The sequence below is a fragment of the Labrenzia sp. R5_0 genome (assembly GCF_017743835.1).
In the GTDB taxonomy this organism is placed as follows: domain Bacteria; phylum Pseudomonadota; class Alphaproteobacteria; order Rhizobiales; family Stappiaceae; genus Roseibium; species Roseibium algicola.
Genome location: NZ_JAGHRK010000004.1, coordinates 515,453 through 572,685, shown reverse-complemented (window position 1 = coordinate 572,685; position 57,233 = coordinate 515,453). Strand labels below are relative to the sequence as shown.

Annotated in this window: 52 protein-coding genes and 1 pseudogene (2 of these 53 running past the window's edge); 26 read left to right on the top strand and 27 right to left on the bottom strand. The window is 60.4% G+C overall.

Annotated features, from left to right (window positions below; translation table 11 throughout):
* Together J7447_RS22610 and rlmN are read left to right on the top strand one after the other, a co-directional pair.
* A protein-coding gene (locus J7447_RS22610) for an invasion associated locus B family protein (RefSeq protein WP_023002837.1) crosses the window boundary here: on the top strand, window positions 1–111 show its 3' portion. The gene continues 399 nt to the left of window position 1, outside the view; only the last 111 of its 510 coding nucleotides appear in the window; the start codon falls outside the window, past its left edge; the stop codon is at window positions 109–111.
* A gap of 304 nt (window positions 112–415) precedes the next feature.
* Entirely contained in the window at window positions 416–1,633 is a 1,218-nt protein-coding gene (gene rlmN / locus J7447_RS22605; RefSeq protein ID WP_023002836.1) for a 23S rRNA (adenine(2503)-C(2))-methyltransferase RlmN, read from the top strand.
* 72 nt (window positions 1,634–1,705) lie between these two features.
* On the opposite strand, the gene J7447_RS22600 is transcribed toward rlmN, so the two are convergent.
* From J7447_RS22600 to J7447_RS22590, 3 genes are all read right to left on the bottom strand, one after another.
* Complete coding sequence (locus J7447_RS22600; protein ID WP_209171028.1) at window positions 1,706–3,847, bottom strand: methyl-accepting chemotaxis protein; 2,142 nt, start codon at window positions 3,845–3,847, stop codon at window positions 1,706–1,708.
* Window positions 3,848–4,144: 297 nt separating this feature from the next.
* Window positions 4,145–6,331, bottom strand: coding sequence for a xanthine dehydrogenase family protein molybdopterin-binding subunit (locus J7447_RS22595; protein WP_209171027.1), 2,187 nt, complete (start codon window positions 6,329–6,331; stop codon window positions 4,145–4,147).
* Window positions 6,332–6,334: 3 nt separating this feature from the next.
* Window positions 6,335–6,796, bottom strand: a complete 462-nt coding sequence (locus tag J7447_RS22590; RefSeq protein ID WP_209171026.1) for a (2Fe-2S)-binding protein — start codon at window positions 6,794–6,796, stop codon at window positions 6,335–6,337.
* Between the two features lie 181 nt (window positions 6,797–6,977).
* Here J7447_RS22590 and J7447_RS22585 point away from each other — a divergent pair, with 181 nt between their 5' ends.
* From J7447_RS22585 to J7447_RS22575, 3 genes are all read left to right on the top strand, one after another.
* On the top strand, window positions 6,978–7,598 hold the full coding sequence (locus tag J7447_RS22585; RefSeq protein ID WP_152505326.1) for a TetR/AcrR family transcriptional regulator: 621 nt from the start codon (window positions 6,978–6,980) through the stop codon (window positions 7,596–7,598).
* Between the two features lie 166 nt (window positions 7,599–7,764).
* The gene (locus tag J7447_RS22580; protein WP_055659793.1) at window positions 7,765–8,985 is read left to right on the top strand and encodes an argininosuccinate synthase; all 1,221 of its coding nucleotides are present in this window, start codon (window positions 7,765–7,767) and stop codon (window positions 8,983–8,985) included.
* A 10-nt stretch (window positions 8,986–8,995) separates the two neighbouring features.
* The gene (locus J7447_RS22575; RefSeq protein ID WP_209171025.1) at window positions 8,996–9,679 is read left to right on the top strand and encodes a ferredoxin; all 684 of its coding nucleotides are present in this window, start codon (window positions 8,996–8,998) and stop codon (window positions 9,677–9,679) included.
* Window positions 9,680–9,718: 39 nt separating this feature from the next.
* Here J7447_RS22575 and J7447_RS22570 read toward each other — a convergent pair whose 3' ends face one another.
* From J7447_RS22570 to folP, 3 genes are all read right to left on the bottom strand, one after another.
* A complete protein-coding gene (locus J7447_RS22570; RefSeq protein WP_209171024.1) occupies window positions 9,719–10,747 on the bottom strand; it encodes a phosphatase PAP2 family protein in 1,029 nt (342 codons plus the stop codon).
* An 87-nt stretch (window positions 10,748–10,834) separates the two neighbouring features.
* On the bottom strand, window positions 10,835–11,350 hold the full coding sequence (gene folK, locus J7447_RS22565; protein WP_077291535.1) for a 2-amino-4-hydroxy-6-hydroxymethyldihydropteridine diphosphokinase: 516 nt from the start codon (window positions 11,348–11,350) through the stop codon (window positions 10,835–10,837).
* The gene (folP, locus tag J7447_RS22560) at window positions 11,347–12,183 is read right to left on the bottom strand and encodes a dihydropteroate synthase (protein ID WP_209171023.1); all 837 of its coding nucleotides are present in this window, start codon (window positions 12,181–12,183) and stop codon (window positions 11,347–11,349) included. The genes folK and folP overlap by 4 nt, the downstream gene beginning before the upstream one ends.
* A 294-nt stretch (window positions 12,184–12,477) precedes the next feature.
* On the opposite strand from folP, the gene J7447_RS22555 reads away from it, so the two are divergent.
* On the top strand, window positions 12,478–14,052 hold the full coding sequence (locus J7447_RS22555) for an alkaline phosphatase (RefSeq protein WP_209171022.1): 1,575 nt from the start codon (window positions 12,478–12,480) through the stop codon (window positions 14,050–14,052).
* Between the two features lie 213 nt (window positions 14,053–14,265).
* On the opposite strand, the gene J7447_RS22550 is transcribed toward J7447_RS22555, so the two are convergent.
* Window positions 14,266–15,477: a multidrug effflux MFS transporter gene (locus J7447_RS22550; protein WP_209171021.1), complete on the bottom strand. Its 1,212-nt coding sequence runs from the start codon at window positions 15,475–15,477 to the stop codon at window positions 14,266–14,268.
* Complete coding sequence (locus J7447_RS22545) at window positions 15,474–15,935, bottom strand: MarR family transcriptional regulator (RefSeq protein WP_023002823.1); 462 nt, start codon at window positions 15,933–15,935, stop codon at window positions 15,474–15,476. The genes J7447_RS22550 and J7447_RS22545 overlap by 4 nt, the downstream gene beginning before the upstream one ends.
* 204 nt (window positions 15,936–16,139) lie before the next feature.
* On the opposite strand from J7447_RS22545, the gene typA reads away from it, so the two are divergent.
* From typA to J7447_RS22495, 10 genes are all read left to right on the top strand, one after another.
* Window positions 16,140–17,963 (top strand): translational GTPase TypA, encoded by a 1,824-nt coding sequence (gene typA, locus J7447_RS22540; RefSeq protein ID WP_023002822.1) that lies wholly within the window; start codon window positions 16,140–16,142, stop codon window positions 17,961–17,963.
* Between the two features lie 425 nt (window positions 17,964–18,388).
* Complete coding sequence (locus J7447_RS22535) at window positions 18,389–19,312, top strand: rhodanese-like domain-containing protein (protein ID WP_055659805.1); 924 nt, start codon at window positions 18,389–18,391, stop codon at window positions 19,310–19,312.
* 1 nt (window position 19,313) lies between these two features.
* Window positions 19,314–20,444, top strand: a complete 1,131-nt coding sequence (locus J7447_RS22530) for a YeeE/YedE family protein (RefSeq protein WP_209171020.1) — start codon at window positions 19,314–19,316, stop codon at window positions 20,442–20,444.
* Window positions 20,441–20,617, top strand: a complete 177-nt coding sequence (locus J7447_RS22525) for a hypothetical protein (RefSeq protein ID WP_167579544.1) — start codon at window positions 20,441–20,443, stop codon at window positions 20,615–20,617. The genes J7447_RS22530 and J7447_RS22525 overlap by 4 nt, the downstream gene beginning before the upstream one ends.
* A 157-nt stretch (window positions 20,618–20,774) precedes the next feature.
* On the top strand, window positions 20,775–21,827 hold the full coding sequence (locus tag J7447_RS22520) for a MaoC family dehydratase (protein WP_062486615.1): 1,053 nt from the start codon (window positions 20,775–20,777) through the stop codon (window positions 21,825–21,827).
* A 76-nt stretch (window positions 21,828–21,903) separates the two neighbouring features.
* Window positions 21,904–22,677, top strand: coding sequence for a LuxR family transcriptional regulator (locus J7447_RS22515; RefSeq protein WP_209171019.1), 774 nt, complete (start codon window positions 21,904–21,906; stop codon window positions 22,675–22,677).
* A gap of 85 nt (window positions 22,678–22,762) precedes the next feature.
* A complete protein-coding gene (iaaH, locus tag J7447_RS22510) occupies window positions 22,763–24,244 on the top strand; it encodes an indoleacetamide hydrolase (protein WP_209171018.1) in 1,482 nt (493 codons plus the stop codon).
* A gap of 89 nt (window positions 24,245–24,333) precedes the next feature.
* A complete protein-coding gene (locus tag J7447_RS22505; protein ID WP_209171017.1) occupies window positions 24,334–24,936 on the top strand; it encodes an HD domain-containing protein in 603 nt (200 codons plus the stop codon).
* A gap of 197 nt (window positions 24,937–25,133) precedes the next feature.
* Entirely contained in the window at window positions 25,134–25,565 is a 432-nt protein-coding gene (nudI, locus tag J7447_RS22500) for a nucleoside triphosphatase NudI (protein ID WP_209171016.1), read from the top strand.
* A 204-nt stretch (window positions 25,566–25,769) separates the two neighbouring features.
* Window positions 25,770–26,354, top strand: a complete 585-nt coding sequence (locus J7447_RS22495) for a class I SAM-dependent methyltransferase (protein WP_209171015.1) — start codon at window positions 25,770–25,772, stop codon at window positions 26,352–26,354.
* Window positions 26,355–26,558: 204 nt separating this feature from the next.
* Here the strand turns inward: J7447_RS22495 and J7447_RS22490 are convergent, their stop codons facing one another.
* From J7447_RS22490 to J7447_RS22480, 3 genes are all read right to left on the bottom strand, one after another.
* A complete protein-coding gene (locus J7447_RS22490; protein ID WP_209171014.1) occupies window positions 26,559–27,830 on the bottom strand; it encodes a murein L,D-transpeptidase family protein in 1,272 nt (423 codons plus the stop codon).
* Window positions 27,831–28,174: 344 nt separating this feature from the next.
* A complete protein-coding gene (locus J7447_RS22485; RefSeq protein ID WP_152505314.1) occupies window positions 28,175–29,134 on the bottom strand; it encodes an acetyl-CoA carboxylase carboxyltransferase subunit alpha in 960 nt (319 codons plus the stop codon).
* A gap of 330 nt (window positions 29,135–29,464) precedes the next feature.
* Entirely contained in the window at window positions 29,465–30,298 is an 834-nt protein-coding gene (locus tag J7447_RS22480; RefSeq protein ID WP_209171013.1) for a DUF3108 domain-containing protein, read from the bottom strand.
* Between the two features lie 340 nt (window positions 30,299–30,638).
* Here J7447_RS22480 and rpmB point away from each other — a divergent pair, with 340 nt between their 5' ends.
* The gene (rpmB, locus tag J7447_RS22475) at window positions 30,639–30,935 is read left to right on the top strand and encodes a 50S ribosomal protein L28 (protein ID WP_023002809.1); all 297 of its coding nucleotides are present in this window, start codon (window positions 30,639–30,641) and stop codon (window positions 30,933–30,935) included.
* Between the two features lie 116 nt (window positions 30,936–31,051).
* The gene (locus J7447_RS22470; RefSeq protein WP_168687425.1) at window positions 31,052–31,717 is read left to right on the top strand and encodes a VUT family protein; all 666 of its coding nucleotides are present in this window, start codon (window positions 31,052–31,054) and stop codon (window positions 31,715–31,717) included.
* Between the two features lie 70 nt (window positions 31,718–31,787).
* On the opposite strand, the gene J7447_RS22465 is transcribed toward J7447_RS22470, so the two are convergent.
* The 4 genes from J7447_RS22465 to J7447_RS22450 all read right to left on the bottom strand — a co-directional run bounded on the left by J7447_RS22465 (window position 31,788) and on the right by J7447_RS22450 (window position 36,410).
* Window positions 31,788–32,828 (bottom strand): esterase-like activity of phytase family protein, encoded by a 1,041-nt coding sequence (locus J7447_RS22465; protein WP_209171012.1) that lies wholly within the window; start codon window positions 32,826–32,828, stop codon window positions 31,788–31,790.
* A gap of 19 nt (window positions 32,829–32,847) precedes the next feature.
* Window positions 32,848–34,758 (bottom strand): cobaltochelatase subunit CobT, encoded by a 1,911-nt coding sequence (gene cobT, locus J7447_RS22460; protein WP_023002806.1) that lies wholly within the window; start codon window positions 34,756–34,758, stop codon window positions 32,848–32,850.
* 7 nt (window positions 34,759–34,765) lie between these two features.
* Entirely contained in the window at window positions 34,766–35,752 is a 987-nt protein-coding gene (gene cobS / locus J7447_RS22455) for a cobaltochelatase subunit CobS (RefSeq protein WP_023002805.1), read from the bottom strand.
* Between the two features lie 67 nt (window positions 35,753–35,819).
* Entirely contained in the window at window positions 35,820–36,410 is a 591-nt protein-coding gene (locus tag J7447_RS22450) for a DnaJ domain-containing protein (RefSeq protein WP_023002804.1), read from the bottom strand.
* A 179-nt stretch (window positions 36,411–36,589) separates the two neighbouring features.
* Between J7447_RS22450 and J7447_RS22445 the strand changes: the two genes are divergently transcribed.
* Window positions 36,590–36,853: a BolA family protein gene (locus J7447_RS22445; protein ID WP_023002803.1), complete on the top strand. Its 264-nt coding sequence runs from the start codon at window positions 36,590–36,592 to the stop codon at window positions 36,851–36,853.
* 518 nt (window positions 36,854–37,371) lie between these two features.
* Here J7447_RS22445 and J7447_RS22440 read toward each other — a convergent pair.
* The 3 genes from J7447_RS22440 to J7447_RS22430 are packed head-to-tail and all read right to left on the bottom strand — an operon-like array spanning window position 37,372 to window position 40,523.
* Window positions 37,372–38,712, bottom strand: coding sequence for an HlyC/CorC family transporter (locus tag J7447_RS22440; protein ID WP_055659829.1), 1,341 nt, complete (start codon window positions 38,710–38,712; stop codon window positions 37,372–37,374).
* Window positions 38,709–39,857 (bottom strand): 3-dehydroquinate synthase, encoded by a 1,149-nt coding sequence (gene aroB, locus J7447_RS22435; RefSeq protein WP_023002800.1) that lies wholly within the window; start codon window positions 39,855–39,857, stop codon window positions 38,709–38,711. The genes J7447_RS22440 and aroB overlap by 4 nt, the downstream gene beginning before the upstream one ends.
* 18 nt (window positions 39,858–39,875) lie before the next feature.
* Window positions 39,876–40,523, bottom strand: a complete 648-nt coding sequence (locus J7447_RS22430; protein ID WP_023002799.1) for a shikimate kinase — start codon at window positions 40,521–40,523, stop codon at window positions 39,876–39,878.
* 157 nt (window positions 40,524–40,680) lie between these two features.
* Between J7447_RS22430 and J7447_RS22425 the strand changes: the two genes are divergently transcribed.
* Window positions 40,681–40,824 (top strand): hypothetical protein, encoded by a 144-nt coding sequence (locus tag J7447_RS22425; RefSeq protein WP_167579543.1) that lies wholly within the window; start codon window positions 40,681–40,683, stop codon window positions 40,822–40,824.
* Window positions 40,825–40,889: 65 nt separating this feature from the next.
* A complete protein-coding gene (xerD, locus tag J7447_RS22420; protein ID WP_055659832.1) occupies window positions 40,890–41,813 on the top strand; it encodes a site-specific tyrosine recombinase XerD in 924 nt (307 codons plus the stop codon).
* Between the two features lie 86 nt (window positions 41,814–41,899).
* On the opposite strand, the gene J7447_RS22415 is transcribed toward xerD, so the two are convergent.
* Window positions 41,900–43,906 carry a methyl-accepting chemotaxis protein gene (locus tag J7447_RS22415; RefSeq protein WP_209171011.1) on the bottom strand — a complete coding sequence of 669 codons (2,007 nt, stop codon included), beginning with the start codon at window positions 43,904–43,906 and terminating at the stop codon, window positions 41,900–41,902.
* 413 nt (window positions 43,907–44,319) lie between these two features.
* Between J7447_RS22415 and J7447_RS22410 the strand changes: the two genes are divergently transcribed.
* Complete coding sequence (locus J7447_RS22410) at window positions 44,320–45,948, top strand: AMP-binding protein (protein ID WP_209171010.1); 1,629 nt, start codon at window positions 44,320–44,322, stop codon at window positions 45,946–45,948.
* An 11-nt stretch (window positions 45,949–45,959) separates the two neighbouring features.
* Here J7447_RS22410 and J7447_RS22405 read toward each other — a convergent pair whose 3' ends face one another.
* From J7447_RS22405 to J7447_RS22395, 3 genes are all read right to left on the bottom strand, one after another.
* Window positions 45,960–47,078, bottom strand: coding sequence for a GNAT family N-acetyltransferase (locus tag J7447_RS22405; RefSeq protein ID WP_209171009.1), 1,119 nt, complete (start codon window positions 47,076–47,078; stop codon window positions 45,960–45,962).
* Window positions 47,068–48,489 (bottom strand): lipopolysaccharide biosynthesis protein, encoded by a 1,422-nt coding sequence (locus J7447_RS22400; protein ID WP_209171008.1) that lies wholly within the window; start codon window positions 48,487–48,489, stop codon window positions 47,068–47,070. The genes J7447_RS22405 and J7447_RS22400 overlap by 11 nt, the downstream gene beginning before the upstream one ends.
* 430 nt (window positions 48,490–48,919) lie before the next feature.
* A complete protein-coding gene (locus J7447_RS22395) occupies window positions 48,920–49,318 on the bottom strand; it encodes a YchJ family metal-binding protein (RefSeq protein ID WP_209171007.1) in 399 nt (132 codons plus the stop codon).
* Window positions 49,319–49,427: 109 nt separating this feature from the next.
* On the opposite strand from J7447_RS22395, the gene J7447_RS22390 reads away from it, so the two are divergent.
* The gene (locus J7447_RS22390; RefSeq protein WP_209171006.1) at window positions 49,428–50,399 is read left to right on the top strand and encodes an endonuclease/exonuclease/phosphatase family protein; all 972 of its coding nucleotides are present in this window, start codon (window positions 49,428–49,430) and stop codon (window positions 50,397–50,399) included.
* Window positions 50,400–50,521: 122 nt separating this feature from the next.
* On the opposite strand, the gene J7447_RS22385 is transcribed toward J7447_RS22390, so the two are convergent.
* Window positions 50,522–50,887: a c-type cytochrome gene (locus J7447_RS22385; protein ID WP_286189434.1), complete on the bottom strand. Its 366-nt coding sequence runs from the start codon at window positions 50,885–50,887 to the stop codon at window positions 50,522–50,524.
* A gap of 188 nt (window positions 50,888–51,075) precedes the next feature.
* On the opposite strand from J7447_RS22385, the gene ggt reads away from it, so the two are divergent.
* Window positions 51,076–52,821 carry a gamma-glutamyltransferase gene (gene ggt, locus J7447_RS22380; protein ID WP_209171005.1) on the top strand — a complete coding sequence of 582 codons (1,746 nt, stop codon included), beginning with the start codon at window positions 51,076–51,078 and terminating at the stop codon, window positions 52,819–52,821.
* Between the two features lie 74 nt (window positions 52,822–52,895).
* On the opposite strand, the gene J7447_RS22375 is transcribed toward ggt, so the two are convergent.
* From J7447_RS22375 to J7447_RS22370, 3 genes and pseudogenes are all read right to left on the bottom strand, one after another.
* Entirely contained in the window at window positions 52,896–53,285 is a 390-nt protein-coding gene (locus tag J7447_RS22375) for a hypothetical protein (protein ID WP_235814940.1), read from the bottom strand.
* A 12-nt stretch (window positions 53,286–53,297) separates the two neighbouring features.
* Window positions 53,298–53,411, bottom strand: a pseudogene (locus tag J7447_RS31380) (TetR family transcriptional regulator); the annotation flags it as partial.
* 43 nt (window positions 53,412–53,454) lie between these two features.
* Window positions 53,455–53,835 carry a hypothetical protein gene (locus tag J7447_RS22370; RefSeq protein WP_055659851.1) on the bottom strand — a complete coding sequence of 127 codons (381 nt, stop codon included), beginning with the start codon at window positions 53,833–53,835 and terminating at the stop codon, window positions 53,455–53,457.
* Between the two features lie 365 nt (window positions 53,836–54,200).
* Here J7447_RS22370 and J7447_RS22365 point away from each other — a divergent pair, with 365 nt between their 5' ends.
* Both J7447_RS22365 and J7447_RS22360 read left to right on the top strand, forming a co-directional pair.
* Window positions 54,201–54,986, top strand: coding sequence for a ThuA domain-containing protein (locus J7447_RS22365; protein ID WP_055659853.1), 786 nt, complete (start codon window positions 54,201–54,203; stop codon window positions 54,984–54,986).
* A gap of 70 nt (window positions 54,987–55,056) precedes the next feature.
* Window positions 55,057–56,124: a Gfo/Idh/MocA family oxidoreductase gene (locus J7447_RS22360; RefSeq protein ID WP_353653809.1), complete on the top strand. Its 1,068-nt coding sequence runs from the start codon at window positions 55,057–55,059 to the stop codon at window positions 56,122–56,124.
* Between the two features lie 231 nt (window positions 56,125–56,355).
* Here J7447_RS22360 and J7447_RS22355 read toward each other — a convergent pair whose 3' ends face one another.
* Window positions 56,356–57,233: the 3' portion of an urea transporter gene (locus tag J7447_RS22355; RefSeq protein WP_209171003.1), read on the bottom strand. Its footprint extends 154 nt past the window's final position; 878 of the gene's 1,032 nt are visible here — the last part of the coding sequence; its start codon lies beyond the right edge, outside the window — the gene reads right to left on this strand; its stop codon occupies window positions 56,356–56,358.

Sequence of the window (57,233 nt, the reverse complement as noted above, 5' to 3'; positions counted from 1 at the left end):
CGGGAAATGACGGTGACCGGCGAATCCAGCCGCGGCACCCGCACCACCTACAAGTTCTCGCTGTCCGGCGTCACAGCCGCGATCGACGACTCCAACGCTGCCTGCCGCTAACGCGTTCAGGCAGCAGCTTCTCCGGCTTTCCCCTGCATCCGCAGGGCGAAAAGCCGAAGTCGGCCGGTGGTTTCCTTTCAGTCTCGACGTCACCCTGGACGGGCCAAACGGCCTATCCGGGTCGTTGTCGTTGCGTAAAAACAGCTCTGCATAGCTCCCCTGCACGTCAGCAAACTTGATTTTCGGCGCTTTTTGTGGTTTTGGGAGCGCTTGAAATCAGACCTGCAAGTCAGGTGCCCGGCGACCGCGTAGTCTTGTTCCAAGACGCCTGAAGACCCTGCCGGAAGAGATTACGGATCACGACATGGCAATTACGCTCGACATCGCGCGGGACAATCCGAACGCGCACACCGTTTCAGCCGAAGCCGTCCTGCCCGGCGAAGACAAGCCGACGCTGATCGGCCTGTCGCGCGAAGAGCTGGGTGAAGCGCTCGGCACCATCGGTGTGCCGCAGAAGCAGTGGCGCATGCGTGCCTCCCAGCTCTGGCACTGGCTTTATGTGCGCGGCGTGTCCGACTTTGCGCAGATGACGAATATCGCCAAGGACTTGCGCCAGAAGCTGGACGAAGCCTTCACGATCGCCCGTCCGGAAATTGTGTCCGAGCAAATCTCCGTCGACGGTACCCGCAAGTGGCTGTTCCGCTTTCCCGCGCGCGGCGCCGGCCGCCCGGTCGAGGTTGAAACCGTCTATATTCCTGAAGAAGGCCGCGGCACGCTCTGCGTTTCTTCCCAGGTCGGCTGCACCCTCACCTGCACTTTCTGCCACACAGGCACCCAGAAGATGGTCCGCAATCTGACGGCTGAAGAAATTCTGTCGCAGATCCTGATTGCGCGCGACCGGCTGGGCGATTTCCCGCATGCGGACACCCCGCAGGGCGCCATCGTGCCGTCCGAAGGCCGTCTGGTGACCAACATCGTCATGATGGGCATGGGTGAGCCCCTCTACAATTTCGATAACGTCAAGAAGGCGCTGCTGATCGCGTCCGATGGTGACGGCCTGTCCCTCTCCAAGCGCCGCATCACCCTGTCGACCTCCGGTGTCGTGCCGGAAATCTTCCGCACCGGTGAAGAAATCGGCTGCATGCTGGCCATTTCGCTTCACGCGGTTCGTGACGAGCTGCGCGATGTGCTGGTGCCGATCAACAAGAAATGGAACATCAAGGAACTGCTGGACGCTTGCCGGCAGTATCCGGGCCTGTCCAACGCCAAGCGCATCACCTTCGAATATGTGATGCTGAAGGGCGTCAACGACAGCAATCAGGACGCGCTTGAACTGGTCCGCCTGCTGAAGGGCATTCCGGCCAAGATCAACCTGATTCCTTTCAACCCGTGGCCGGGTACCGATTACGAATGCTCCGACTGGGAGCGGATCGAGGAATTTGCCGACATTGTCAACCGGGCCGGCTATGCCTCTCCGATCCGCACACCACGCGGCCGCGATATCTTCGCCGCCTGTGGCCAGCTGAAATCCGCGTCCGAGCGCATGCGAAAGAAGGACCGTGAGGCCCTGGCAGCCTCCTGAGGCAACATCATCTGCTGAACGAAAAACGGCGGCTCACTGGAGCCGCCGTTCCTGTTTTCAGATTCTGATCCGTCAGGCCGCAGCGACCTCGCGCAGGAAGTCGTTTACGGCCGTATTCAGCGAACGCAGTTTCTCGGAGGCGACCTGCGTCGCCTGATCCACCGACTGCGCCGAATTGGCCGTCGTTTCCACGGCAGTGCTGACATTCGACATGTTGTCGCTGGCCGCGCGTGTGCCTGAGGAAGCTTCCGAAGCACTGCGGCTGATCTCGCCGGTGGCCGCATCCTGTTCCTGAACGGCAGCGGCAATCGAGGTGGTGTTCTCGTTCGCCCGAACCATGATGGAAGCGATGCCTTCAATCGCGGTCACTGCCTGCTCGGTGGCAGACTGGATTTCCGCAATCTGGTTGGAAATTTCCTCGGTCGCCCTGGAGGTCTGGGTGGCCAGCTCTTTCACTTCGGCAGCCACCACCGCAAAGCCCTTGCCGGCTTCGCCGGCCCGTGCCGCTTCAATTGTCGCATTGAGCGCCAGAAGGTTGGTCTGCTCAGCGATTGCCTGGATAAGGCCGATCACTTCGCCGATCCTGGCAGAACCCGACGACAGCAATTCCATTTTCTGTGTGCTTGCCTGGGTCTGGCTGGTCGCATCGGCAATCACCCGCGTGGTTTCCTCCACACGTTGACCGATTTCGGAAATCGACGATGACAGCTCCTCAGTGGCGGCCGCAACAAGCTGTACGTTGCCCGATGCCTGGGTTGTTGCCGCAGCAGCGCTGCTCACCTCTTCAGAAGCCCCTGAGGCCGTTTCCATCATGGAACTTGCATTGGCTTGCATTTCAGACATGGCAGCGTCAACGGAACCGAGCATTTCGGATGACTGCGTGCGGAAGCCCTCGATCAACGCCTCGATCCGGAGCTGACGGTCCGTACGAGCCTGTTCTTCAATCTTTCGTGCTTCTTCCAGACGCGCCTGCTCGGCGACGCCATCTCTGAAGCCTGCAATGGCGGCCGCGATTTCTCCAACCTCATCCTTTCGGTCTGCTTCCGCAAAGACGACGGATACATCACCACCGGCGAGGCGAGCCGCATTGGCGACAAGGCTTTTGATCGGGGCAACGATCGAGCGTGCAGCCAGCCAGCCGATTGCCATCATGATGCCGAAAATCCCGAGGCAAATCAGTGCGATCTGATTGCGCAGCGCCCGCACCGGCGCGAGAATTTCATCGCGTGCCTCGACCGTAACAACCGCGAGATTGGCTCCAAAAAACGTCAGAGGCACTGCAGCGGCCAGATAGTCCGTGTCGCGGAACCCTTCCAGGTTTCCGGAAGCCGGCTTGCCGCCAAGGGCCTGATCCACCAGAGACGAATCGAGGCTTGCGGTCAGGATATCGTTCTGTCCGGGTGTCTTGGAAGAATCGTTCCGGAACAGCTTATCTGCGCCGACAAGGATGGCCTCCCCTGTTTCTCCGAGACCCGCCGCGCTGCTCATCACGCTGTTGATGTTGTCGATGGGCATCTGGAAGGCCAGCACGCCGACACGCTTGCCGCCTTCAAAAACCGGTGTCGCAATGAAACTTGCCGGCGCATCCGCGCTCGGAGCATATGGTTTGAAATCGAAGAAGCGAACTTCGTCCCGTCCACCGTTCAACGCCGCCCGGAAGGCATTGCCCAGATCCGTATCCTTGTATTTGCCGGTGGTCAGGTTGGTTGCGTAGTCGAGTTCCTTGAACACCGTGTAGACGAGCGAGCCGTCCTCCGCGAACAGGAAGATGTCGTAGTAACCGCGGGTCTTCAGCATCTTGCTGAACCACGGATGATACTGTTCATGCGCCTCGTCGTAGGCGGTGTCGCCAGCGCGCATCAGCGCGTCTTTCTGGCCCGTCGGATGCGGATTGTCGTGAATGTAGGCCTTCTGCAGGCTCGCCGTGGCATCGCCCTCCTGGCTTGCCCACCCTTCCTTGAAATCCGCCAGTGCGGATTTCACGAACGGACTTGCGGCGGTGACCTGCAGATCCTGCACGATGGAGTCCAGATAGTGCGAAAGATCTCCGGCGCGCGCACTTGCAAGAGCCGAAAGCCGCTCTTCCGCCTGCTCTTCCAGATCCGTTGAACTGACCCAATAGGCAAGGGCGCCTACAAACAGCGCGGCCACAACCGAACAACCGGAGATGATGGCCGGCAGACGAAAACTGAGTTTTGAGATTCGGGTTCCCAAGGCACCCTCCCGAAGTAGAATTATTACGAGAAGGCTAGATCTCAGCAATTTAATGTTGGTTAATATTGATAAAATTAGAAAAATAGAGAAGTTGAAAACAATAATAATGTAACTAACGGTAGAAAATAAGATTAATTCCTACATCAATGCTTATACCTGAAGATTCATCTTGAAATAATACCACCATAGATAGATCGCACATTTGCCTCTAATCCGGCGCTTGGCGCCTTCGGCAAAGGTTACGCTCTCATGAAAAAGGCCGCCCGGAGGCGGCCTTTTTGTATTCTTCGGCGAGGCTCAGACAAGACCGGACTTTGCCAGCGGCAGGCTGGTTGACCACTCGCCCTTGGCAGCGGCGATCGCGTTGGCGACTGCCGGGCCGATTGGCGGAGTACCGGGTTCACCGATGCCGGTCGGTGCTTCGTTCGAAGGAACGATATGCACCTCGATTTCCGGCATGTCGGACATCCGGATCGGCTCGTAGGTGTCGAAGTTGGTTTCCTCGACAACACCGTCGGCGAGCGTCACCTGGTTCCGCAGGATCGCACCAAGGCCGTAGCCGATGCCGCCTTCGACCTGTGCCCGGATATTGTCCGGGTTGATCGGCGTGCCGCAGTCGACCGCTGCCGTCACCTTTTCCACCTTCACAGTGCCGTCGTCGCGGAAGGAGATTTCCGCCACTTCCGCCACAAAGGAACCGAAGGACTTGTGCACGGCAACACCGCGGTGGCGCCCTTCGGGTAAGGGCGTGTCCCAGCCCGCCTTTTCAGCCGCCAGCTTCAACACGCCCACCTTGCGCGGATCGTCCTTGATCATCTCGAGGCGATAGGCAACCGGATCCTTGCCGGCTTCCTTGGCCAGACGATCGATCATGGTTTCCATGACGTAGGCCGTGTGGGTGTGACCGACCGAACGCCACCACAGAACCGGGACCTTCGTTTCCTGGAAGGACTGGTCCATGTTCATCAGCGGAAACGCATAAGTGGTGTCATGCGCGCCTTCGGTCATGTTGTGGTCGACACCGTCCTTCATCAGCATGGCTTCGAAAGGCGTGCCCTTGACGATGGACTTGGCGGCGATGTTGTACTTGAACGCCGTCACGTTGCCCTGGTCATCAAGCCCAACCCGCAGCCGGTGAGCCGACATCGGACGGTAGTATCCACCGGCCATGTCATCCTCACGGGTCCAGACGATCTTCACCGGAGCCGGCGCCATGCCGGCGGCCTGCATCGCCTTGGCCAGGGTGGTGATTTCCACGACCGGATGCGCATCGGCCTGAGCGCGGCGCCCGAAGGACCCGCCTGCCCAAAGGGTGTTGATCTTGACCTTCTCGAACGGAATGCCGAGTACGGTGGCCGCCACGTTGTGATCGATGGTCGGGATCTGGGAAGCGAACCAGAATTCCGCTGTTTCACCGTCGAACATCATGGCGATGTCCAGCGGTTCCATGGCGCCATGGGCCAGGAACGGGAAGTCATAGTCGGCTTCGATGACCTTGGCCGAAGCTTCCAGCGCCGCGTCGACATCACCGTCTTCGCGAACCTTCACACCCGGTTTGGTGGTCATATCCTTCAGTTCGGCGATCATCGCATCGCTGGACCGGTTTTCCGCCTCGGCATCATCCCACTCGATTTCGAGCAGGGACCGGCCGTTGATTGCCGGCCAGGTGGACTTGGCGATCACCGCTACCCCGTTCGGGATCTGCAGCACGTTGACGACGCCCGGCACCTTCTTGGCTTCGGTGGCGTCAAACGACTTCACCTTGCCGCCAAAACGGGGCGAGCGGGCAACGACGGCAACCAGCAGGTCATCACGCTGGAAGTCCATCGTGTAGGTCCTGGGCGCGCCGACGGTCTTGTTCTTGACGTCCAGACGCGGGAAGGACTTGCCGATGTAGACCCACTGGTCCGGTGTCTTCAGTGTCGGCTCTGCCGGAACGTCCTCGTTGGCGGCAAGACCGGCAAGCTCACCCAGGGTCGCGGACTTGTCCGCACCATGAGCAACGACGCCACCCGACACGGTGATTTCACCCGCCGGCACACCCCATTCCTTTGCCGCGGCGGCAATGATCATTGCCTTTGCCGCGGCACCGGCCTGACGGTACTGCATGAACGAGTTCGCCATGGCCGTGGACCCGCCGGTGCCCTGCACGCCGAACAGCGAGTTGGCATAGACCTGCGGATTGGACGGTGCGAATTCGACAGTGACCTGCTCCCAGGAAGCGTCGAGCTCGTCGGCGACCAGACTGCACAGACCACTGGCCGTGCCCTGTCCCATGTCGAAGTGCTTGGACAGCACCACGACCGTGTTGTCCGGACGGATGTGAACGAAGGGCTGGATGAACTCGCCTTCGGCGGCCGAGGCAGTCGAGCGCGGCAGGTTCATGGCAAGCACCAGGCCACCAACGGTACCGGCGGACATCTTCAGGAAGGTGCGCCGTGTCGGCATTGCGGCTGCCAGCGGTTGTTTCAGGAGATGCAGCATGGCTCAGGCCTCCATCTTGTCTGAAGCAAGGTGGATGGCCTTGCGGATCCGGGCATAGGTGGCGCAGCGGCAGACATTGCCGTCCATGGCTGCGTCGATGTCCTCGTCGGTCGGCTTGGGCGTTTCGGCAAGCAAGGCAGTCGCGGCCATGATCTGGCCTGACTGGCAATACCCGCATTGTGGCACGTCCAGCTCGTTCCAGGCGGTCTGGACAGCAGCAGCCGCCTTGCCGTCGATACCTTCGATCGTTGTGATTTCAGCACCTTCAAGGTCGCCGACGAACGTCTGGCAGGACCGGACCGGAATACCGTCCATGTGAACCGTGCAGGCACCGCAGGAAGCGATGCCGCAACCGAACTTTGTCCCCGTCATTCCCAGCTCGTCGCGCAGAGCCCACAGCAGGGGGCTCTCGGGATCCGCGTCGAGCGTACGCGTTTCCCCGTTGATTTTTAATGTCACTGACATGAGGAGGCGTCTCCTTTGGCTGGCCAATTCTGGCTAAAGGATGTAAACTACACCGTGCAGTTTAGTTCCTAACTGCACATCTGTAAACGCCAGAGTTTACATAGGGCGCGATTTTTGGGATTAAAGAGGCGGGGGTCCTGTCGTCTGACAGATAATGCAACGGGGTATATATGAGTAGGTAATGTCCGTATCGGATCAGAAAAAGAAGCAGATCGTCGAGGCTGCAATCGCGGAGTTTCAGGAAAAGGGTTATGCCGGAGCCAGCATGGACCGGATTTCCGAGCGAGCCCAGGTTTCCAAGCGCACGGTCTACAATCACTTTGAAAGCAAGGACGTGCTTTTCAAGGAGATCAACCAGTGCCTTGCCGATCAGATCAACTCGGCGCTTGAAGTCGCTTACGACCCGGCGGCGCCCATTCGCGATGCCCTGGTGCGTCTCGGCTGGGCCGAAGGCGAGCTCATGATCAACCCTTGCTTCATGAGCCTGGCCCGCATGGTCATGAGCGAAACGATCCGCGACCCGGCCCTTGCAGCCGATATGGACAGCCGCATGACCAAGATCTCCGTCTTTACCGAGTTCATGGATCGCGCCACGCGTGAAGGCAAGCTCACGGCCGACGACCCGTCCCTGGCGGCCACGCAATTTCTCGGCCTGATCAAGGCCCGATCCTTCTACCCGAACATCCACAGCGGCCGCGTGACGACCCGCCCCGAGATGGAACGGATCATCGAGGAAAGCGTCGACATGTTCCTGGCCCGATACGGCGCCAGGGCAACCGCGCAAACGGTGGCGGCGCAGTAACGGGCGCCCGCCAAAATTTCCCGACATGGCAGATCGACCCGCGTAGAGCGAAACGCGACGAAATGAGTGCATCGCGGGGCTTGCGCCATGCATAGAACCGGCTAAATTGCCGCAAATTTTCATCGGCGGGAAACCGCCAGGAACATCGAACTGGATTTTTCCCAAAATGGCGCATGGTGACATCAAAAAAGTCGTGCTGGCCTATTCCGGCGGCCTCGACACCTCCATCATCCTGAAATGGCTGCAGACCGAACTGGGCTGCGAAGTGGTGACCTTCACCGCCGATCTCGGCCAGGGCGAGGAACTGGAGCCGGCGCGCAAGAAAGCCGAAATGCTCGGCATCAAGGAAATCTACATCGACGACCTGCGCGAGGAATTCATCCGCGACTTCGTCTTCCCGATGTTCCGCGCCAACGCTGTCTATGAAGGCGTCTACCTGCTCGGCACTTCCATCGCCCGGCCGCTGATTTCCAAGCGCCTGATCGAGATTGCCGAAGAAACCGGCGCTGACGCGATTGCCCATGGCGCAACCGGCAAGGGCAACGACCAGGTGCGTTTCGAACTGTCCGCCTATGCCCTCAACCCGGACATCAAGGTGATCGCGCCGTGGCGCGACTGGACGTTCAAGTCCCGGACCGACCTTCTGGAGTTCGCCGAACAGCACCAGATCCCGGTTCCGAAAGACAAGCGCGGCGAAGCTCCGTTCTCCGTCGACGCCAACATGCTGCACTCCTCATCGGAAGGCAAAGTGCTGGAAGACCCGGCCGAGGAAGCACCGAACTACGTGTTCCAGCGCACGGTTGACCCGACCGAGGCACCGGACGAAGTCACCTATATCGAAATCGGCTTCGAAAAGGGCGACGCCGTCTCCCTCAATGGCGAGAAGATGTCGCCGGCAACGCTCTTTGCCAAACTCAACGACTATGGCCGCGACAACGGCATCGGCCGTCTCGACATGGTCGAGAACCGCTTCGTCGGCATGAAGAGCCGCGGTATCTACGAAACGCCGGGCGGCACCATCCTCCTGACGGCGCACCGCGCCATGGAATCCATCACGCTCGACCGCGGTGCCTCGCACCTGAAGGACGAACTGATGCCGCGTTACGCCGAGCTGATCTACAACGGGTTCTGGTTCTCGCCGGAGCGCGAAATGTTGCAGGCGCTCATCGACAAGAGCCAGGAGCATGTCACCGGCTCCGTCAGGCTGAAGCTCTACAAGGGCAACGTCATCCTCGTCGGCCGGTCCTCGCCCTATTCGCTCTATTCCGAAGAGCTGGTCACCTTCGAGGACGACCAGGGTGCTTACGACCAGAAGGACGCCGCCGGCTTCATCAAGCTGAATGCCCTGCGCCTGCGCACCCTCGCCAAGCGCGACCGGATCGGCTGAGATCTCTGACATGACAAGACCGGCGGCAGCAAAGCTCGAACAGGACCTTGCTGCCGCCGGTTTTTTGTTGCTCGGCGGCTTTGCCCCTGATGGCACGGTTGCCGTTCCGCCTCTTGCCAGCGGCAAGCAGGCCCGAAGCCTTCTCCTGATCGGCAGCACCGGACCATCAATCTGGCCGCACCTGACGGCAAGTCCGGAATACAAAAACGGCCACCCGGACCCGCTCGACCGCTACACGCGGCGCAGCCTTTTAGACCTTGCTGAGGCATCCGGCTACGAACCGGTGTTTCCCTTCGAAGGCCCGCCCTATTACCCGTTCCAGCAATGGGCGATGAAATGCGGCGGCTTCTCCCAAAGCCCGCTCGGCGTCCTCGCCCACCGAACCTTCGGCCCCTGGGCCGGCTTCCGCGCAGCGTTTCTGAGTGCGGAACCCTTTGACGGACCGACGCCGGACACGATGGACGGCCCCTGCCCGACCTGCACCGACGCACCTTGCCTCACGGTTTGCCCGGTCGGTGCCGTTACGGTGCACGAAGGCTACAAGGTCACTGACTGCCGAAACCATCTGGCGACCAGCCGCAACCTCGATTGCTGGTCCGGCTGCCTGGCAAGACGGGCCTGCCCCTTTGGCCAGGAGCACCGGCAAAGCCAGGCAACAGCCGGGTTTCACATGGAGAGTTTCCTGGGGCTTTAATTGCTAGTTTTGAAGTAGTGACGTTAAGTGGTGGCTTCCTCAATGCCTACATTTCTCACTGCCAAAGAGGCCCCGATAACAGGGACGCCGGGCATTCAGCACCGAGACGGCCACGGCCAAAGCACCGCCAGCAAAGAGGTCGACAAAGTAATGACCGCCGAACACCGGGGTTGCAGCTATCATGGTCACCGCGAACAATGTCACCAACCAGAACCAGCGTGTCTTGTAGAAGCCAGCGATTAGCAAGATGCCCCCAGCAGTATGGAACGATGGAAAGGCAGCAAGCCCTTCTGCGTCGAGAAGATTGACCGTAGCGCCGGATGGTTCCCGCAAGGCAAGAAGTTGCTCCACATGAGCGATACCGGGAACGCTGCTGAAACCGTCGATATGGGCGACATCGCCGAAATAGTAGGCGACGGTGGCGACCGCGGGGAAAAACATCGCTATTGAAACCGACACCGTTGCGGTGATCAAAAATATTTCGCAAAAATAACGCGCCCGAGCAGGCCTTCCCATCAGAATCAGTGCGAGAAAACCAAACAGACTGGCACCGTCGAACCCGATATAGGCAATATGCAAAATCTTGTTCAGCAGAAAGTTATGTTGGACGAACGTGAAATAGGCCATCCAGTCGAGCCCGAGCACCTTATCCCAGTTATCAAGTAGAGGATCCGCAAGAGGAAACACTACGCTCATGGTCAAGTGGTTGAAGATGCGCAACGTCGCCAGGGCGACGAATATGAAAACAATGCCTTTGAGTAACAGCTGCATCCGTTCCCGGAAAACGTCTGGAAATGTCCCCCGGAGTTTGACGTAGCAACTCAGCAGCGCGCAGACCGTGATGATCCCACCGAATAGTATTAGTGACTTGGGATCGACGCGCGCCGTAACAAGCGTTTGAAGAACGAGCGTTGTGCCGACGACAACACTCATGAGAACAACGTTGAGAACTCCTGGAAAAGGCAGACTTTGTGTTTGAAAGGGCGCAGCCTCTTCAAGAGAGGCTGTCTGCGCTTGAGCAGGCGGGTCAAAATCGCCTTCATTTTTCAATCCCAGGGCGGAAGACATGTCCGCAGCACCCCGCGCAACGCATTTACAGGTTGCTGTTTTTCTATAGCTGATAGGCTTAAGATCAGGTTTCTTTCAGTTGTTCTGTCACCCGTCCAGCTTCACCACGCCATCCTGGTCCGGGCAGGTTTCCAATGCTTCCATCGCGGTGCGGCCGTCGCCCAGTGGGGCGTCGGGCCAGATTTCGGCGAGCGGGATCAGAACGAACGCCCGGTCGCCCATGCGCGGGTGCGGGATTTCGAGGTCGTTTTCGGCAACCTTTTGCAGACCGTAGATCAGAACATCGATGTCCAGCGTTCTCGGTCCCCAGCGCACGTCGCGCACACGTCCGAGTTCGGTCTCGATTTCAAGACAGCGCTTCAGCAGCGCCTGCGGGCTCATGGTGGTATCGATCACCACGCAGCAATTGCGGAAATCGTCCTGCGGCACCGGCCCCCAGGGCGGCGTCCGGTAATCGGAGGACCGGGACACCAGCATGACGCCGGGCGTTTCCTCCAGCCGGCGGATGGCCTCATCCAGATTGGCCTTCGGGTCACCAAGGTTGGATCCGAGCCCGAGCGCACAACGGGTCGGGGCGTCAGCCATCGCATTTTCGGCATTCATTCGACAGGGTTCCGTTCCAGGCGGGTTGCCTCGATCATACGCACGCAATCGGCATGTGGACTTACGTCATGCGCCCGCACAATCGCGGCCCCTTTCAGCATGGCCGTCATGTGAACGGCAACGGATCCGAACAGCCGGTCTTCCGTTTCCGCTTCCAGCACGGCACCGATCATGCGCTTGCGCGACGCACCCGCCAACAGCGGAAGGCCGTGTTTCTTCAGCGTTTCGAAACGGTTCAGAACGATGAAATTCTGGTTGATGGTCTTGCCGAAGCCAAAGCCCGGATCAAGGATCTGCTTTTCCCTGGCGATCCCTGCCTTTTCCGCCAGGTCCATCGAGATTTCGAAGAAATGGTCGATGTCCGAAAGAATGTCCAGTCCGGCATCGGCGGCAAGACGGTTATGCATCATAACCACATGCACGCCGGCCTCGGCAACAACCTCAGCCATGGCCGGATCCTTTTGCAGACCCCACACATCATTGACGATGACCGCCCCTGCCGCGCAGGCACGGCGCGCGATCTCCGCCTTGTAGGTATCGATCGATACGGGCGTTCCCATGTCGATCACCTGATCGAGGATCGGATCGAGCCGCGACCATTCCAGGTCCAGCGGCACCGGTTCGGAGCCCGGCCGCGTGCTTTCGCCGCCGACATCAAGAATATCGGCCCCTTCCAGAATCATTTCCTGTGCACGCCGCAAGGCGGCATCCGCATTGGCGTGGCGCCCGCCATCGGAAAAGGAATCCGGGGTCACGTTCAGGATCCCCATCACGTGGGGGCGTTGGTGTCCGGCGTCGAAACGCGGCGGCTCGTAGGCTGTCGGGGTCGGCATCATTGCGTCCTTTTGACGGTCAGGCACGTGTTTGGCCCGTCTGACACCGACGGTCAAGCGGCACCAATGCGACTTCGCCCTGCTTGACCCCGCTCCAAGGCTGTGGACGATCACGATTTGGAAGCAATTTGGAGGTTCAATCGTTCCGCGGCGGTTTTCCGGCAATCCGCACACGCCGTCATCAAAAATTCGGGAAACGGTCTTGGAACAGACATCCGTCTGTCACGGAGCTTCAGCACCTGATGTTTTTGCCAAGGGACTCGCCCCTGCGGTCCCCAGCCACGGAGCTTGAAAATGTCTTCAAACGTTTCTCGACGCAATTTTCTGAAATCATCGGTTGCGACCGGTCTGGTACTGGCCTCACCGCTGGCCATGCCGGGCCTGTCGCGTGCGGCCTCTCGCCCGCAGATCACGCACGGTCTTCAATCCGGCGACGTTGATGCCAATTCCGGCATGATCTGGGCCCGCTCGGACCGTCCGGCGCAAATGCTGGTTGAGGTCGACACCACCGGCACGTTCGAAACGCCGCGGCGCCTTGCCCCGATCAATGCGCTTCCCGACTCGGATTTTGCCGTCAAGCGACTGCTTGAGAACCTGCCGTCCGATCAGGATGTCTTCTACCGCGTCGCCTTTGCCGACCTGAACGACGTCAATGCCGTATCCGAGCCGATGACCGGCCGCTTCCGCACCGCCCCGGCGTCCCGCCGCAACATTCGTTTCGCCTGGTCGGGCGATACCGCCGGTCAGGGCTGGGGGATCGATACCGACCGCGGCGGCATGAAAACCTACGCCACCATGGCAAAACATCAGCCGGACTTCTTCATCCACTCCGGCGACACGATTTATGCCGATGGCCCGATGAAGGAAACCGTCGAGCTGAAGGACGGCACCGTCTGGAAGAACATCGTCACGGAAGAAAAATCCAAGGTTGCCGAAACGCTGGACGAATATCGCGGCCAGTGGAAATACAACCTCATGGACGAGAACCTCAAGGCGTTCAACGCGGAAGTCCCGACCTTCTTCCAGTGGGACGATCATGAAGTCGTCAACAACTGGTCGTCCTCCAAGGATCTCCTGTCCGACGATCGCTACAGCGAGAAGAACATCCACCTTCTGGCCGCTCGCGCCGGCAGGGCTTTCCACGAGCTGGCTCCCATCCGCTACACCCCGGCCGAGCCGGGCCGCGTCTACCGCAAGATCGCCTATGGTCCGCTGCTGGACGTATTTTTCCTGGACCTGCGCTCCTATCGCGGGCCGAACGGCGCCTCGATGGAAGACACCATGACACCGGCTTCGCGCATCCTCGGCGCCGAGCAGCTTGCCTGGCTGAAGCGTGAACTTCTGAATTCCAACGCCACCTGGAAGGTCATCGCCTGCGACATGCCGATCGGCCTGATCGTCTGGGACAACTGGAAAGACCAGGCCGGCGCCGAAGCGGTTGCCAACGGCGATCACGGCGCACCGAAGGGCCGAGAACTGGAATTCGCCGATCTGCTGCGCTTCATCAAGACGGCAGACATCGACAACATCGTCTGGCTGACCGCCGATGTGCACTACACCGCCGCGCATTATTACAATCCGGACAAGGCCCAGTTCCAGGACTTCAAGCCGTTTTGGGAATTCGTCTCCGGCCCGATCCATGCCGGCACCTTCGGCCCGAACGATCTCGACATGACCTTCGGCCCGGAGCTTAAGTACATCAAGGCCCCGACCGCCGAACAGGGCGCCAACCTGCCCCCGTCCATGGGGCTACAGTTCTTCGGCCTGGTCGACATCGACGGCCAGAGCGAACAGCTCACCGTCCGCCTGATGGACCGTGACGACGTCGAACTGCACACCGTCACGCTGGATCCGATTCGCAAGGCCTGATCAGAGTTTCCAGAAAAAAGAGCGGGCCGGGAAACCGGCCCGTTTGTTTTAAAAAAACCTACCTTCGTCATCCCGGACGCAGCGAAGCGGAGATCCGGGACCGGAGAGCCGAGGTGTTTCCGATGGAGACTTATCATTCGGCGCTGTGCCTCCCCGGTCCCGGCTCGCGCTGCGCTTGGCCGGGATGACGACGGAGAGGCGGATAATGTGCGCCTACTCCGCTGCCGCCGGCTGACGGATCTGGCTGCGCAGGATCAGGAACAGAATGATGCCGGCGATGGGCATACCCGGCAGAATGAAAGCGAGACCGAGGATCGGCTCTCCGAGTGCAGCGATCGCGAGGCTGGCGACAATGCCGCCGCCGAACTGCAGAAAGCCGAGCATGGAACTTGCCGAACCGGCGATGTGCGGGAACGGTGCCATGGATTCGGTGAAGCTTGCCGGCAGAACCAGTGCCAGCGCGAATGTGAACAGCGCCACCGGCCCCATCACCGTCAGGATCGTCGGTTCATGGGTGAGCGTGACATAGCACATCAGAGTTGACGCAACGACCCAGAGGCTAAGCCCGTAGGGCACCAGCTTGCGGGCTTCGAAAAAGCGAAGCAGACGACCCGTGAGGATGGTTCCAGAAATGAAGGAGCCCGACTGGATGATCATGGTCAGCCCGAAGGCGGACGGCGTGAGACCGACTTCATAGATCAGGATGAAAGGCAGGACGGTCGCCAGGGCATAAAGGTTGCCGAGCCCGAAACCGATGAGAAGGCTTGGCGCCAGAAACCTCGGGTCCTTCAGCAAGGTGCCGTAGTTGATCGCCAGTTGCCGCGGATTGAGGTGATGCTTGCCGGGTTGCGGGTTGGTTTCAACCTGAAACACGAGCACCGCAACCATCAGCAAAGCACCGTAGATCACCATGCACCAGAACACTTCCTGCCAGCCGAACAGTTCCAGCACGATTCCGCCGATGGTGGGTGAGATCGCCGGGCCAAGTGCCAGCATCATCGCGATCGTATTCATGATCCTGGCAGAGGCCTGGCCGGTAAACTGGTCGCGGACGATGGCGCGCGACACCGCGATGCCGACCGCAGCCCCCACACCTTGGAGGGCTCGGGCAAAGACCATGAACTCGACAGTCGGTGCGAAGGTCGCCAGCACGCTTGAGACGAGATAGAGAACCAGGAAGGCGACCGTGACCGGCTTTCGCCCAAAGGCGTCCGTCAAAGGGCCGCAAACCAGCTGCGTGACGGCAAAACCGGCAAAATACGCCGTCAGGGTTAGCTTGACCGCTGAATCGGTGGTCCCGAAGGCTTCGACCAGGGCCGGCATGGCCGGGGTATAAAGCGCCATCGAAATGGGGCCGATAGCGACAAGCCCGGCCCCGAGAAGCGATGTACGTCTTGCGCTCATGATTGAGCTGTCGGCGGTCATTTCTGTTTCCCTTTGGAAACCTCCTGCAGCAGGCTGTCCTTCATGGTCTGCAGAAGCGATTCCAGTATCTGCCGTTGGTCGGCGGGAATGTCCTCAAGCGCCCTGGAGCGCACCTCTTGCAGGGCAGTCCCAATTTTCTCAAGCAATGGATCGGCCGACGGCGTCAGCTCGATTATCTTGGCCCGGCGGTCGTTCGGGTCCTGGCAGCGGCGGATCAATCCGGCCTTTTCGAGCGTGTCGAGGTACCCGACCAGGGTCATAGGCTCGACATACATCGCATCTGCCAGAACGGCCTGCCGTTGACCCGGAAGTCGCCAGACATAAAACAGCGTACGCGCTTCTCCGGCAGTCAGACCAGTGTCGACCTTGGATAACTCCGCCTCGAAGTTTCGCCGCAGCAACCGTGCCAGATCAACGACCAGCATGGTGACACCGACATTCGGAGTTGGAACTCCCATCGCCACCCCATTTTAGTAAGGTTACCTTACGAATACGGCGCTTCAGGAAGCACTGTCAATGCGTAGATGTGACATTGCGTTGCACAATTCCCTCGCGCCACGTATAAAGGCGCCAAATTCGGCGCGGATGCCGATCCATAGCATAATCAACTTCCAGACAAGCTGCGGGTCCCCAAGGGCCCGTTCTGTCTTTTGGAGCCACTCATGAACCTTCGTAATATTGCCATCATCGCGCACGTTGACCATGGCAAAACCACACTCATCGACGTTCTTCTGAAGCAATCCGGTGCCTTCCGCGACAACCAGCGCACCGAAGAACGGATGATGGACTCCAACGATATCGAGCGTGAGCGCGGCATCACCATTCTGGCCAAGGTCACCTCGCTGGTCTGGAAAGACACCCGCATCAACATCGTGGACACGCCGGGCCACGCCGACTTCGGCGGCGAAGTCGAACGTATCCTGCACATGGTCGACGGCGTGATCCTTCTGGTGGACGCTGCTGAAGGCCCGATGCCGCAGACCAAGTTCGTGCTCGGCAAGGCCCTCAAGCTCGGCCTGAAGCCGATCGTCGCCATCAACAAGATCGACAAGCCGGAACAGCGTGCCGATGAAGTGCTGGACGAGGTCTTCGACCTGTTCGCAGCCCTCGACGCCAATGAAGACCAACTCGACTTCCCGGTGCTCTACGGTTCGGCCAAGCAGGAATGGATGGCTCTGGAGCCGAACGGCCCGCAGGACAGCATGGACCCGCTCTTCGACATGGTCCTCGACAAGGTGTCGCCGCCGGAAGCCCAGCCGGGCGATTTCCGTATCCTGGCAACCACCATCGAATCCGACCCGTTCCTGGGCCGCATCCTGACCGGCCGTATCGTGTCGGGCACCGCTCTGCCGAACATGCCGATCAAGGCGCTCTCCCGTGACGGCAGCGTGGTTGAAAACGGCCGTATCTCCAAGATCCTTGCTTTCCGTGGCCTGGAACGTCAGCCGATCGAAAAGGGTGAAGCGGGCGACATCGTCGCCATCGCGGGCCTGACCAAGGCAACCGTTGCCGACACGCTGTGCGCCCCGTCGGTCAATGAATCCCTGCAGGCTCAGCCGATCGATCCGCCGACGCTGTCCATGACCTTCCGCGTCAACGACAGCCCGCTGGCCGGCACCGAAGGCTCCAAGGTTCAGTCCCGCGTCATTCGCGACCGCCTGAAGAAGGAAGCAGAAGGCAACGTCGCCCTGAAGGTGGAAGACACCGACGAGCCGGACGCATTTGTCGTCTCCGGCCGCGGCGAACTTCTTCTGGCGATCCTGATCGAGAACATGCGCCGTGAAGGCTTCGAGCTTGGCGTTGGCCGTCCGCGCGTCGTCTATCAGTATGACGATGCCGGCAACCGCCTGGAGCCGATCGAGGAAGTCATCATCGACGTTGATGAAGAACATTCCGGCGTCGTGGTTCAGAAGCTGCAGGAACGCAAGGCCGACCTTCTGGAAATGAAGCCGTCCGGCGGTGGCCGCACCCGTCTGGTGTTCCACGCTCCGACCCGTGGCCTCATCGGTTACCAGTCCGAACTGCTGTCCGACACCCGCGGCACGGCGATCTTCAACCGTCTGTTCCATGGCTATGAGCCGCACCGGGGCCCGATCCAGGGCCGTCACACCGGCGTGCTGCTGTCCAACGGCACCGGCGAGGCAGTTGCCTATGCCCTGTTCAACCTGGAAGACCGCGGCCCGATGATGATCGATCCGGGCACCAAGGTTTATCCGGGCATGATCATCGGCGAACACACCCGCGGCAACGACCTGGAAGTGAACGTGCTGAAGGGCAAGCAGCTCACCAACATCCGCTCCGCCGGCAAGGACGACGCTGTCAAGCTGACCACGCCGAAGAAGCTGACGCTGGAAGCAGCGCTTTCCTACATCGCAGACGACGAGCTGGTGGAAGTCACACCGGACTCCATCCGCCTGCGCAAGGCCGTCCTCGACCCGCATGAGCGCAAGCGCGCCGAACGTGCGGCGAACAAGGAATCGGCATAAGCCCGATTGAACCAACAAGAAAAGCCCGGGCAATGTCCCGGGCTTTTTACTGAGGGCCAGTATCCATTGCACCTCATCCTGAGGAGCCGCGTCAGCGGCATCTCGAAGGATGGGTACTTGCTCCGAAGACTGCCACCCATTCTTCGAGACAGCGCTTCGCGCTTCCTCAGAATGAGGTTTTGGTTTCCCTTTTCCGGTTTTCAGGGCCCACTTGTTTCGCCGGCTGACCAGAAGACTTGAGACAGCCCGCAAGCCTTTGCCGCAACCAATTGCCACGGCGCATGTCCGCCTTGGTTTAAATTGTCAGTCCGGTGACGGAAATTGAAACGCCATCCCACGCTTCCCGACCGGGAACTCCTTAAAATTCCGCCTGAGAATTGAAGCGCGTGGCCTCAGGGCAACCGCGCACAAGGAAGGCTGAACCAATGAAACATTTCGCTCTCGCACTGGCGATGACCGCAAGCCTCGCCACATCCGCCACCGCCGCAAGCTTCGGTCCGCTGGTGGAAGCTGCCGAGCTGTCCGCGTCGCTGGACACCGTAGAGCCGGTGCTTCTGGACATCCGCAACGAGGGATATGAGAAAGGCCATGCAGACGGCGCGCTGTTTGCGCCCTATCGCATGTTCCGCGGACCGGCGGAAAACCCGGGCGGCCTTGTGGATGTTGAAAAACTGGAAGCTGAACTGGAAGAACTCGGCCTGGAACAGGATACGCCAATCGTGATCCTGTCCGAAGGCAAGACCGATACGGACTTCGGCTCTGCCGCGCGTGTCTACTGGACCTTGAAATCCACCGGCTTCACCGACCTGTCGATCCTGAACGGTGGCCTGGAGTCCTGGAAAGCCGCTGGCCTTCCGGTCAACGCCACGGCCGAATCCGCCTTTCCGAGCGAGCTGGAACTGACCTTTGACGATACCTGGCTGGCCACCACGGCAGACGTTTCCGCCGTCGCTGCAGGCGAGTCGAACGCGCTTCTGGTAGATGCTCGCCCGGCGGATTTCTTCAACGGCAAGAAGGCGCATGAAGCTGCCTCGCGTCCGGGAACCCTGCCGACCGCCATCAACCACACCTACACAGCGTTCTTCAAGGAAGGCTCGCCGGCAATGTCCACCGCCATCGATCCTGCCGCGCTGAAAGCATCGCTTGGTGTCGAAGACGGCAAGGATACGGTTTCCTTCTGCAACACCGGCCACTGGGCCGCGGCTCACTGGTTTGCGGTGTCCGAAGTCGCCGGAGTGGAAAACGCAAAGCTTTACGCGGGCTCCATGGTCGAATATTCCCAGTCCGGAAACGAGATGGCCAACACACCGGGTCTCGTACAGAACCTGATAAACCAGATACTGAACTGACGTGACCACAGCCGCAGACATTCACACCGCCGCTGCGACGCCAATCTGGCGCCGCGGCGGTCTTGTTTTGGCCGCCCTTGCAGCCGTTCTGGCCACCGCCCTTCTGGTTGGTGGACGGTATGGCCTGTTGCTTGCCGTCGGCCTTGGCTTCGGCATCGTGCTGGAAGGCCTGCGCTTCGGTTTTGCCGGCCCCTGGCGTGCGATGATCCTGCGCCGGGACCCGGGCGGCCTTTGGGCGCAGCTTCTGTCGATCGCCCTTGTCTCACTGGTGGCCTTTCCCCTGCTTGCCGCAAGCCAGGGCGAGCTGAGCGGCGCACAGGGCCCAATCGGCTTTGCCATGATCGCGGGAGCCTTCGTCTTCGGCGCTGCCATGCAGGTCGTGCTCGGATGCGGGTCCGGCACCCTGGTCAATGCCGGGTCCGGCAACGCGGTTTCCCTTGTCGCCCTGCCTTTCTTTGCCATCGGCAGCTTTGCCGGGGCCTATCACCTGATCTGGTGGACAGATCTTGGGGCATTGCCCGTTCTGACCCTGTCCGGCTGGCAAGGCGCGGCGATTACCCTCCTCGGACTTTCGGCAATCGCCGCAGTGCTCTGGAAACTGGCAGCTCCCGAAAACCGGCGCCTGCCTCGCCGGCTGATAGTTGCAGCTGTGCTGCTGGCCGCCCTTGCCATCCTGAACCTGATCGTGGCCGGTCAACCCTGGGGCGTTGTCTATGGCCTTGGCCTTTGGGCTGCAAAGGCGGCATCTGCAGCAGGGGCGGATCTTTCCGGATCCGCTTTCTGGAGTGCACCTGCCTCCGTCGAGCGCCTGACCCATAGCCTGCTGACGGATTACACATCCCTCACCAATATCGGCATCATCCTGGGTGCCTTTCTGGTCGCCAGCTGGCGCACCGGCGGCCTGTCACAGAAAATCCAGTCGCTGCCGGCACAGGCCTGGCTCGCCGCAATGGTGGCGGGCTTTCTGCTGGGCTATTCCTCGCGCCTTGCCTTCGGCTGCAATGTCGGCGCGTTCTTTTCCGGCATCTCGACCGGCAGCCTGCACGGCTGGGTCTGGTTCGCGGCCGCCTTTGCCGGATCGATCTACGGCGTGAAACTGCGCCCGCTCCTGAAGCTGGAGGCAAGATCATGACCCGGTTGGTAACAGCCTTTATCGCCCTTGCCGGACTTGCGGCAATGATTGCTCTCGATGCATCTGCGACACCGCCCAATCCCTACAAGGCCCCGAAACTTCTGGCTCTGGGGTCCGGCACCGCCCCGAGCGGCGGCTTTTGCGGTGCGCTGCCCGACCCGGCCGGCAAATAGCCGAGCGACCCCTGCCAACCGGCAACCGCTCCCGGGTTGGCACGGGATGCCAAAGCCTCGACTTGCTTTCACAAGGTCATCGGCAAAACGTCTGACTTGCTTGTGTGCACCGCAGCGGGCTTAATCCTCTCCGACAAATCAGAACCGGGAGGCACAGGTGAGCAAGACCAATCGCGGCAATTTCTTCGAAGACTTCAAGGTGGGACAGGTCATCCGCCACGCAACGCCGCGCACCGTCACCAGCGGTGACCAGGCGCTTTACACCGCGCTTTACGGCTCTCGCTTTGCGGTTCAGTCGTCAGACGCTTTCGCAAAATCCCTGGGTTATTCCCACGCCCCGGTCGACGACCTGCTGACCTTTCATATCGTCTTCGGCAAGACAGTGCCGGACATCTCGCTGAATGCCGTCGCCAATCTGGGCTATGCGGGCGGCCGGTTCCTGGCACCGGTTTTCCCGGGAGATACCATTTCCACCGTCTCCGAGGTGATCGGCAAGAAAGAGAACTCCAACGGCAAGACCGGCGTCGTCTATGTGCGCTCGACCGGCTACACCGAAAACGGCACCGAGGTGCTGGATTATGTCCGCTGGGTGATGGTCAACAAGCGCGTTGCCGCCAATCCCGCGCCGGAACCGGTGGTGCCGGAACTTCCCTCAGCGCTCGATCCGCAGTCTCTCGGCACCGCCGTGCCATTGCTCGACACCGCCAATTGGGACAATGACCTGGCCGGATCCGAGTACCGTTTCGACGATTACGAGATTGGCGAGAAGATCGACCATGTCGACGGCATGACGGTGGAGGAAGCCGAGCATCAGCTGGCGACCCGTCTTTACCAGAACACCGCCAAGGTGCATTTCAACCAGCACACGGAAGCTCACAACCGTTTCGGCCACCGCCTGGTCTATGGCGGCCACGTGATCTCCATTGCCCGTGCACTGTCGTTCAACGGGCTGGCCAACGCGTTTCATATTGCAGGCATCAACGGCGGTCGCCACGTCGGCCCGCTGGCGGCCGGTGACACGGTTTATGCCTGGTCTGAAGTTCTGGATAAGGCGGACATCGACGGCCGCTCGGACGTCGGCGCGCTGCGTCTGCGGCTTGTCGCCACCAAGAACCGGACCTGCCATGACTTCCCCGGACAGGACCATGAGGACAACTACCTGCCCGAAGTGGTCCTCGATTTCGACTACTGGGCCCTGATGCCGAAATAGGCATGACACCCGGACCGATCCTTTTGGATGACGGATCTCCTCTTCCTCGCTACCATGACGCAAGAGGAGGTCTGGCATGCTGACAACGCTTTCGGGCCGGGAAACAAATCTGATCTTCGCGATCATGCAGGACATGATCGCCATCCAGGACGCACGGCAACTCAGGCTGCAGCTTGGCACCCGCTTGCTGGACCTTCTGGAGGCGGACTACTTTGCCTCCTACGTCTGGACAAGGACCGACGGCGACACGGACGGCGTGTTCCTGAACATGGACGAGAGTAATCTCGCCGCCTACCAGCACCATTTCCAGCACTGCGATCCGATTACACCCAGGTTCCGCATGTGTCGGCGCGCCACCCACCTCGACCAGGTCATTTCCCGGGAAGATTTCCTGCGCACCGAATTCTACAACGACTTTCTGGCAAGGGACGGCCTGCATCAGGGCATGAACTTCCATGCCTATGCGGCGACAGGCCATCTGGGCGACCTGCGCATCTGGCGCGGCGCCGGCAAGGAAACCTTCCAGCAGCGCGATCTGGAAATACTGAACGCGATCGGCACGTCCTTCGGACATGCCCTTGCGAACATGCAAGCACACGAACGCAAACAGCGCGATGCCGACCCCCGCTTGCGCTTGACGGCCTGGGCCGGCCACCACGGGCTCACCGGCCGGGAACAGGACGTGCTTTGCCTGGTGAGTGAAGGCAAGCGCGACCGAGAGATTGCGGCGGATCTTGAAATCTCCGTCACGACCGTTCGTTCCCACCTCAAGGCGGTGTTTCAAAAATCGGGGGTGACCAGCCGGGCGGAACTGCTCGCCAGCGTCAACACGCGACTTTCTCTCCAATAAACGAAGCGCCTCCTCATTTTCGAGGATGCGCCGGAAAAGGCACAGGCGTTTGCTGTTTCCCTCATGCACAAGAAGGGGAACAAACATGAAAGTGCATCTCACAGCAGGACTGACTGCGATCGCAGCCGTCTTTGCCGGTCCGGCGTTTGCCGCCGACGACATCACCACCATGAGTGCGGCGGAAACGGCGAGTGCCATAGCCGGACAGACGCTGACAGCCACGGATCTCGTCAACGCCCTCATCGCCAGAACCGGCGATGACCCGGGCAATGTCTACATAACGTTCGACAGCGAAGGCGCGCTTGCAGCCGCTGCAGCCGCCGATGAAAGCGTGAAGGCAGGTGAACCCCTCGGACCGCTGCACGGCGTGCCGATTGTCGTGAAGGACAACATTGCCTCCGCTGGCCTGCCGACCACCGGTGGCACGCCTGCCCTGAAAGGATGGGTGCCCGCAGAAGACGCACCTGTCTTGAAGAAACTGCGCGATGCGGGCGCGATCCTGCTCGGCAAGACCAATCTTCACGAACTTGCTTTCGGCATCACCTCGAACAACGCCGCCTTCGGCGCGGTTGCCAACGCCTATGATCCGGACCGCTTTGCCGGCGGCTCGAGTGGCGGCACCGGCGCTGCGATCGGTGCCAGGCTGGCACCCGCCGGCCTTGGAACCGATACGGGCGGCTCGGTGCGCATTCCCTCGGCACTCAACGGTGTTTCCGGTCTGCGCCCGACCACAGGCCGCTACCCGGCAGAAGGTATCGTGCCGATTTCCGCGACCCGCGACACGCCCGGTCCGATTGCAAGAACGGTTTCCGACCTGGTCCTGCTCGATGCGGTGATCACGGGTAGCACTGCGACACTCGACCCTGCAGACCTCGGCACCGTCCGCCTGGGTGTTCCAGGCGTGCTGACGGACAACCTCTCACCGGAAACGGATCGTCTCTTCAAGGAAGCCCTGGACAAGCTGCAGGCCGCCGGCGTGACCCTTGTTCCCGTCGATATCAGCACGGAGCTTGAACTTGCCGGAAAAGCCGGTTTCCCGATCGCCCTGTGGGAAGTGAAACGGGATCTTGCCGCCTTTCTGGAGACGCATGACACCGGGCTCGGGCTGCAGGACATAGCCGATGAAGTCGCCAGCCCCGACGTCAAATTCGTCTTCGACAATCTGGTGCTGGGCAACCAGGCGATCCCGGATGCAGTTTACCGGGAGGCAATGGACGACATGCGGCCTTTGATCCAGGCCGGATATGCTGAAGTCTTTGCAGCCAACAAGCTGGACGCGCTGGTTTTCCCGACAACCCCGCTGCCGGCACAGCCCATCACCGGATCCGATGAAACCGTGTCGCTGAACGGAGAAGACGTACCGACCTTCCCCACCTTCATCCGCAACACCGATCCTGGTTCCGTCGCCGGTATTCCGGGCCTGTCCTTGCCCGCGGGGCTGACATCGGACGGCCTGCCCGTCGGCCTGGAGCTTGATGGCCCTGCCTATTCCGACCGGCATCTGCTGGCACTCGGCCTGGCTGTCGAAGCAGTTCTGCCGCACCTGCCGACGCCAGCGTCAAACTAGGCAGAAGGCCTTCACAGAAGCAGCGTGTTTCCTGTCTGGACTTTATCGGAAGTCCTGGCGCACACTCCGGCAAAACAGGAGTGTGCGCCATGAAAACCGTGTCCTTCACCCAGATGAAAGACGGTACCAAGGAAGACTACGATCTGCTGGCGGAAGCGGAACGGCCCTATCACGCCCTGACACCGGAACGGATCCTGTCCGAGCTGAAGCGCCAGAACGAAGACACGCTGTCCGGCTACAAGATCACCCGAATGCAGCATGGCCTGCAGGCGGCCACAAGGGCGCGTCGGGAAGGGGCGGACATCGACTGGATCGTCGGCGCGCTTCTGCACGATATCGGCGACGGGCTGGCCCCGCAGAACCACGACCGATTTTCTGCCGAGGTCATCCGCCCCTTCGTGCGGGACGAGGTTGCCTGGGTGGTGGAACATCATGGCATCTTCCAGATGCTCTATTACGGCCGTCACTATGGCTGGGACGAAAACGCCCGCGACCTGTTCAAGGATCACATGCACTTCCAGGCCTGCGCCGACTTCTGCGAACGCTGGGACCAGTCCTCCTTCGATCCCGATTATGAAATGGACACGCTGGAAAGCTTCGAGCCTCTGGTGCGCGAAGTTTTCGCGCGAAAGGCCTACGACCCGGCCGTGCTGCAGGAAGGCATTTCAAGGGGATTGCCGCCGCTGCAGTAAAAGACAAGCACGTGATCGACGCGGTAGCTTTTGTATTTCAAAACACCGATCGACACTCCATCGCAAACAACCCGTCTACCGCCCCCTGAACCTTTCAATGGTTCGGGAGACTGCCCCCCGCTGTTGCGACGAATGCCGCCGTTGCCGCGGATCGTAGCCGGACTTTTCCTCGTAAAATCAGTTAGATCGAGAAAGACATGCGTCAGAGAATTATTGTTTGCCCTTTGATCGAAAACCAAGGCGCGTACCTTCTGTGCAAGATGCCAAGCGACCGGGGTGTCTTTCCCGGACAATGGGCACTTTCGGGTGGCGGTCTGGAACAGGGTGAGCGGATGACAGAAGGGCTGCTGCGAGAAATCTCGGAAGAACTGGGATCAGACCTGACGATTGAGGACGTCCAACCCTGGACGTTTCGCGACGATGTCCGGACAAAGACCTACCCGAACGGCACCTCCGAGCAGATTTACATGATTTATCTCATATTTGATTGCAAGGCGGCGAACCGCAACGTTTCCATCAACGAAGAGTTCGAGGACTTCGCATGGGTCCTTCCCGAAGATCTCGGCAAATATGATCTCAACGAAGCCACAAGAATGACGCTTGAGGCAAAGGGCCTGCTGCCGTCCTGACAGGTGTCGAGGATCCCGAGATCTGCCCACCTTCTCCACCAGAGCAATCTCGCCCGCCAGGAATGCTCCGCTCAAATCCCGGCACGATAGGTTCCTTCTTCAACGACAGCCCTTCCAGGCCAACTTTGCGCCGCAAACAGCCGCCACAACTTCAAGTTATGCGAATTTGAAATCGAACCTGATGGGGAGGGGAGAGCGTCATCAATGACCAGCGAAACAGTGAATTTTTACAACACCACTGCCAAGGAATATGTTGCCGACAAGGAGACGCCTAATCCCAGATTGCCTGCCTTCCTGGAGCGATGCAAAGCAAAGGGCAGAATTCTGGAACTGGGAACCGGAGGCGGTGTGGACGCCGAGGCCATACTCAAGTCCGGCTTCGTTCTGGATGCGACGGATGGCTCGTCCGAACTCGCTGCGATAGCTGCGCAACGGTTAGGCCAGCCGGTTCGGACCATGTTGTTTAACGAGCTTGATGCGGTTGCGGTTTATGACGGCGTCTATGCCTGCGCCGCACTGACACACGCTCCAAGAGGTGACCTCGGCGATGTGGTGGAGAGAATTCATCGGGCGCTGCACGACAACGGGGTCGTTTGGGCCAGTTTCAAGGTTGGCACCAACGAAGGCACAGACGCGTTTGGTCGCTACTACAATCTTCTGCCTCAGGACGAACTGACTGCGATCTGGCGAGAAGCGGCAACCTGGAGCATCCTGGAAACAGAAACCTGGTTGGGAAGTGGCTATGACCGCAAACCGACCCAATGGGCCGCCATCACCGCGATCAAATAACGTCCGTTGAGGCAGGCTGTGCCGGCGGGCTTGCGCCGCGAGCTTCCTACATCACGCAAGATCTGCTCAATCCACCGTCACGCAGTTCGGATCGCATCCCCTCCACATCCTGAGGACTTTTCTGTCCTCTGGATGTGGACATCATCCGGGGGGCGAAATCTCCATGGGGCTGAAGACCGGGTATGAGGCTGAAGCCGGGACCGATCAGTTCGGCTTGGTATCCGGAACCACTTCGGTTTCGATCGGGCCAACACCAGCGCCTTCTTCCGAGGCTTTCGGACCGAAGGGTACCCAGCGCTTGAAGAAGCTTCCGACAGAGCTGCCGCCAGACTGGTCCTGCGGGGCAAAGGCGGTCTCGACCGCCGAACCCGGCCGCCGCTGTGCCGCCGGAGCCGCTTCTGCAGGAACTGCAGCCGTCGCCGTTTCGGCTGCGGGCTGTACGTCAGGTGCAGCCGTCTCGGCCGTGGCAACAGCCGGGTTGGTGTCGTCCTCACCACCGCCGAGCGCTTCGGCAAGCCGGTTGGAGCGCTCTTCCCAGCGCTTCTGGCGCTCGTCACGAGCATCGAAGCGGGCAGCAAGCTGCTGGTATTTCTCGTTGTCGCGGCGCTGCTTGGAGGCAACTGCCGTCGCGATGCTCGGGCTCACCTGATAGTCGGGGCATTTGGCGCTGGCCCGGAAGGGTACGCCTTCCACCAGCGTGGTGGCATCGAACACGTATTTCTTCTCGCAGACGGAAATCTGCGGCGGGGTCTGCGTGATCTCGAAATGGTCGTAGCCGGTCTTCAGCATTTTCCAGAATTCCATGTGCTCGCTGTCGCGGTGGCGAGCCATGTTTTCCGGCGTCATGCGGAAGGGAAAGGCCTGGACCTGGAAGGAGCGCTGACCACCCTTGAAGCTGTCGCGGGCAAGCGCGTAGATGTCCTGGACCTGCTCGTCCGTCATCGCGTAGCAGCCACGGGACGAACAGGCGCCATGCACCATCAGATGCGAGCCGGTGCGGCCGTGGGAGCGGTCATAGGAATTCGGGTAACCGAGGTTGAAAGCCAGGTGATAACTGGAATTCGGGTTCATCAGGGCAGGCGTGATCTCGTAGAAGCCTTCCGGGGCCTGACGGTCGCCTTCCTTGAACTTCGGGCCGAGCTTGCCGGACCATTTGCAGATCTCGAACTCGTCCAGAAGCTGGTATTTGCCCGTGCGGGTCTGTTTCCAGACTTCCAGAGCACTTTCTTCCTTGAAGATCCGGATCATGATCGGCGAGGTCGAGCTCATGTTGAGATCGTTCATCTTGCGCTTGATCGACGCGCTGACGGGCTGCTGCGCCTTGTTGGGGCCTGCTGTGAATTCGTCTGCCTGGCAAGCCGCCAGCACACCGGCAATCATCAGCGCCGCACCAAGACGGGCTGCCTTGCGGCCACTCAGGCCGCTGTTGCCAAGAAGAAGGCCGGCTGGCGTGTTCATAAGGCGCCGAAAGACCATGATACTGTCCCAAACTAAGCGGAAACCGACAAAGGCGAACGAACTGCCTTGCCGCACTTCCTGCGTCCTCGCCCCCGCGCAAAGGCTAGGGAATGATGGTTGACGATAAGTTACTGAAACCGGATTGTGCCTGCGACCAAAATTATGGTGATAGGAACAAAAACTTGCCCAAGCGTCATCTTGCGCGTCCCAACTTCGCCTGAATGACGGCAAATTCTGGCCACAGGATGGCAAAAAGGCCGCTTTTACGGCGGCCTTGCATCGTTTTTTCCCGAAATACAGCAGTTTGGTGCACAGCGCGGTTGCCAGCGCGGCGATATCGCCGAAGCCGGCAACCGGAAGACCTAGCTCAGGGTTCTGCCGATAGAGATGAATTTTTCGCGCCGCTGCTTGCGTATTTCATCCGGCGACAGGCCTGCCAGCTCTTTCAGCGCAGATTCGATCGCCTTGCCCGCGTTGTCGATAACGATTTCGCGTGCACGGTGCGCACCGCCGACAGGCTCCTTGATGATGTCATCGATGACACCGAGCTGCTTGAGATCCTGTGCGGTGATCTTCAGTGCTGTCGCAGCGTCCTGCGCCTTGGCGCTGTCGCGCCACAGGATGGAGGCGGCGCCTTCCGGTGAAATCACCGAATAGATCGCGTGTTCCATCATGAGAACCTTGTTGGCGGTCGCGATCGCGATCGCGCCACCGGAGCCGCCTTCGCCAATGACGACGGAAACGGACGGCGTTCCAAGGCCGAGGCCGACATCCGTCGAGCGGGCGATGGCTTCGGACTGGCCGCGCTCTTCAGCCCCGCGTCCCGGATAGGCGCCGGAGGTGTCGACAAAGGTGATCAGCGGCAGGCCGAAACGTTCGGCCATTTCCATGACCCTGACCGCCTTGCGGTAACCTTCCGGACGGACCATGCCGAAGTTGTGCTTCAGACGCGTTTCGGTGTCGTGGCCTTTTTCCTGAGCCAGGACAGCCACCGATTGACCGCGAAAACGACCGATACCGGCGATCAGCGCTGCATCTTCGGCAAACTTCCTGTCACCGGCAAGCGGCGTGAAATCTTCGATCAGACCGGCGATATAGGCAACGGCATGCGGGCGATCGGGATGGCGGGCAACGAGCGTTTTCTGCCAGGGCGTCAGTTTGGCGTAGAGGTCCTGCAGCGTTTGCGAGGATTTCGTTTTCAGCCGGTCGATTTCACTGTCGACATTGACGGCTTCGCCATCTTCCCCGGCCAGAGCGCGCAGCTCCTGGATCTTGCCTTCAATGTCTGCAACGGGCTTTTCGAATTCCAAATAGCTGTGCATTTACTCGGTTACCTGAAACAAGCCGGCACCGCCCTACGTCCGGCGGCCGCTCCGGAAATTCTGTCACAAGATCGAAGGATTACCAGCCGAAAGCGACCAGCCACCCGAATGTCGATCATTTCAAAGACGTTCAAGCATCTTTGCCGCGTCTGAACAACGCAAGATGCTCCAGGCAACGCAAGCGTGCCTGAACGCATAGTTGGAGGGCTGTATCAAGAGACGCAAGTGGGCGCAAGTCTCGGTGTGCCGGCAAACAGGGATTGAAAGCCTCTCGCACCCGGCAAACCCTTCCCGGATTTTTGCCGGAAAGGGCCGAAGAAGGGCCGGTGATCAGTCGACGGATGCCTGATCGCTGCCGGCACCGTCGATCTTGAGCTTGTCTGCTTCCACGATCAGGCGGCCGTTCTTGGTATCGATGGAAATCCGGTAGGGGACGAGCACGTTGTCACGGCCCATCGGCGCAACCCACACTTCCATGTTGGCCTGAGCCATGTATTTGACCGAATCCTTGGACGGGTGGTGCCCGGCGACAGGTACCCAGCGGGCCTTGCAAACGACGACCTGGCCGTCATAGCCGTGGCCCGAGACTTCCTTCGTGCCGGAATAGCTCAGCTTGATATCGAACCGTGTCCAGCCGTCGAACACCGGCAGACGACGCGAACAGGCCTTCGGCCCGAGACTGTCCTTGGCACGACCGACCGGCATCAGAGCGGCGCTCAGCGGATCGATCGCATTGCGCGTATGCCGGTCCGTCACCTTGATCCGCTCCGGATTGGGCTTGAACTGCGGCGCAACTTCCATTGAGCGGATGGACCCTGAGCCCTGGCTCAGGTTGACGTAGAAATCGAGATTGGAGGCGTGCGACGCCATCCTGTATTTCGACGGTACGACCCGCGATCCGACCATCCAGCCGGATGCTTCCGCCCCACCCTTGCCGGTGGTGAACAGCGTGCCGATCCCTGCCGGCTCCAGGCTGACCTTGGCCGAATAGGCATTGCCCTGCATGACGAGCGACAGCGTTCCGCGCCCGACCTTGAAGCCGGCAATCGAAATATTGTAAAGGCCGCCGACGCTGTTTTTCTTGGCTTCCGCCGGTGTCGTCAGCAGCGCCGCAGCAAGCATTGGCAGGGCGACCAGCCGCCCGAGAGACATCAAACCAAACACTTCAAAACCTCCGGACTGCCGTCTGGCAGCGAATTGCGCCCCCGCGCCATGAGTGTTCCGCGACGGAAAGATACCATAAATCCCGCTCGATGAACGACCCCAATCATTCTAAATTATGGTAACTCAGTGGTTAACAGCCGGGTGTCCTGCAAATAAAAGCAGTGAATCTCCGCAAAGCGGCGGAGATGTCTTGACGTTGGCCCTCACTCCCATTATAGCGGGGCAACTTTTTCCGAGAAATGCCGGAGACGATGTCGCCGGGCCTCAGGTCCGCGCCGGTTCCGGTTGGACTTGCTGGGTTCAAAGTAACGGCCCAGCCACGAAAACAAAAGGTGATATCATGGCACGCCGTTGCGAACTCTCCGGCAAAGATGTGATGACGGGCAACAACGTCTCCCACGCTAACAACAAGTCCCGCCGCCGGTTCCTGCCGAACCTGTGCAACGTGTCCCTCATCAGCGACACGCTCGGCGAAACCTTCAAGCTGAAGGTCTGCGCACACGCACTGCGCTCCGTCGAACACCGCGGTGGTCTGGACGCATACCTGATGAAGGCAAGCGACGCGGACCTGTCCGATGCTGCTCGCAAGATCAAGGTCGACATCAAGCGCAAGCAGGCTGAAGCCGCTGCCGCTTAAGGCCTGAAGCGCCTGCACGGCTCGCTCCGGCAGCAGGCAGCTCGCATACTTGCAAAGAACCTTTTCAGGACGCCCAATCGATATCGGTTGGGCGTCTGTCGTTATGAGGTGAACACATGACCGAAACCCGGACCTTCTCCGCGAGCCATCACGTTGTCGCCATTCTGGCGATGGCGGCCGTTGTCGTTGCATCCAACTTTCTGGTCCAGTTCCCGGTCGAGCATTTCATCGGCGGTGTCAATCTTGCCGATACGCTCACCTGGGGTGCGTTCACCTACCCGGTCGCCTTCCTGGTGACCGATCTCACCAACCGCCGCTTCGGCCCGACCGCCGCACGCAAGGTTGTGATTGCCGGCTTCCTGATTGCCGTGGTCCTGTCGATCTGGCTGGCGACGCCCCGCATTGCCATCGCCTCCGGAACCGCGTTCCTGGTCGCGCAATTGCTGGACGTGACGATATTCGACCGCATGCGAAAGCTGGCCTGGTGGAAAGCGCCGATCACCTCTTCCTTCATCGGCTCGGTAATCGACACGCTCCTGTTCTTCGGCATCGCCTTTTCCGCCAGCTTTGCCTTCATCGATGGCCTGTTCGGGATGGACGACAGCTCGCTCGCCTTCCCGGTGCCCTTCCTGGGCATCAGCGACGACACCCAGGCGCTGCTGTGGGTGTCGCTGGCGGTGGGAGACTTCCTGGTCAAGATGCTGGTTGCCGTCGCCCTGCTCGCCCCTTACCGCTTGGTGCTCGGCCTGTTTCAGGCCATGCCGAAGGGAACTGCCGCCTAGGCACCAGGTACGAAAAAGGCGGGGTTGGTCGTCCGGGGATCGACTTATAGGGCAGAAGTGCTCCCGCGCCTCAATCTTCCAGCCGAAACCTCAGGAACAAGGTCCTCTGCAGGATCGAACGGTTGTTGTCGGAGACAAGCGTCAGGATCGTTTCGCCGTTTTCATTGGTGTGAATACCCAGAGCTTCCATGTTGTCGATCTGGGAGTTGAAGTCGGCCTCCAGCAGCAACTCGCCTTCCAGAACGGCCCCGGCAGCAATGTCGGCTCCTTTGAACCGCCGCAGCCGCAGGCCGATCAGATCACGCAGGCTGAAGCGGCGCTCCACCAGCACCATGTCGCCACCGGGCAGAAACGCCGCATCCGTCGCATCGAAGCGCTCATACCGGCGGATGGTGAAGCGTTCCGTTCCGTCCGGACCGATGATGAAGCCAGACAGATCATGCAGGTCGCTTGGCGCTGATTCCGCGACAGCCACGAGCTTGCCGGCCAACGGGCCGTCCTCCGGCCCGGCCGCCAGAGCTTCCAGACCGGTGTTGCGCGGCAGATCGCGAATATCCTGCGGCAGCGCGACTTCACCGATCATCCTTTCCTTGCCGGTCGAAATCGGCCACGGATACCGGTAGATGGCGTTGCGGGTTTCAGCAGTGACATAAAGACCGGAGCCCGACAGCGTCAGCGCCTCGGTATCATGACCCCAGCGTGCATCGAGCGTTTTGCCATCGGCCCCTAAAAGCGGCGCGAACCGCAAGTCTTCGATCTCAGTCGGCTTGCCATCCGCTGTCTGCCCGATTCGGCCACTGACCCAATGTCCGTTGTCGGTGACCGCCAGAAACGCGCTTCCCCCGTCCAGACTGATCAGACCGGAAAGCCCGCCGACCTTGCGGTCCGCGGCTATCAGCTCCAGACCGCCAAGAAAAGTCAGCTTGCCGAAGGTCGTATCGGCAAGCCCTATGCGGAATGTGTCGATGGATCGGGTACGGGCCTTGACCGGCTGTCCGCCCGAAAGCAGCTCCGGCGCCCCGGCGGCGGCAGGCGCAGCAAACCAGAAAGTGGAGAGAAAGACGGCAGCCAGCGCAAAGCTGCCTGCCGAAAGACGCCTTTCTGCTCCCATATTTTCCAGACCCTGCCGACTAACGATGACCCGCGCGGCGACGGCGGCCACGCGTGTTGAAGGAGGTGTCCACCTCGTCGTCGAAAAGGTTGGCAAGCTGGTCGGTCATGGCACCTGCCAATTCTTCGGCATCGACAATGGTGACGGCCCGCCGGTAGTAGCGCGTGACGTCATGTCCGATACCGATGGCGATCAGCTCGACCGGCGACCGGGTCTCGATTTCTTCGATGACGTAGCGCAGGTGGCGCTCCAGATAGTTGCCCGGGTTGACCGAGAGCGTGGTGTCGTCCACCGGCGCGCCGTCGGAAATCATCATCAGGATGCGACGCTGTTCGGGCCGCGCCATCAGCCGGTCATGAGCCCACAGCAGGGCTTCGCCGTCGATGTTTTCCTTCAAAAGGCCTTCGCGCATCATCAGGCCGAGATTGCGCCTGGCCCGGCGCCAGGGCGCATCCGCAGACTTGTAGATGATGTGGCGCAGGTCGTTGAGCCGGCCAGGTGTCGGCGGCTTGCCCGCACCGATCCAGCTCTCCCGCGACTGGCCGCCTTTCCAGGCCTTGGTGGTGAAGCCGAGGATCTCGACCTTCACGCCGCAGCGCTCCAGCGTGCGCGCCAGAATGTCGGCACAAGTGGCGGCAACGGTGATCGGACGCCCGCGCATGGATCCCGAGTTGTCCAGAAGCAGCGTCACGACCGTGTCGCGGAAATTAGTGTCCCGCTCCTGCTTGAACGCAAGCGGGGCCATCGGATCGGTTACGGCACGGGTCAGCCGTGCGGTGTCCAGAAGCCCTTCTTCAAGGTCGAAGTCCCAGGCCCGGTTCTGCTGCGCCATCAGCTTGCGCTGCAACCGGTTGGCAAGGCGCGCCACGGCCCCTTGCAGGTGGGTCAACTGCTTGTCCAGGAACCCGCGCAGACGATCAAGCTCCGCCATGTCGCAAAGTTCTTCAGCGGTAATCGTCTCGTCAAACTGGGTGGTGAACACGCGGTAGTCGGATTCCGGCCGGTTGGAAAACGGCGTATCGGGTCGGTCGCTTTCGCCCGGTTCCTCGGTATCCTCAGACATGTCCTGATCGGCGAAGTCTTCCATATCGGCTTCGGCAGCTTCCGTATCGCCGCTTTCCTGCTCTTCGCCGGAAAGTTCCATCTCCTGCGGAGAGGCTTCCTGTTCGCCGGAATCTTCTTCGCTGTCGTCGCCCGATTCAGCTTCGTCGTTGTTGCCCTGGTCCTCGTTTTCTTCCGGGTCCATGTCCTGGTCGTGATCGCCAAGCTCATCGCCCATGTCGAGCGATTTCAGGACGTCCCGCAGACGGGCCGCGAAAGAATTCTGGTCCTCGACTTCGGCTTCCAGCCTGTCGAGGTCGGCACCGGCCTTGTCCTCGATCCAGCCACGCCACATGTCGACGAGCTTGGTCGCGCTTTCCGGCGGCTTTGCGCCGGTCAGGCGTTCACGCACCAGCAGGGACAGGGCATCCTGTAACGGCGCTTCTTCCCGGCTGGAGATATCCGGCGCACCGGATTTGCGGAACCGGTCGTCAAGCATCACCGACAGGTTGTCGGCAACCCCTTGCATCCGGCGTGCGCCAACGGCTTCGCAGCGGGCCTGTTCGACCGCTTCGAAGATCGCCCGCGCGTCCGGGCCCTGCGGCATGTTTTTGGAATGAACAGCCTTGTCGTGGCAGGCAATGCGCAGGGCGATGCTGTCCGACAGGCCACGGGTGATCGCGATCTCGCGCGCGTTGATCTTGCGCGAAGGCTCGGGCAAGCGCGCGGACATGCCGCTGAGACCGGGCCGGTCACCGGAAAAGATGACTTCCAGTTCCGGTTCTCCGGAAATCGCCCGCATGGTACCGGACACCGATTGCTTGAATGGCTCGGTGCTCGGTGCGGGCTTGTTGCCCGGAAGGGAATTGTGACCCGGCCGCGGTGCCATCGGGACCTCAGCTCATGACTACGTTGACGGAGGATTCCGGCAGATCTTCACCGAAGCAACGCTGATAGAACTCTGCCACCAGTGACTGTTCCATGTCGTCGCACTTGTTGAGGAAGGTCAGACGGAAGGAAAAGCCGACATCGCCGAAAATCTGGGCATTTTCCGCCCAGGTAATGACCGTACGCGGGCTCATGACCGTGGACAGGTCGCCGTTGATGAAGGCGTTCCGGGTCATGTCCGCCAGGCGTACCATCTTGGAAACGGTGTTGCGGCCTTCGTCCGACTGGAAGTGCTTGGCCTTCGACAGAACGATATCCACCTCGTTGTCATGCGGCAGGTAGTTCAGCGTGGTGACGATCGACCAGCGGTCCATCTGCGCCTGGTTGATCTGCTGCGTGCCGTGATAAAGACCGGAAGTATCGCCGAGACCGACCGTGTTGGCGGTGGCGAACAGCCGGAAGGCGGCATGCGGACGGATGACCCGGCTCTGGTCGAGCAGCGTCAGGCGGCCGGAAGATTCCAGGATACGCTGGATCACGAACATCACGTCCGGACGGCCGGCGTCGTATTCGTCGAAGACCAGCGCGACATTGTGCTGATAGGCCCAAGGCAGGATCCCGTCGCGAAACTCGGTAACCTGCTTGCCGTCCTTGATCACGATCGCGTCCTTGCCGACCAGATCGATACGGGAAATATGGCTGTCCAGGTTGACGCGGATACACGGCCAGTTGAGACGCGACGCCACTTGCTCGATGTGGGTCGATTTACCGGTACCGTGATACCCGGTCACCATCACGCGCCGGTTATGAGCAAAACCCGCCAGGATCGCCAACGTGGTCGCGCGGTCGAACAGGTAGTCTTCGTCACGCTCGGGCACATGTTCTGACGGCGCGGAAAATGCAGGTACCTTGAGGTCGGACTTGAAACCGAAAACCTCTTCTACGGAAATTTCAGTGTCCGGCATGGCCATGGCCGCAGTCGTCGTCTCAGTCATCAGTCCTCCGCAGTCCCGGAAGTTCGGGAAGGGTCGTTTGGGAAAAGCCGGCAGGACCCTGCAGGCTCTAAAGGAAACCGGCTTTTTTCAGAACGTTATACGCCTGAATGATTTCCCGCAGGCGGTCTTCGGAAGACCTGTCACCGCCATTGGCATCCGGATGGTTCAATTTAACAAGCTCCTTATAGCGCGCTTTGATTTCGGCGCCACGGGCTGTGTAAGGCAGATTGAGCACATCCAGGGAACGTTTTTCAAGCGTTAGTAGCTTTCTTTCGCGCGGGCGCCGAACTTGCTCGGTGCGCCGCTGCGCATTGGAGCGCATGCTGGAGCGGGCGTCGAACCCGTCCGGCCCCTCGGCTGCCTGCCGGTTTACGCCCATTTTCCAGGTCGGCCGGTGCCCCGTCAGACTGTCCTTCTGATAGGTGCGCACGTCGTCGTCGCCCATACCTGTAAAATAGTTGTAGGACTTGTTGTATTCGCGCACATGGTCGACGCAGAAATTGAAATACTGCCCCTCCCGGTCACGCCCTTTCGGCGCCCGGTGCGTGCCTGGCCGCTTGCAACCCGGATGGTCGCACGAAGGATGGCGGTCCTGTTCCACCCGTTCCTTGTCCGGTTTCACACGGATGCTGTCGAAGAGTTTTGAGTCCAGTTTCATGCGCCGAAATATTGAAGTGTGAGGGCCGACGGGCAAGCCGCAGGCCGTTGCATTGTCCCGGTATCCAAAGTTAATTTCCCCGCACCGGATTTCGGAAGTCGAAGAGCCCGGCACTGTATCAGGCAGGGCCGGACCACGAAAGACTTGAACTTCGAAAACAGCTACGCCAAGTGAGACACATGAGCACAAAGCAGACGATCACCGACAAACTCTCCGCAGCCTTCTCGCCGTCTTTTCTGAACGTCATCGACGAGTCGGAAAAGCACAGGGGCCACGGTGGCTGGCGCGAGGGCGGCGAAACCCACTTCCGGGTACAGATCGCCGCAGCCGCTTTCGAAGGCATGAACCGGGTTGCACAACATCGAGCGATCAACGAGACGCTCTCCCATGAACTGGCGACCACCGTGCACGCTTTAGCGATCGAAGTTCAACGCCCAGAATGAGATTCGCTTAATTACCCCGATGGATGAACTAAGACAAACAGCAAATTACATAAGCTGCCTCACGGTAGTTATATGTTTATTTTTAGTATATTCGGCATCAATGCTGATCTACGATCTACCGTTCTCATTTAACGAAATACTTTTACACTACGGATGCTTATCACTCGCCGCAACTTTCAGCCTGTTTCTGATTTTCGGAAACGTGAAAAGATATTTCATTGTCAAAACAACCCTTAGCGCGATTTCAACGAAATATCTCTTGCGCTGCTGCGTGTTGTTTCTATCTACCCTGATCGTATTGGCAGCAATAACAGAGCTTCTTACTCTTTTCGAGGTCACCAATATCGCTCTAGCCAGCATATTTTTTTCTTCAGTTCTACTTGTATACGCCGTACTTAGCAGAGCAATCCTGAGATTTGTTTTCTTACGCACTCTATAAGTTAACAGATGCAAGCATCCACAAGCACAGCTGAAGACAACACGCGCCCCTTAACTCGCTCAACGATCAAGCGCCTTGCTCAACCGCCCGCTTTCGCAGCCGCGCCCGCAACGGCCTGGGCAGCTCCGGCCGGCATCTTGACGCCGGGTATCTGGCCAAGCGGCATGATGCGCAGCCGCGTGATGCGGTTCTTCTCCCGCCGCAGCACCGTGAAGCGGAAGCCGTGGAAGGTGAAGATCTGGCGCTCGTCCGGAATCATCCGCGCTTCGTGAATGACCAGACCGGCGATTGTGGTCGCCTCGTCGTCCGGCAGGCTCCAGTCGGCAGCGCGGTTGAGGTCGCGAATCGGCACCGAGCCGTCGACAATCACCGAGCCATCAGCTTGCGGCCGCAGGCCTTCCAGCTCCACGTCGTGCTCATCGGCGATCTCGCCGACGATTTCTTCCAGAATGTCTTCCAGCGTGACCAGGCCCATCACCTCGCCATACTCGTCAACCACGAGCGCGAAATGGGACTTGTGCCGCAGGAATGCATTGAGCTGATCCTGAAGCGAGGTCGTGTCGGGAACGAACCAGGCCGGGGCAGCGATATCCAGAACGTTGATCTTCGCAGCATCGCCACCGGCCGCCTGCAACGCACGCAGCAGATCCTTGGCATGCAGCACGCCGACGAAATTGTCGCTCTCCCCGCGCCAGAGCGGCAGGCGGGTATAGGGCGATGCCAGAGCCGCGTTCACCAGCTTGTCCGGCGCATCGTCCGCATTCAGCGCCACCATGTTGGTGCGGTGGACCATCACGTCCGAGACTTCCAGTTCCGCCAGGTCGAGCAAACCGCCGAGGCGGTCGCGCTCACCCTTTTCCAGGCCACCTTCGATATGCTGCAGATCGACGGCGCCGCGCAGTTCCTCATGCGGCGACAGGATCGAGGTGTCGTCGCCGATATTGACGCCAACCAGCTTCAGGATGTTGCGGACAATCCACTCCACCCCGACCACGATCGGGCCGAACACGGCCACCACGAAGCGCACGATCGGCGCCACCGCCAGCGCAAACCGCTCCGGATTCGAAATGGCCCAGGTCTTCGGCAGCACTTCGGCAAAAACCAGAACGAGGGCGGTCATCACCAGGGTGGCAAGCGCAACGCCAGCGTCGCCGAACAGGGACAGGAACACACTGGTTGCCAGCGCAGACGCCAGAATGTTGACCAGGTTGTTACCCAGGAGCAGCGCGCCGATCAGACGTTCCCGGTTGGCGATCAGCAGGCTGACCACCCGGGCGCGCCAGTCGCCGGTTTTTTCCATCTGGTGCATGCGCGCACGCGATGCGGCGGTGAGCGCCGTTTCCGAACCGGAAAAGAAGCCGGACAGGAACAGGAGAACGAAGATGGCGACAATCGCCAGCCAGAGAGCCGTTTCCGTCATGCCTCGAGTTTCTCCTTCAGGAAGTCAGAGACCAGTGCGGGATCGACGCCTTTTTCGACAAAGGCTTCGCCGATACCGCGCGTCAGAATGAAGGTCAGCGCCCCCCGGCTGACCTTCTTGTCCTGCGCGATGATATCCATGAGCGTTTCAGCCGGCGGCAGCTGACCGGGGATGTCCTGCACCCGCACGGGCAGGCCGACATCGCTCAGATGCTTATGGACACGTTCGACGGTGTCCTCACCGATCAGGCCGAGGCGCTGAGAGAATTCATGTGCCAGCATCATGCCGATGGAAACGCCTTCGCCATGGACCAGACGCTCGGTCTCGTAGGCGACCGCCGATTCCAGGGCGTGGCCGAACGTGTGACCCAGATTGAGGAGCGCCCTGCGGCCGGATTCCAGCTCGTCGGCAGCAACCACATCCGCCTTTGCCTGACAGGACCTTGCGACGGCCTCGTCCCGCTCCGCGCCACCTGCAAAAACCGCCTGCCAGTTGGTCTCCAGCCAGGCGAAGAAATCCGCATCACCCAGGAGCCCGTATTTGGCGACTTCCGCATAACCGGCGCGGAAGTCGCGCAGCGGCAGCGTATCCAGAATGGCGGTATCGGCCAGCACCAGGGCGGGCTGGTGGAAAGCGCCGATCAGGTTCTTGCCATGACGTGAATTGATGCCGGTCTTGCCGCCGACGGAACTGTCGACCTGGGCAAGAAGCGTGGTCGGCACCTGAATGAAGGCCATGCCACGGCGCACGGCCGAGGCGACAAAGCCCGTCAGGTCACCGACGACACCGCCGCCAAGGGCGACAACCGCGTCGCCGCGCTCCAGCCGGGCGGCCAGAACCTCGTCGCACAGGCGCTCGAATTCGCGGAAGCATTTGGTGCTTTCGCCTGCCGGCACCGTGATGGCGGTGTGCTCCAGACCGGCGGCCTTGAGGCTCTGCGAAAAAGCCTTCAGATGAAGGCCCGCAACGGTTTCATCGGCAACGACCGCAAGACGCGCACCGGGCATAACGGCGGCGATTTCCGCTCCCGCTCCTTCAAGCAGCCCCCGACCGATCTTGATGTCGTAACTGCGCGCGCCAAGATCGACCCGGACGATCTTCTCGTCCCGGCCCAACAATGCTTTTGCCACTACCGTGTCTACCATGCCGTCACGCTTCTAAATTCAGGTCATTGATGTTTGCGCGGCGCTGGTGGCCTCGCGTTCGAACAGGTGATCCGCAAGGGTGGCGACGATCTGATCGACCACCGCCTCATGCGGAACGTCCTTGGAAGTGACCGTCAGCGCCGCCTTGGCATAGACGGGCTCGCGGTCAGCCATCAGCTTGCGCATCGTTCCCTCGGGATCGGGGTTCTGCAGCAGCGGACGCGTGGATCTGCGCCGAACCCGTGCCATGACCGTGTCGAAATCGACTTTCAACCAGATGGACAGGCCAAGCTCGGCGATTTCCGCCCGCGTTGCCTCGCTCATGAAAGCGCCGCCGCCCGTTGCCAGCACCTGCGGTCCTTCACGCAGAAGACGGGCGATCACCCGTTCTTCACCGCTGCGAAAATAAGGTTCGCCGTGTTCAGCGAAAATTTCCGCCACGCTCATGTTGGCCGCGCGCTCGATTTCGGTATCGGCGTCGACAAATTCAAGGCCCAGCCGGTGCGCCAGCCGCTTGCCGACGGTCGACTTGCCACAGCCCATGATTCCCACCAGAACGATGGACCGATGCCCCAGGGCAGCTACCAGGCGGGCCAGATCAACGGGTTTTACGTCTGTCTCCGCGGATCCTCCTTCGGAAGACCGCGCCTTGTCGTGTTCTGTCATGGCGGCGTTTTAGCATATTCGTCAAAAAAGACACGGGGGAACTCCGCCTGCCGGACTGCTGCTTTGCCTTGCATGCGCCCCCGCCTTGTTGAAACAATCGCCTATCCGATTCGCTTGCCCGTGAGCGGACCGACGCCCTGACCTGGAGACAGCCGACGTGCCGACCCTGACCCGCCTGTTGCTCGTGCTGCTGCTGCTCGGCGCGCTCGGTTATGGCGCGATCTACTCCCTGGCCAACCTTGTCGATCCGCGTGAACGGGAAATCGAGGTTAGGGTGAAGAAAGACGGCTTCGGCCGCTAGCGCACGCTTTCAAATGGCGGGTTATCAACGGGACAAGTTTCAGGTCCTTTGCGAAGGCATACGCAATGGCAACCGGTTTCGATCTTGAAAACTTCCTCGAAATGCTGGCCGCCGAACGCGGCGCGGCAGAAAACACGCTGGCCGGATACCGCCGCGACCTGGAGGATTTTTCAGGCTTCCTCGGCCGAAAGATGCTTGCATCAGCGCAATCCGAAGACATTTCGGCTTACCTGGGCGATCTCAACCGGCGCGGATTTGCCGAGACCTCGCAGGCAAGACGCTTGTCCGCGCTGAAGCAGTTCTACAAGTTCCTTTACGCGGAAGGCTCCCGGGAAGATGACCCGACCCGCACACTGTCCGCCCCGAAAAAACGCGCGAGCCTGCCCAAGGTGCTGTCGATGGAAGACGTCGACAGGCTGATCGAAACCGCCAGGGCGGAAACCGAAAAGCCCCAGAAAAGCGCGGCGGCACGCTTGCGTACGCAGCGCATGTACACACTTATCGAAGTGCTTTATGCGACCGGCCTGCGCGTTTCGGAACTGGTTGCCCTGCCGGTTACCGCTGCGCTCCGGGACGCCCGCCTGATCGAAATCAGGGGCAAGGGCGGCAAGGAGCGGCTGGTGCCGCTGTCCCGCGCTGCCCAGGCTGCCATGAAGGACTACGTCGGTCTGCGTGCTGCCGAAGGGGCATACGAAAAAAGCCCGTGGCTGTTTCCCTCCCATGGCGACAGCGGACACCTGACGCGCCAGCATTTTGCACGAGACCTGAAGGACCTTGCCGTCGCCGCCGGTCTCGATGCCGGCAAGATTTCCCCGCACGTGCTGCGCCACGCATTCGCTTCCCACCTGCTGCAGAACGGTGCCGACCTCAGAGTGGTGCAGCAGTTGCTGGGCCATGCGGACATTTCCACGACGCAGATCTACACCCACGTCCTGGACGAGCGCCTGCGCGAACTGGTGGAAAGTGCACATCCCCTTGCGAAGAAGTAATTCTTTCCGCAGCCACAACCTCGCGAAAGACAAAAAACCAGCCTTCCTGGCGGAAGGCTGGCCTTGTTCGTCGTGATGTCGCGCGGTCAGGCCGCGCGAACACCGGAAAGGAAGTTGGAGATCTCGCTGCGGATAAGGGCTGCCTGTTCGGACAGCGACGTTGCCAGGATCTCGACCTCGCCGCCGGTTGCCCGGGCGTGTTCGGTGGCAGAACCGACCGCGGTCATGCATTCGGCCCCTTCATGCGAGCGGGTCGAGGCATCGACCACGTTCTTGGCGATGGATTGAACCGCGGCATCCTGCTGGATGACGGCCGATGCCACGGCCGAGGCCAGGCCTTCCATTTCGGAAATGATACCGGTCACCTCATCGATCGCTTCAAGCGCATGGCTGGACGACATCTGGATTGCTTCCACCTGGCTGGAGATATCTTCTGTCGCACGCGAGGTCTGGTCCGCAAGCTGCTTCACTTCGGCGGCCACGACCGCAAAGCCCTTGCCGGCCTCGCCTGCCCGGGCAGCCTCGATGGTAGCGTTGAGCGCCAGGAGATTGGTCTGATTGGCAATATCGCGGATCAGCCCCATGACTTCGCCGATCCGGTCGGCCGCGCGGGACAGTTGCCCCATGGTCTGGGACGTGCCTTCCGCGCTGGCAACCGCCTTCTTGGCCACCGTCGTGGAGTTTGACGCCTGGTTGGAGATCTCGTTGATTGACGCCGCCAGTTCCTCGCTGGCCGATGCGGCCGAGTTGACGTTTTCAGCAGCCACGCGCACGGCGTTGCCGGCCCGGTCCGCCTGCTGGGCAACATCGTCCGCCGCGGCTTCGACGGCGGCAGAGGTCTGCGTCAGGTCAGAGGTAGACCGGTCGAGACTTTCCAGAGCTTGCCCGACCGTTGCCTCGAAATTGGCGATCAGTGATTCAAGACGGGCCACACGGGCGTCGCGCTGCGCGTTTTCTTCTTCCGATGCGGCCGCGAGGCGCTGCCGTTCGACAGCGTTATCCTGGAAAACGGAAACGGTGCGCGCCATGGCGGCGATTTCGACACTGCCTTTGGCGGCCGGCAGATTGACGTCCACATGCCCGGACGCCAGTTCTTCCATGGCGTTCTGGAGACGCGAAAGCGGATTGGCGATCGACCGGCCGATGAGCATTCCGGCCAGGACGCCGGATACCAGGAAAGCGGCGATCACGCTGACGACGGCGAGGGTCGAGTAGGCCCGGACGGTTTCAAGATCCTGCTCGGCTGCCAGTTCGGCGTCGCGCGCGGCGTTGTTGAGCGCTTCCAGGCGTGGCGGCACGAGATCGAACAGCGTTTCCAGAAGTTCGATCGACTTGTCCTTTTCGGCGACAGCCGCCGTATAGGCGTCAAACGCTTCCCGGTAGATCGCCATCTTGGTGCCAACGTCTTCCTTGATCTCGTTCGGCAGATAAGCCTTCTTCAAGAGGCGCTCATACCGACCGAATGCCACCTCGAAGTTGCCGAGGGCAACGTCGTTGCGGTCGAGAATGAATTTCTTTTCCGACAACTGAACATCGAGCATGGTGGTGACCATCTTCTCGAAGTCCGGACCGCCACCGAAGCGCATTTCCTTCTTCAGGCGCTTCAGCACCTCGTCGGCGTTTTCGCTGAGAGTTGCTCGAAGGCCTGTTTCGGAATTGAAGCCGATTTCCCGCTGAACTGTATTGAGCGACGAAAAGGCACCCGACGCACCGTCAAGCGTGTCGCGAACGTCTGCGATCTCCGCATTGAAGGCTGCGGCAACAGGCTTGGCGGAGATGTCATCCAGAACCCCATGCGCCTCACTGAGCTTGGCCTCGAAAAGTTCGTGATCCTTTTCCTCCGGCCGCGCCAGGTAGCCCTTGCCGATGTTGCGCATGCCGTTCGCAATATCTGAAAGATCAGCGACGCTGCGAGCCAGTCCCGCGCTTTGATCAAGCTTGTTGAAGGCTCCGGCCACCTCGTTCTGGCTCCACCAGAACACCCCGCCGATCGTCAACATGCCGATTGCGGTCAGAAGGCTTAGAGAAAGGATTTTCAGTTTCACGGAAAGCGCGCCGACACGAGCGAGCGCGGACTGCCCAAACATCTTCATGGATCTACAGGTCCCCAGCCGGACTATTTTTTATCCTGGCGGGATTTTGATCCTCATAAGTTAAGGAAATCTCGCATTTATTAGTGAATACGTTGCTACCGGATGCTGATTTTCTCACCACAAAATCGCAGTCAAAGGCCAACCGGAATGGTGGCGTTATGCCCCTGTTTCACGCAGGCGGGCGTTAACGATTTCAGGACCATCGCGCATGGCTGACCCACTCGGACAATCGATAATTTATAAGGAATAATGACAGTATAAGATTTTATTACAGCCACACTTGCCGGCGTGTTTCAGAAGCCCGGTTAAGGATTTCATCGCTGCTTTCAAAGGATGGATTTCGGCTCTATTGCGCTGCAGCAATGACCGCCCTACACTCCGCTGCTCAAAATTGAAGCACCGGACGCTCTGAAATGCTGCAGCCTACTGGCAACTACGACGCGCTGAGAGAGACATTCCGCTGGCCTCGGCCCGCAACCTACAACATGGCCGCAGCCGTCAGCGATGAATGGGCTGCGAGAGACCCGGAGCGCCTCGCGATCCGTCAGGTTCTCGAGAACGGTTCCTGCCGGGACTGGAGCCATCTTGCGCTGAACCGGGCGGCCAATCGCCTTGCCAACGCCCTTGAAGGCCTCGGGCTCAACCGTGGCGACCGGGTTGCCCTGCTTCTGCCGCAGATCCCACAAACCGCCATCGCACATCTGGCAGCCTACAAGACCGGCGCAATTGCAGTGCCTCTGGCAGCCCTGTTCGGACTGGAGGCGCTGCGCTACCGGCTCTCAGATTCCGGCGCCCGCGTTCTGGTGACTGACACGGCCGGCCTGGCAAAACTAGCGGAAATCCGGTCCGACCTGCCCGGCCTCGACCTGGTGATCTCGGTCGACGGACCGGAAACCGGCGTGTTCGGATTTGACGATCTGCTGGACAAGGCGTCCGACACCTACCGGACCCTTGCGACCACACCCGACGATCCGGCTTTGATGATCTACACATCCGGCACCACGGGGCAGCCCAAGGGCGTGTTGCATGGCCACCGGGTGCTGCTCGGCCATATGCCCGGCATCGAGCTTTCGCAGAATTTCCTCGGCCGTGAAGGCGACTTGCTCTGGACGCCCGCAGACTGGGCCTGGGCAGGCGGCTTGCTGAATGCGCTGTTTCCGGCTCTGTCTCTCGGTGTGCCGGTGGTCTGCCACGCGTCTCGCAAGTTCGACCCGGAATTCGCCTTACATCTGCTTGAAAGACAGAAGATCCGCAATGCCTTCATTCCACCGACGGCTTTGAAGATGCTGCGCGCTGTGGAGCGTCCGGCCGAGCGCTTCGACCTCACCTGGCGCAGCGTCGGCTCTGCCGGAGAATCCCTCGGCAGGGAAACCTATGACTGGTTCGCTGCGGAATTCGGCTTCAACGTCAATGAATTCTATGGCCAGACGGAATGTAACGCGGTGCTTGGTTCTGCGGCCGCCCTTGGCGTCAGCCGCTCTGGCGCCATCGGCAAGGCAACGCCTGGCCATCAGGTTGCGATCATCGACGATGAAGGCAATGAGCTGCCGGCAGAAACCCTCGGCCAGATCGCCATCCGCCGGCCGGACCCGGTAATGTTCCTGGAATACTGGAACAAGCCGGAGGCGACGCGGGAGAAGTTCATCGGAGACTGGATGATCACCGGCGACCAGGGCCTGATGGACGAGGACGGCTACGTCCATTTCGTTGGCCGCGACGACGACATCATCACCTCGGCAAGCTACCGGATCGGCCCAGGCGAGATCGAGGATTGCCTGCTGAAGCATCCGTCGATCGCGCTTGCCGCGGCTGTCGGCAAACCGGATCCGCTGCGCACGGAAATCGTCAAGGCCTTCATCGTCCTGAAGCCGGGCACGGAAAAAAGCGCGGCTCTGGAAAACGATATCCGCACTTTCGTCCGCGAACGTCTGTCGGCGCATGAATATCCGCGGGAAATCGAATTCGTCACCTCGTTGCCCATGACCACCACCGGCAAGATCATTCGCAGGAAATTGCGGGACCTGGAGAGCGTTGAAGGCTAGCTTCGCCTGTTTCAGGCGCGCAGGCGCTTTCTCAGCGTCCGTGCGGCTCGGCGCAGGGCTTGTTCAAGCTTCAGGTCCGTCTTGCACATCGACCGCTTCAGGCCATCGGCAAAAAGCATCGTGCCGGTTTCCAGCCGGCCTCGCCACAAGGGCTCGATCATCGAATGCCCGGGAATGGCCAGGGAATCCGCTCCCCTGAAGCCAGGAATGGCAAGATTGATCTTCAAGGCCTGCAGCGCGATCTGGGCTCCGGGAGAATAGCGGGCAAACTCCTCGTCAAAGGCGATCTTCCAGGAATACACCTTGCCGGACTGCTGAAACAGCACCAGGGCGGCAACCAGTGTCTGTCCTGACCAGAGCTGATCGATCCGGACCCCGTTTCGACTTGCCAGATTGGCGACGGCCGTGCGGGCAAAGTCCGCCGTCCCGGACTGACTGCCCAGCGCGGTTCCGGACCGGCCCTTCCAGCCGGAGGCCTCGAGCTCCAGAAAGGCTTCGAACCCGGCAATGGCATCAGATCCGGACAGACTGCGGAAGGAGGTCTTGCCGTGGTCACCCATCCGGCGCATCAGCCGGCGCATTTCCTTGCGCCTCTTGCCGCTGTCAGCCTCGGCAAGTTGTGACTTGCCTGTCGCTCCGGCGCCGTGGCTCGCCCGGAAGGACTTCGCCAGAACCGACTTCTTTCCCGCGCCCACCGCCCTCAAGCGCGTTGCCGACTGAGAATGAAGCGGCAGATAGGGGATAGCGAGCGCATTCCCGGGCTCTCTGGCGGCATTGATGAATGCGGCGATTGCCTCGGCACTTGCGTCCGGGTGGATCAGCGGTGTTCCGAGCGGCGCGTATTCGCTTGCCCAGGTGGTGTTGACCGCAACGGCCAATCCAAAACGACGTCGGCCGACGGGGGCCGCCACCAGCCAGCGGCCACCCGGCCGCTCCCGGACCACGACAAGTCGTACCGCCTGTTTGCTCATCTTTTCCAGAAAAGGACGAAGGAAATCCGGACCAAAGAAAGGGTTCGGACTGAGGGCAGCCGCACAAAGCGTCTGCCAGTCCTCAAGCGGTATGGCGGCGCTCAACGGATCGAGGGACAAGACCTCGAGCTGCACGGAAGAGAGCGTATCATTGGTCAACCGGACGGTTCCTGGCGAAAAGCAAGGGCAAAACGAACGTCGTGATATTGAGCTTCCGTTTTGCCACAACCGCAAGGGCAGTGGCCTCAAAAAGGATCGCAAGACTTGTGGCAATGGCCGCTCCGGCAAGGCCGAGCAGCGGGATCAGAACAAGATTGAGGACGACATTGAGAACAAATGTCCCGGCATAAATGCCGGCGCAGGTGTTCTGGTGCCCTGTCATCGTCAGAAGCGCGTCGGCCGGACCGACGGATGCGCGCGCAAGCACGCCGATCATCAGGAGGGCGATCAGCTCGTAGCCGCTTTCAAAGTCGCTGCCGAAAAGAGCAAGCAGAAGCGGCGCGATCAGAAGCAACCCAACGCCCGCGGCCACAGACGGCCAGAAGGTCCAGAGAGTTGCCTGCCGCATGTAACCGGCAAGCCCCGAAAGATCCTGATTGTGGGTGTAGCTGGAGAAGCGATGCGCCGAGGCGGCCCTTACGGCGAAATAGACAAAATGCACCAGCGCCAGGGTTCTGGATGCAGCGAAATAGACCGCAACCTCGTCCGGATCCTGAAAGAAACTCACCATGATCACGTCAGCACTGGTGATCAGCTGCAGAAAACCGTCGACCATCAGCATCGGCATGGATACCGCCAGCCAGGATCTGAACTCGACCTTGTATGGCCCCTTCGGAACGCGTGGGCCCAGCCGCCTGCGAAGATGCACAAACTGGTAAAGCGCGACCAGCGCGGTTGCCACGACGGCCACGATGGCAGCTGTCAGCGCATCGGGCCGAAACCCGGCCAGAACGGCACCGACGAGCAGGAACAGGATCGCCAGCGGCCGCCAGATATAGGTTGGCAGCATTGCCAGCGACGACCAGTCGTAGCTGCGCGCGATACCGTCCTGCACCAGTCCGAAGGCAAAGAAGGGCAGCGCCAGCAGGACGACCGACAAGGGCTGGAAATAGGACGTATCAATAAGCGGGCGAAACAGGGCGAGACAGCCGATTCCGATCACCGCCGCAGCTCCCCCGAGAAAAAACGCCATTTGCCGGCTCGTTCGCAAGAACCCGCGCAGGCGCGCCATATCCCGGTTCTGCAGATATTGCGGGATGAACCTGCTGGCAGAGGTGGAAAAGCCGCCGCAGGCCATGACACCCAGAACGATCACGAAAGTCCAGGCAACCGAATAGAGGCCATAGTCATGCGCCCCCAACAGGCGCGCGAGCACGATTTGCGACAGATAGGCGAGCGCTGCACCGGCGATCCGCACCGCAAAGGTCGATACCGCCATCCGGCCCGCAGCGTGCCGTTCGCTTCCACTTCCCTTCAGGAACTCCAGGATCTGATCAGCACCTTTCCCCAATCCCAGAGGCGAGGCGATGCCTTGCAAACGCTTGGTCCAGGAGTTGGCGGAAAAACGCACGTAGGGGTCCCTTATGAGTACTCTTCCGTATTTGTGACATGAGTGACTTAATATTCTATGGCGATCAGTCAAACGCAGCCAGCAACGTTTCACAGATGTGTGAGGACGATGGAAAGTTGGTCAAGACGTTGATTTTACCTTCTATCCTGCCAATTCCGTTCTCAGCGTTCGAACATCCATGAAGACAGCTTCCCTGCTTGACATCGGCACCGGGAATCATGCTAATGAGAACAAATAGAGAACGAGATTCGATTCGACCCTGTCGACCACCCTCGGCTGACCCTGCCGCGGGCTTTCCCGATCTCCTTGTTGCGGATGTTGAGGGCTGCCTCCCCTTCTATCTGCAAATTGGTCCGGTCCCTGCTCCCGCCGCCAATCGCAGGGACCGGACGATTTTTTTCAAAGTCAAAAATGAAGACAGCCAGCCGACCTATTCCGGCACGGCCTCCACGTAATACCAGCGACCGCTTTTCTTGCGAAAACGGCTCAGTTCGCGGTGCACGTGAAGCTTGCCGCCGGACAGGTATTTTGCCTCGAAAAGAACGGTGCCGTCCCTGTCGGCAGGCCCGCCCTTGTCGGTGGCCAACACATTGAGGCCCGTCCAGTGGCTTTCCGCCGCCCAGCGCGCGGTGCCTTGCGCATCGAAACTCGGCTGATACTTCGGCCAGAGCGTTTCCTTCAGATACGGAATGAGTTGCCGGACGTAAGCACTGTAACGCGAGCGCATCAAGGCCTCTGCGGTTTCGGGCAGGGCCTTTCCGGCAAGATAAGGTTCACAGCACAGATCGAACCCCTTGCCGCTGCCACAGGGGCATCCCTCTCCGCTCATTTGCCTCTCCCCGTCTTTGGTTGGCTCATTCCTGCATCTGCGCTCTCTACCACTTGGCCCGATGCGCGGCTATGGTTTCAGGTACGCTTTCCAGCTTCGGGCCTGCTGAATGAGACTTGCCACTTTCAACATGGAATCCTTTGGTGCGGACCGGCACGATCCGGACGCACTGACACCTCGGCTGGACGCGCTTCGGCCAAAGATTCTGGAGCTTGAGGCCGACATCCTTTGTCTGCAGGAAGTCAACGCGCAGAAACGGAAAGGTGTCTCAGCACGGCAGTTCCAGGCGCTGGAACTTCTTTTGGAGGGAACGCCGTACGAGAAATTTCACCGGGCAACCAGCGAACGACCTTCGGGGAAAGGTCCCGGCGACCGCCATAACCTGGTGGTTCTCTCGCGCTTTCCGATAACCAGGTGCTTAAGTCTTTACCAGGCACATGCCCACCCGCCTCACTGGCAGCCCAAAACCGCTGTACCGGCCTATCGCAGCCCGCAGACGATCCTGTTCGACAGGCCCGTTCTGCAGGTGGAAATCGACATCGGCACCGGCCGCCCCCTGCACGTCTTCTGCGTACATTTGCGGGCGCCAATCGCCGCGATGATACGCGGCGGCAAGGCAGAGGACCGCACGTGGACATCCGTTTCCGCATGGGCGGAAGGGTATCAGCTATCAGTGTTGAAACAGACCGCCCAGGCACTCGAACTGCGCCTTGCGGTGGAAGACCTTTTCGATGCAAACAAGGATAGCCAGATCGTCCTGGCGGGTGATTTCAACGCGACCGGGGAAACCGGAACCTTGAGGCTGCTGCGCGCCGACCCGGACGACACCTGTTCGCCGCAACTTGCCGCGCGCCGCCTCTACCAGCTGGACGCTTCATTGCCGCCGGAAAAGCGCCAGACCGTCATTCACAAGGGCAAGGGACAGGCTCTGGACCACATTCTGGCCAGCGCATCCGTCGCCCACCGAACGGTTGACTTCAAGGTGTTCAATGTCGGTCTTCCGGATGAAGTCTTCGACGCGGATGAAGACGCCTATGCCGGATCCTTCCACGCCGCGATGCTGGCCGAGTTCGAGTTTTAAGGGGCCAGTGGCAAATCTTGCGGTGCCCCTAGACCACGTCCTGACGAGGCACGAGTGCGCAGTCTCGAAGGACGAGCTTCGTGCCCCACCCCTTGCAACGAGGTCTAGTGTAGCGAAGAACCTCAGGGCGCCAGGGATTCGATGTAGCTGGCGAGATTGGCGATTTCGATGTTGCCGAGGGTCATGTTCGGCATTTGCGGATGGGGATCGGCAAGGAAGGTCGCAAGTTTTTCTTCCGTCCAGCCGGGATCCTTCGCAATGTCGTAAAAGCTTGGCAGCGACGCGCTGGAGGCGCGATCCTGGTCTTCGGACACGAGGTGGCAGGCAGAGCACCATTGCAGCGCCAGCGCTTTGCCGGCAGCAGCATCGCCCGCCTCAGCTGCACTCGTACCGGAGAGGGCGGCGACGGCCATAAGAGTGGCCCCACCCAGGAATGATCGCACACCCGAATGGAGACGCGGTTTCGAAACGGCAATTGCCTTGCTCATGAATCCTCCTTCAACCAGTCGCGTTCTGGCCCACGTGCAGCTTGTCCCTTCAAGACTGCAGCCTATCTGATCATCTAGCCTTGCGCTGAATCAAGAACGACTTAAAGTTGTCGGACAGAGCGCCACGCCCGTTGCGCGTCCTGCCCTCCACTTGCCAACTCCCGCCATCCAGGCGACCGGAGAGACACATGAAACATCTTTTCAAATCCAGCTTTGCCGCGGTTTCCCTGGCGACCGCCCTTGTTGTCGGCATCGCGGCACCTCTCGCTGCGCAGGATTCGCCGATCTATTCGCTGAAAGACCGCTTCCAGCCTGAAACGGCGCAGAACGGCATGGTTGCCAGCCAGGAAGCCGTCGCAAGCCGCGTCGGTGTCGACATCCTGAAGAAAGGTGGCAACGCAGTCGATGCCGCCATAGCCACCGGCTTCGCGCTTGCCGTCACGCTGCCGCGCGCCGGCAACCTGGGGGGCGGTGGTTTCATGATGATCCACCTAGCGGACAGCGGCGACACCAAGGCGCTCGACTATCGGGAAATGGCACCTGCCGCAGCCTTCAAGGATATGTTCCTGGGAGAAGACGGTGAACCCGATAACCAGAAATCCCGCTTTTCCGGTCTTGCTGTCGGTGTGCCGGGCACGGTCGCCGGCTTTGCCGAGGCCTTTGAAAAACACGGCAGCGGCAAGCTGACCTGGGCAGAGCTGGTCGCACCTGCCATTGGCCTTGCGGAAAATGGCATCGAAGTGACACCGGATCTCGCGGCATCGCTGACCGCATCCGCAAAACGCCTTCTTCAGGACCCGGCCACCGCCGCGATCTTCTACAAGACCGGCGGCCTGCCGTTTGTACCGGGCGAGACACTCAAGCAGACGGATCTTGCCGCAACGCTGAAACTGATCGCCGACAAGGGGGCAGCCGGGTTCTACACCGGTGAAGTTGCCGAAAAGATCGCACAGAAAGTAACTGCCTCCGGAGGCGGCATGACCACGGAAGACCTGGCCGGATATAAACCGATCTGGCGGAACCCCGTCGTGGGCAGCTACCACGGCTACGAAATCGCATCGATGCCCCCACCGTCTTCCGGCGGCGTGCACATCGTGCAGATCCTCAACATGCTGCAGGGCTATCCGCTTGCCGAATATGGTCCGAATTCCGCCGACAGCATCCACGTGATGGCCGAAACCATGCGGCGCGCCTACGCGGACCGTTCCAAGTATCTGGGCGACCCGGATTTTGTCGATGTTCCGGTAAAGGGTTTGACCGATCCGGCTTATGCCGCTGAACTGGTGAAATCCATCAAGATGGATGTGGCAACGCCTTCCGAAGAGGTGAAGCCCGGCGATCCTTTCCCCTATGAAAGCAACCAGACCACGCATTATTCCGTTGTCGACAAGGACGGCAATGCGGTCTCCAACACCTACACGCTGAACTTCTCCTACGGCGTCGGCCTGACCGCCGACGGTACGGGGGTCTTGCTCAACAATGAACTGGACGACTTTTCCGCAAAGCCCGGCGTGCCCAACGCCTATGGCCTCATCGGCGGAACGGCCAACGCGGTTGAAGGCGGCAAGCGGCCACTTTCGTCCATGAGCCCGACGTTGGTGTTCAAGGACGGCAAGCTGTTCCTTGCCACCGGTTCGCCCGGCGGCAGCCGTATCATCACCACCACGCTGCAGATCATCCTCAACGTCGTCGATCACGGCATGAACATCGCCGAGGCGACAGCTGCTCCGCGCATCCACAATCAGTGGCTGCCGGATGAAATCCGCATCGAGGAAGGTCTTTCTCCGGACACGATCCGCTTGCTGGAAGCCCGTGGGCACAAGGTGGAAGTCAAGAACGCCATGGGGTCGACCCAGTCGATCATGCTCGTTGACGGTGTTCTGGCGGGAGCTTCCGACCCGCGGCGCCCCGGCGCGCTTTCCGCCGGCTACTGAGGCACCAACAGCCTCCGCATTACCCCGGGCGCGCTAGGAGCGCCCGGATTTTTTTATGGCTCTCCGGTCGAGGATTACTTTCTCGACCCTGTTTCTGTCGCCATTGCAACCAGCTGCGCAAAGCGCCGATCGAGGGCAACACGCTCATCTGCCGGCATATCCGGCCAGACAATCTGGCTGCCGACAAAAGCCGCGTATTCGATTTTAGCAACATCTGCTGCAAGCGCAGGCTCCATCCCTCCAGCTTCGTAGAGCCGCGCGACAAACCCGGTTCGCAAATCATCGACGTCCCGGACGATCTCCTGCGCCCGAAGGTCTGATTGCGCGAATTGGCGCACGGCCTGCTCCAGTCGGTGGTCCAGACGATTGGCGAGATCCGACAGCTTCCGCGCCCGCAGATCCCCCTTTTCGGCCAGTGTCTGTTCAGCAATGTCGAGCGTGTGCCGCTGTTTCCAGGCAAGCATCAAGGCTTCGACGAAAGCCCCGTGATCCTGAAAATGGTGATAGAACGAGCCGCGCGTGCGGTCTGCTGCGGTGCAGAGAGCCTCGATGGTCAGTCCCGCCGGCCCATCCTTTGCAAGCTGTGTCAGACCGAGATCAAGCCAGTCCGATTTTCCGAAACGCTTCCTCAGGTCAACTCACTCCACCCAGAATACCAAGACCACCCAGCAGGACAATCGGCAGAAACAGCCAGCCCTGCGGCATCTGGCTGTATTTCTGCTTCTTCAGAGGTGGCACCGCAAGGCCCAGCAGACAGAAAGAAGCTGTCAACACGGTCGCTACCAAGCCGAGATCGAGGCTTTCAGACCGCACACCAGCGATAGCAAACATGACGGCAATCATTGCCAGAACGATTGTCACGATATGCCAGCAGTAATAGGCGACATATTTCGGCACCGGGTGGAGATCCGACGCTTTCAGCAACGGTACGGCGATCGTCCGCCCCCCTGCGAATGTATGCAGCAGGCAGACTGCAGCCGAAAGACCCGCGGCTGCAAGCAATAGACCATTCATTTCACCACTCCTCCAAAACAAACCATAACATATGGTATGTTTTCATGACCTGACCTGACTGGAAATGCGGCGGTGGGTCACAGCCCCAGGCTTCTCGTTCCGATCGGCTCCTTCTTTGCCTCGGCAGTGTCCACCCCTGAGGCCCCGCCCTGAACGACGGACATCTGTCGACGACGCAGAGCGTACCTGCCGGGGAGCAACCGGCGAGAACTGTGATCGAATATTACAGCCCCTCCGATTGACAGCACAAAACCTCGGTGCTAGCGCTATCCAAAGCGCTTTGGAGGAACTTTTCAAAAGAAAGCGCTTTCTATCCTTAGCTCGCCAACAATTCTGCCAACATCTGAAGAACGGGAGAGGCTGAAATGCCGATCAGAGCCGTGGTCTGGGGCGAAAACGTCCATGAACAGCACAACAAGATCGTCGCGGGTGTCTATCCGGACGGCATGCATCAGTGCATTGCCGATACGCTGAACACCGATCCCGAAATCACCGCCACCACCGCCACCTTGCAGGAACCCGAACACGGCTTGACGAAGGAACGCCTTGCCGAAACGGATGTGCTGTTGTGGTGGGGTCACGCCGCCCATGGCGACGTTTCCGACGAAGTGGTGGAGCGCGTCTGCGACGCCGTCTGGTCCGGCATGGGCATGGTGTTTCTGCATTCGGCCCATTTCGCCAAGCCGTTCAAACGCCTGATGGGCAGCCCGTGCAATCTCACCTGGCGCGAGGCCGGGGAGCGCGAGCGCCTGTGGGTGACCAGCCGCAACCATCCGATCACCACCGGTCTTCCCGACAGCTTCGAGCTGGAGATGGAAGAAATGTACGGTGAGCCCTTCGGTGTGCCGGAACCGCTGGAGACGGTCTTCATCAGCTGGTTCCAGGGCGGCGAGGTTTTCCGCTCGGGCCTCACCTACAAGCGCGGCGCGGGCAACGTCTTCTACTTCCGCCCGGGGCACGAAACCTATCCGACATATCACAATACACATGTGCAGACGGTGCTGAAGAACGGCGTCAAATGGGCGTTCAACCCGATGGCCCGGATCGCCGATCCGAACATTGCGCCCAATGTTCCGGTGGAAGCGGCTCCCGAAAAGATCGAGGAACGCGGCCCGAAGCTGCACGCCGACGGCGAAGAAGGTTTCCGCTGATCCACTTTCCCTTCCGGACCGGCAGACTTTCGCCGGTCCGTCCTGCCCTCAAACGCTGAGGAAGATCCCCGTGACCTCTGCTGCACACCCTCTCCGGATCCTGATAGTCGGCACCGGCAATATGGCGCGTACCCATGCGGATGCCTTTTCAAGGATCGACGGCGTTGAAATCGTCGGCGGCGTCGACCAGCGCCCGGACGTGCTCACCCAGTTCTGCGACACCTTCGCCATTCCGAACCGCTTCGCAACGCTGGAAGAGGCAATTGCCTGGGGCGATTTTGACGCTGCGGCCATCGTGACGCCGGACGCGGCGCACCATCCGACCACGATGGCCCTGATGACCGCGGGCAAGCACGTCCTCTGTGAAAAGCCGCTGGCGACCAACGCTGCCGACGCCCGGGAGATGGCGGATCTCGCCCGCGCGAAGAAGCTGATCGGCATGGTCAACCTGAGCTATCGCAATGTTGCCGTGCTGCAAAAGGCCGCCGAACTGGTTGCGGGTGGTGCCATCGGTGCGCTTCGTCACTTCGAGGCTTCCTACCTGCAAAGCTGGCTGACGCAGCCGGCGTGGGGGGACTGGAAGACCGAGAGCCAATGGCTCTGGCGCCTGTCGACCGCGCACGGTTCCAAGGGCGTTCTCGGCGATGTCGGCATCCATATCCTCGACTTCGTCATCTTCGCCGCCGGTAGCCCGGTGAGCGAACTTTCCTGCCGGCTGAAGACCTTCGACAAGGCAGAGGGCGGCAGGATCGGCGAATACACGCTCGACGCCAACGACAGCGCCACCTTGCAGGCCGAGCTGGAAAACGGCGCGCTCGGCACGATCAGCGCCACCAGGTTTGCCTCCGGCCATCTGAACGACCTGCGCCTGCGCCTTTATGGCGACAAGGGCGGCCTGGAAGTGCGTTTCGAAAAGGGCATCGAAGGCCTGCGCATCTGCCAGGGCGAAGATCTTTCTTCTGCGACCTGGACTGACATCGAGGTTGGCACTGTTCCGACAGTCTACCAGCGGTTTGCCGCCGCTATCCTGACCGGGGCTCCGGCCGACCCGGATTTCGACCACGGCGCCCGGCTTCAGGTCGCCCTCGACCTTGCCGAACGCTCCCACACGGAGAACGGCTGTTTTCTGAAAGTCTGAGGCTGACGTCATGAGAAATGTGAGCGGAGCCGCTCAATAAAGCCCCGCTCACACGCTTCCCTCTCGATCGTCATCCCGGACACAGCGACGCGAATTTTCGGGATCGGAGAGCCACAAATAGGCAGCATCAAGAAACTGGAGAGGCTGGAGAAGGACGACAGGCTGGTCGGAGGTACGGGCTATCCAAGCCCAACCTTCTCGGCCTGCATGGAGCCTGACCTGTCTGCCGGCTCAACCTTCCCGCAACGCCTTGAGATAACGCCTGCGGTTGGCCTCTGGCGTGACGGCGTCAGCCGGTGCAACCGGAACAAGGGCTGCAAATCCGTTGACGCCGATCAGCATCAGCCAGGTCACGATCACGAAGGTCGAGGTGAGCACCGGCATGCCGATGGGCTCCAGAAAGATCGCGACGGACGCCCAGAGCCAGGTCGACACAACAACGCCAAACAGCGTGTAGAGGGCAGACGCAGGCGTCAGCACCAGGAAGAAGCCCCCGAGCGCGATCGCCGTCAGGGCGGCATTATACCCGAAGAGACCGTCACTGATCGCCCCTTCCGGCGCGCCGTAAACAACGGCGACAAAGGCCGCCACATTGGCCCCGAGCAGCGCCATGATCGCACTGACCCGTGAATTCACCGCAATGCCGAGCACGATCAGATATCCGCTGATCCAGTTGTCCTGAAAGAAGATCTGGCCGATGGCGTTGCCGATGCCCTTGTACCAGGTCGCCAGCGTGTACTGGACCGTGCCGTCATACTGGGTGGGCGAGACAGGCTTGGCGAGCGGGCCGGCATCGATGCTGTGGAACTTCAGGACGGCAAACAGGAACAGCCAGCCGACCAGCACGAACGGCATTGTCAGCGGCGCGACCCTATGCGGGCCAACCAGGTTTGCAAGACTGGTGAAGACCATGGCCGTCATGGCGGAACCGAACGCGATATAGACCGCCAGATAAACGGACGGAACAGCGCCGTAGTGAAAATCCTCGCTTGTAAACGCAATCAACGCCAGCGCGACAAGCGCTCCGTTGAAGCCGAACAGCCCGTCGCGGATCAGCCCCTTGTCCGCCTGCAGCAGAACCGCCGTCGCGGTGGAGATGATCACTCCGA

What these genes read in the sequence shown, in the direction of transcription:
- J7447_RS22365 (WP_055659853.1), top strand. Translation starts at nt 54,201, where the DNA reads ATGCCGATCAGAGCCGTGGTCTGGGGCGAAAACGTCCATGAACAGCAC.
- J7447_RS22485 (WP_152505314.1), bottom strand. Translation starts at nt 29,134, where the DNA reads ATGCACAGCTATTTGGAATTCGAAAAGCCCGTTGCAGACATTGAAGGC.
- J7447_RS22445 (WP_023002803.1), top strand. Translation starts at nt 36,590, where the DNA reads ATGAGCACAAAGCAGACGATCACCGACAAACTCTCCGCAGCCTTCTCG.
- xerD (WP_055659832.1), top strand. Translation starts at nt 40,890, where the DNA reads ATGGCAACCGGTTTCGATCTTGAAAACTTCCTCGAAATGCTGGCCGCC.
- rpmB (WP_023002809.1), top strand. Translation starts at nt 30,639, where the DNA reads ATGGCACGCCGTTGCGAACTCTCCGGCAAAGATGTGATGACGGGCAAC.
- J7447_RS22495 (WP_209171015.1), top strand. Translation starts at nt 25,770, where the DNA reads ATGACCAGCGAAACAGTGAATTTTTACAACACCACTGCCAAGGAATAT.
- J7447_RS22470 (WP_168687425.1), top strand. Translation starts at nt 31,052, where the DNA reads ATGACCGAAACCCGGACCTTCTCCGCGAGCCATCACGTTGTCGCCATT.
- J7447_RS22585 (WP_152505326.1), top strand. Translation starts at nt 6,978, where the DNA reads ATGTCCGTATCGGATCAGAAAAAGAAGCAGATCGTCGAGGCTGCAATC.
- J7447_RS22525 (WP_167579544.1), top strand. Translation starts at nt 20,441, where the DNA reads ATGACCCGGTTGGTAACAGCCTTTATCGCCCTTGCCGGACTTGCGGCA.
- J7447_RS22385 (WP_286189434.1), bottom strand. Translation starts at nt 50,887, where the DNA reads ATGAGCAAGGCAATTGCCGTTTCGAAACCGCGTCTCCATTCGGGTGTG.
- cobS (WP_023002805.1), bottom strand. Translation starts at nt 35,752, where the DNA reads ATGACTGAGACGACGACTGCGGCCATGGCCATGCCGGACACTGAAATT.
- J7447_RS22415 (WP_209171011.1), bottom strand. Translation starts at nt 43,906, where the DNA reads ATGAAGATGTTTGGGCAGTCCGCGCTCGCTCGTGTCGGCGCGCTTTCC.
- J7447_RS22395 (WP_209171007.1), bottom strand. Translation starts at nt 49,318, where the DNA reads ATGAGCGGAGAGGGATGCCCCTGTGGCAGCGGCAAGGGGTTCGATCTG.
- rlmN (WP_023002836.1), top strand. Translation starts at nt 416, where the DNA reads ATGGCAATTACGCTCGACATCGCGCGGGACAATCCGAACGCGCACACC.
- J7447_RS22465 (WP_209171012.1), bottom strand. Translation starts at nt 32,828, where the DNA reads ATGGGAGCAGAAAGGCGTCTTTCGGCAGGCAGCTTTGCGCTGGCTGCC.
- ggt (WP_209171005.1), top strand. Translation starts at nt 51,076, where the DNA reads ATGAAACATCTTTTCAAATCCAGCTTTGCCGCGGTTTCCCTGGCGACC.
- typA (WP_023002822.1), top strand. Translation starts at nt 16,140, where the DNA reads ATGAACCTTCGTAATATTGCCATCATCGCGCACGTTGACCATGGCAAA.
- J7447_RS22535 (WP_055659805.1), top strand. Translation starts at nt 18,389, where the DNA reads ATGAAACATTTCGCTCTCGCACTGGCGATGACCGCAAGCCTCGCCACA.
- iaaH (WP_209171018.1), top strand. Translation starts at nt 22,763, where the DNA reads ATGAAAGTGCATCTCACAGCAGGACTGACTGCGATCGCAGCCGTCTTT.
- J7447_RS22550 (WP_209171021.1), bottom strand. Translation starts at nt 15,477, where the DNA reads ATGACCGCCGACAGCTCAATCATGAGCGCAAGACGTACATCGCTTCTC.
- J7447_RS22375 (WP_235814940.1), bottom strand. Translation starts at nt 53,285, where the DNA reads ATGCTTGCCTGGAAACAGCGGCACACGCTCGACATTGCTGAACAGACA.
- J7447_RS22430 (WP_023002799.1), bottom strand. Translation starts at nt 40,523, where the DNA reads ATGACAGAACACGACAAGGCGCGGTCTTCCGAAGGAGGATCCGCGGAG.
- J7447_RS22545 (WP_023002823.1), bottom strand. Translation starts at nt 15,935, where the DNA reads ATGGGAGTTCCAACTCCGAATGTCGGTGTCACCATGCTGGTCGTTGAT.
- cobT (WP_023002806.1), bottom strand. Translation starts at nt 34,758, where the DNA reads ATGGCACCGCGGCCGGGTCACAATTCCCTTCCGGGCAACAAGCCCGCA.
- aroB (WP_023002800.1), bottom strand. Translation starts at nt 39,857, where the DNA reads ATGGTAGACACGGTAGTGGCAAAAGCATTGTTGGGCCGGGACGAGAAG.
- J7447_RS22555 (WP_209171022.1), top strand. Translation starts at nt 12,478, where the DNA reads ATGTCTTCAAACGTTTCTCGACGCAATTTTCTGAAATCATCGGTTGCG.
- J7447_RS22450 (WP_023002804.1), bottom strand. Translation starts at nt 36,410, where the DNA reads ATGAAACTGGACTCAAAACTCTTCGACAGCATCCGTGTGAAACCGGAC.
- J7447_RS22595 (WP_209171027.1), bottom strand. Translation starts at nt 6,331, where the DNA reads ATGCTGCATCTCCTGAAACAACCGCTGGCAGCCGCAATGCCGACACGG.
- J7447_RS22505 (WP_209171017.1), top strand. Translation starts at nt 24,334, where the DNA reads ATGAAAACCGTGTCCTTCACCCAGATGAAAGACGGTACCAAGGAAGAC.
- J7447_RS22575 (WP_209171025.1), top strand. Translation starts at nt 8,996, where the DNA reads ATGACAAGACCGGCGGCAGCAAAGCTCGAACAGGACCTTGCTGCCGCC.
- J7447_RS22515 (WP_209171019.1), top strand. Translation starts at nt 21,904, where the DNA reads ATGCTGACAACGCTTTCGGGCCGGGAAACAAATCTGATCTTCGCGATC.
- nudI (WP_209171016.1), top strand. Translation starts at nt 25,134, where the DNA reads ATGCGTCAGAGAATTATTGTTTGCCCTTTGATCGAAAACCAAGGCGCG.
- J7447_RS22390 (WP_209171006.1), top strand. Translation starts at nt 49,428, where the DNA reads ATGAGACTTGCCACTTTCAACATGGAATCCTTTGGTGCGGACCGGCAC.
- J7447_RS22580 (WP_055659793.1), top strand. Translation starts at nt 7,765, where the DNA reads ATGGCGCATGGTGACATCAAAAAAGTCGTGCTGGCCTATTCCGGCGGC.
- J7447_RS22490 (WP_209171014.1), bottom strand. Translation starts at nt 27,830, where the DNA reads ATGGTCTTTCGGCGCCTTATGAACACGCCAGCCGGCCTTCTTCTTGGC.
- J7447_RS22590 (WP_209171026.1), bottom strand. Translation starts at nt 6,796, where the DNA reads ATGTCAGTGACATTAAAAATCAACGGGGAAACGCGTACGCTCGACGCG.
- folP (WP_209171023.1), bottom strand. Translation starts at nt 12,183, where the DNA reads ATGCCGACCCCGACAGCCTACGAGCCGCCGCGTTTCGACGCCGGACAC.
- J7447_RS22370 (WP_055659851.1), bottom strand. Translation starts at nt 53,835, where the DNA reads ATGAATGGTCTATTGCTTGCAGCCGCGGGTCTTTCGGCTGCAGTCTGC.
- J7447_RS22410 (WP_209171010.1), top strand. Translation starts at nt 44,320, where the DNA reads ATGCTGCAGCCTACTGGCAACTACGACGCGCTGAGAGAGACATTCCGC.
- J7447_RS22440 (WP_055659829.1), bottom strand. Translation starts at nt 38,712, where the DNA reads ATGACGGAAACGGCTCTCTGGCTGGCGATTGTCGCCATCTTCGTTCTC.
- J7447_RS22570 (WP_209171024.1), bottom strand. Translation starts at nt 10,747, where the DNA reads ATGTCTTCCGCCCTGGGATTGAAAAATGAAGGCGATTTTGACCCGCCT.
- folK (WP_077291535.1), bottom strand. Translation starts at nt 11,350, where the DNA reads ATGAATGCCGAAAATGCGATGGCTGACGCCCCGACCCGTTGTGCGCTC.